Annotated in this window: 48 protein-coding genes (2 of these 48 only partly in view); 23 read left to right on the plus strand and 25 right to left on the minus strand. The window is 65.9% G+C overall.

Annotation, left to right across the window (positions count from 1 at the left end; genetic code table 11):
* Positions 1–748: the 3' portion of an acetyl-CoA C-acyltransferase gene (locus tag HUT07_RS10880; RefSeq protein WP_089240530.1), read on the plus strand. It extends 461 nt beyond the left edge of the window; only the last 748 of its 1,209 coding nucleotides appear in the window; its start codon lies off the left edge, out of view; it ends in the stop codon at positions 746–748.
* A 452-nt stretch (positions 749–1,200) separates the two neighbouring features.
* On the opposite strand, the gene galU is transcribed toward HUT07_RS10880, so the two are convergent.
* From galU to cmk, 8 genes are all read right to left on the minus strand, one after another.
* A complete protein-coding gene (galU, locus tag HUT07_RS10885; protein WP_176020969.1) occupies positions 1,201–2,079 on the minus strand; it encodes a UTP--glucose-1-phosphate uridylyltransferase GalU in 879 nt (292 codons plus the stop codon).
* Positions 2,076–3,989, minus strand: a complete 1,914-nt coding sequence (locus HUT07_RS10890; protein ID WP_176020970.1) for a nucleoside-diphosphate sugar epimerase/dehydratase — start codon at positions 3,987–3,989, stop codon at positions 2,076–2,078. Before HUT07_RS10890 ends, galU begins: the two co-directional genes overlap by 4 nt.
* Before the next feature lie 15 nt (positions 3,990–4,004).
* A complete protein-coding gene (locus HUT07_RS10895; RefSeq protein WP_176020971.1) occupies positions 4,005–4,982 on the minus strand; it encodes a glycosyltransferase family 4 protein in 978 nt (325 codons plus the stop codon).
* 3 nt (positions 4,983–4,985) lie between these two features.
* Positions 4,986–6,164: a lipopolysaccharide assembly protein LapB gene (gene lapB, locus HUT07_RS10900; protein WP_176020972.1), complete on the minus strand. Its 1,179-nt coding sequence runs from the start codon at positions 6,162–6,164 to the stop codon at positions 4,986–4,988.
* Between the two features lie 6 nt (positions 6,165–6,170).
* A complete protein-coding gene (locus tag HUT07_RS10905; RefSeq protein ID WP_176020973.1) occupies positions 6,171–6,455 on the minus strand; it encodes a lipopolysaccharide assembly protein LapA domain-containing protein in 285 nt (94 codons plus the stop codon).
* Positions 6,456–6,534: 79 nt separating this feature from the next.
* Positions 6,535–6,840 carry an integration host factor subunit beta gene (locus HUT07_RS10910; RefSeq protein ID WP_005409286.1) on the minus strand — a complete coding sequence of 102 codons (306 nt, stop codon included), beginning with the start codon at positions 6,838–6,840 and terminating at the stop codon, positions 6,535–6,537.
* Between the two features lie 90 nt (positions 6,841–6,930).
* Positions 6,931–8,616, minus strand: coding sequence for a 30S ribosomal protein S1 (gene rpsA / locus HUT07_RS10915; RefSeq protein ID WP_025875032.1), 1,686 nt, complete (start codon positions 8,614–8,616; stop codon positions 6,931–6,933).
* A 201-nt stretch (positions 8,617–8,817) separates the two neighbouring features.
* Entirely contained in the window at positions 8,818–9,495 is a 678-nt protein-coding gene (cmk, locus tag HUT07_RS10920) for a (d)CMP kinase (protein ID WP_176020974.1), read from the minus strand.
* A 197-nt stretch (positions 9,496–9,692) separates the two neighbouring features.
* On the opposite strand from cmk, the gene ykgO reads away from it, so the two are divergent.
* The 6 genes from ykgO (at position 9,693) to HUT07_RS10950 (ending at position 14,192) form a co-directional block, all read left to right on the plus strand.
* A complete protein-coding gene (ykgO, locus tag HUT07_RS10925) occupies positions 9,693–9,818 on the plus strand; it encodes a type B 50S ribosomal protein L36 (protein ID WP_005409283.1) in 126 nt (41 codons plus the stop codon).
* 146 nt (positions 9,819–9,964) lie between these two features.
* A complete protein-coding gene (locus tag HUT07_RS10930; protein WP_089240526.1) occupies positions 9,965–10,294 on the plus strand; it encodes a hypothetical protein in 330 nt (109 codons plus the stop codon).
* A 39-nt stretch (positions 10,295–10,333) separates the two neighbouring features.
* The gene (locus HUT07_RS10935; RefSeq protein WP_176020975.1) at positions 10,334–11,371 is read left to right on the plus strand and encodes an agmatine deiminase family protein; all 1,038 of its coding nucleotides are present in this window, start codon (positions 10,334–10,336) and stop codon (positions 11,369–11,371) included.
* A 163-nt stretch (positions 11,372–11,534) separates the two neighbouring features.
* Complete coding sequence (locus HUT07_RS10940) at positions 11,535–12,422, plus strand: carbon-nitrogen hydrolase (protein ID WP_176020976.1); 888 nt, start codon at positions 11,535–11,537, stop codon at positions 12,420–12,422.
* 14 nt (positions 12,423–12,436) lie between these two features.
* Positions 12,437–12,967, plus strand: a complete 531-nt coding sequence (locus HUT07_RS10945) for a GNAT family N-acetyltransferase (RefSeq protein ID WP_176020977.1) — start codon at positions 12,437–12,439, stop codon at positions 12,965–12,967.
* A complete protein-coding gene (locus tag HUT07_RS10950; RefSeq protein ID WP_176020978.1) occupies positions 12,960–14,192 on the plus strand; it encodes a TraB/GumN family protein in 1,233 nt (410 codons plus the stop codon). Before HUT07_RS10945 ends, HUT07_RS10950 begins: the two co-directional genes overlap by 8 nt.
* A gap of 168 nt (positions 14,193–14,360) precedes the next feature.
* Here the strand turns inward: HUT07_RS10950 and HUT07_RS10955 are convergent, their stop codons facing one another.
* Genes HUT07_RS10955 through HUT07_RS10965 form a run of 3 tightly spaced genes read right to left on the minus strand, consistent with a single transcriptional unit; the run spans position 14,361 to position 22,119 of the window.
* Entirely contained in the window at positions 14,361–17,453 is a 3,093-nt protein-coding gene (locus tag HUT07_RS10955) for an efflux RND transporter permease subunit (protein ID WP_176020979.1), read from the minus strand.
* On the minus strand, positions 17,450–20,911 hold the full coding sequence (locus HUT07_RS10960) for an efflux RND transporter permease subunit (RefSeq protein WP_176022532.1): 3,462 nt from the start codon (positions 20,909–20,911) through the stop codon (positions 17,450–17,452). Before HUT07_RS10960 ends, HUT07_RS10955 begins: the two co-directional genes overlap by 4 nt.
* A gap of 56 nt (positions 20,912–20,967) precedes the next feature.
* Positions 20,968–22,119, minus strand: a complete 1,152-nt coding sequence (locus HUT07_RS10965; protein ID WP_176020980.1) for an efflux RND transporter periplasmic adaptor subunit — start codon at positions 22,117–22,119, stop codon at positions 20,968–20,970.
* Positions 22,120–22,324: 205 nt separating this feature from the next.
* Between HUT07_RS10965 and HUT07_RS10970 the strand changes: the two genes are divergently transcribed.
* The gene (locus HUT07_RS10970) at positions 22,325–22,720 is read left to right on the plus strand and encodes a c-type cytochrome (RefSeq protein WP_176020981.1); all 396 of its coding nucleotides are present in this window, start codon (positions 22,325–22,327) and stop codon (positions 22,718–22,720) included.
* Positions 22,721–22,729: 9 nt separating this feature from the next.
* Entirely contained in the window at positions 22,730–23,191 is a 462-nt protein-coding gene (locus tag HUT07_RS10975; protein WP_176020982.1) for a cytochrome c, read from the plus strand.
* A 239-nt stretch (positions 23,192–23,430) separates the two neighbouring features.
* Here HUT07_RS10975 and HUT07_RS10980 read toward each other — a convergent pair whose 3' ends face one another.
* Positions 23,431–25,311 carry an ATP-binding cassette domain-containing protein gene (locus HUT07_RS10980; protein WP_176020983.1) on the minus strand — a complete coding sequence of 627 codons (1,881 nt, stop codon included), beginning with the start codon at positions 25,309–25,311 and terminating at the stop codon, positions 23,431–23,433.
* Positions 25,312–25,639: 328 nt separating this feature from the next.
* Positions 25,640–26,515: a LysR family transcriptional regulator gene (locus HUT07_RS10985; RefSeq protein WP_176020984.1), complete on the minus strand. Its 876-nt coding sequence runs from the start codon at positions 26,513–26,515 to the stop codon at positions 25,640–25,642.
* 103 nt (positions 26,516–26,618) lie between these two features.
* On the opposite strand from HUT07_RS10985, the gene HUT07_RS10990 reads away from it, so the two are divergent.
* The 4 genes from HUT07_RS10990 to dbpA all read left to right on the plus strand — a co-directional run bounded on the left by HUT07_RS10990 (position 26,619) and on the right by dbpA (position 30,141).
* Positions 26,619–27,698, plus strand: a complete 1,080-nt coding sequence (locus HUT07_RS10990) for a YeiH family protein (protein WP_176020985.1) — start codon at positions 26,619–26,621, stop codon at positions 27,696–27,698.
* Between the two features lie 75 nt (positions 27,699–27,773).
* Complete coding sequence (locus tag HUT07_RS10995) at positions 27,774–28,316, plus strand: CbrC family protein (RefSeq protein WP_176020986.1); 543 nt, start codon at positions 27,774–27,776, stop codon at positions 28,314–28,316.
* A gap of 43 nt (positions 28,317–28,359) precedes the next feature.
* A complete protein-coding gene (locus HUT07_RS11000; RefSeq protein ID WP_176020987.1) occupies positions 28,360–28,632 on the plus strand; it encodes a hypothetical protein in 273 nt (90 codons plus the stop codon).
* A 132-nt stretch (positions 28,633–28,764) separates the two neighbouring features.
* Positions 28,765–30,141: an ATP-dependent RNA helicase DbpA gene (gene dbpA / locus HUT07_RS11005; protein WP_176020988.1), complete on the plus strand. Its 1,377-nt coding sequence runs from the start codon at positions 28,765–28,767 to the stop codon at positions 30,139–30,141.
* 154 nt (positions 30,142–30,295) lie between these two features.
* Here the strand turns inward: dbpA and HUT07_RS11010 are convergent, their stop codons facing one another.
* From HUT07_RS11010 to HUT07_RS11025, 4 genes are all read right to left on the minus strand, one after another.
* Positions 30,296–30,832, minus strand: a complete 537-nt coding sequence (locus HUT07_RS11010) for an adenine phosphoribosyltransferase (protein ID WP_176020989.1) — start codon at positions 30,830–30,832, stop codon at positions 30,296–30,298.
* 565 nt (positions 30,833–31,397) lie between these two features.
* The gene (locus HUT07_RS11015) at positions 31,398–32,957 is read right to left on the minus strand and encodes a YdiU family protein (RefSeq protein ID WP_176022533.1); all 1,560 of its coding nucleotides are present in this window, start codon (positions 32,955–32,957) and stop codon (positions 31,398–31,400) included.
* 37 nt (positions 32,958–32,994) lie between these two features.
* The gene (locus HUT07_RS11020) at positions 32,995–33,684 is read right to left on the minus strand and encodes a glutathione S-transferase (RefSeq protein WP_176020990.1); all 690 of its coding nucleotides are present in this window, start codon (positions 33,682–33,684) and stop codon (positions 32,995–32,997) included.
* Between the two features lie 147 nt (positions 33,685–33,831).
* Positions 33,832–34,041, minus strand: coding sequence for a cold-shock protein (locus tag HUT07_RS11025; RefSeq protein ID WP_025875108.1), 210 nt, complete (start codon positions 34,039–34,041; stop codon positions 33,832–33,834).
* A gap of 304 nt (positions 34,042–34,345) precedes the next feature.
* Between HUT07_RS11025 and HUT07_RS11030 the strand changes: the two genes are divergently transcribed.
* Positions 34,346–34,834 carry a YaiI/YqxD family protein gene (locus tag HUT07_RS11030; RefSeq protein WP_176020991.1) on the plus strand — a complete coding sequence of 163 codons (489 nt, stop codon included), beginning with the start codon at positions 34,346–34,348 and terminating at the stop codon, positions 34,832–34,834.
* A 13-nt stretch (positions 34,835–34,847) separates the two neighbouring features.
* Here HUT07_RS11030 and HUT07_RS11035 read toward each other — a convergent pair whose 3' ends face one another.
* The gene (locus HUT07_RS11035) at positions 34,848–35,717 is read right to left on the minus strand and encodes a pseudouridine synthase (protein WP_176020992.1); all 870 of its coding nucleotides are present in this window, start codon (positions 35,715–35,717) and stop codon (positions 34,848–34,850) included.
* A 180-nt stretch (positions 35,718–35,897) separates the two neighbouring features.
* On the opposite strand from HUT07_RS11035, the gene HUT07_RS11040 reads away from it, so the two are divergent.
* The 3 genes from HUT07_RS11040 (at position 35,898) to HUT07_RS11050 (ending at position 39,788) form a co-directional block, all read left to right on the plus strand.
* A complete protein-coding gene (locus tag HUT07_RS11040; RefSeq protein WP_025875114.1) occupies positions 35,898–36,446 on the plus strand; it encodes a YaeQ family protein in 549 nt (182 codons plus the stop codon).
* A complete protein-coding gene (locus HUT07_RS11045) occupies positions 36,443–37,627 on the plus strand; it encodes an NAD(P)/FAD-dependent oxidoreductase (protein WP_176020993.1) in 1,185 nt (394 codons plus the stop codon). Before HUT07_RS11040 ends, HUT07_RS11045 begins: the two co-directional genes overlap by 4 nt.
* Positions 37,628–37,718: 91 nt before the next feature.
* Positions 37,719–39,788: an EAL domain-containing protein gene (locus tag HUT07_RS11050; RefSeq protein WP_176020994.1), complete on the plus strand. Its 2,070-nt coding sequence runs from the start codon at positions 37,719–37,721 to the stop codon at positions 39,786–39,788.
* A 111-nt stretch (positions 39,789–39,899) separates the two neighbouring features.
* Here the strand turns inward: HUT07_RS11050 and fabV are convergent, their stop codons facing one another.
* The 6 genes from fabV to queA all read right to left on the minus strand — a co-directional run bounded on the left by fabV (position 39,900) and on the right by queA (position 47,660).
* Complete coding sequence (gene fabV, locus HUT07_RS11055) at positions 39,900–41,159, minus strand: enoyl-ACP reductase FabV (RefSeq protein ID WP_176020995.1); 1,260 nt, start codon at positions 41,157–41,159, stop codon at positions 39,900–39,902.
* Between the two features lie 803 nt (positions 41,160–41,962).
* Positions 41,963–42,943: a protein translocase subunit SecF gene (secF, locus tag HUT07_RS11060; RefSeq protein ID WP_176020996.1), complete on the minus strand. Its 981-nt coding sequence runs from the start codon at positions 42,941–42,943 to the stop codon at positions 41,963–41,965.
* A gap of 15 nt (positions 42,944–42,958) precedes the next feature.
* Complete coding sequence (gene secD / locus HUT07_RS11065) at positions 42,959–44,815, minus strand: protein translocase subunit SecD (RefSeq protein WP_176020997.1); 1,857 nt, start codon at positions 44,813–44,815, stop codon at positions 42,959–42,961.
* A 61-nt stretch (positions 44,816–44,876) separates the two neighbouring features.
* Positions 44,877–45,221 carry a preprotein translocase subunit YajC gene (gene yajC, locus HUT07_RS11070; protein WP_025875124.1) on the minus strand — a complete coding sequence of 115 codons (345 nt, stop codon included), beginning with the start codon at positions 45,219–45,221 and terminating at the stop codon, positions 44,877–44,879.
* A 136-nt stretch (positions 45,222–45,357) separates the two neighbouring features.
* Complete coding sequence (tgt, locus tag HUT07_RS11075) at positions 45,358–46,488, minus strand: tRNA guanosine(34) transglycosylase Tgt (protein WP_176020998.1); 1,131 nt, start codon at positions 46,486–46,488, stop codon at positions 45,358–45,360.
* A 140-nt stretch (positions 46,489–46,628) separates the two neighbouring features.
* Entirely contained in the window at positions 46,629–47,660 is a 1,032-nt protein-coding gene (gene queA, locus HUT07_RS11080) for a tRNA preQ1(34) S-adenosylmethionine ribosyltransferase-isomerase QueA (protein ID WP_176022534.1), read from the minus strand.
* Positions 47,661–47,906: 246 nt separating this feature from the next.
* Here queA and HUT07_RS11085 point away from each other — a divergent pair, with 246 nt between their 5' ends.
* Both HUT07_RS11085 and HUT07_RS11090 read left to right on the plus strand, forming a co-directional pair.
* Positions 47,907–49,403, plus strand: a complete 1,497-nt coding sequence (locus HUT07_RS11085) for an aminotransferase class III-fold pyridoxal phosphate-dependent enzyme (protein ID WP_176020999.1) — start codon at positions 47,907–47,909, stop codon at positions 49,401–49,403.
* A 190-nt stretch (positions 49,404–49,593) separates the two neighbouring features.
* A complete protein-coding gene (locus tag HUT07_RS11090) occupies positions 49,594–50,187 on the plus strand; it encodes a TIGR00730 family Rossman fold protein (protein WP_089240478.1) in 594 nt (197 codons plus the stop codon).
* Positions 50,188–50,206: 19 nt separating this feature from the next.
* Here HUT07_RS11090 and HUT07_RS11095 read toward each other — a convergent pair whose 3' ends face one another.
* Positions 50,207–53,053: an EAL domain-containing protein gene (locus tag HUT07_RS11095; RefSeq protein ID WP_176021000.1), complete on the minus strand. Its 2,847-nt coding sequence runs from the start codon at positions 53,051–53,053 to the stop codon at positions 50,207–50,209.
* Positions 53,054–53,300: 247 nt separating this feature from the next.
* On the opposite strand from HUT07_RS11095, the gene HUT07_RS11100 reads away from it, so the two are divergent.
* The 4 genes in view from HUT07_RS11100 to HUT07_RS11115 are tightly spaced (at most 34 nt apart) and all read left to right on the plus strand, a layout consistent with a single transcriptional unit that may run on beyond the window.
* Entirely contained in the window at positions 53,301–53,819 is a 519-nt protein-coding gene (locus tag HUT07_RS11100; protein ID WP_254898932.1) for an RNA polymerase sigma factor, read from the plus strand.
* On the plus strand, positions 53,816–54,814 hold the full coding sequence (locus HUT07_RS11105; protein ID WP_176021001.1) for a hypothetical protein: 999 nt from the start codon (positions 53,816–53,818) through the stop codon (positions 54,812–54,814). Before HUT07_RS11100 ends, HUT07_RS11105 begins: the two co-directional genes overlap by 4 nt.
* Before the next feature lie 34 nt (positions 54,815–54,848).
* Entirely contained in the window at positions 54,849–55,445 is a 597-nt protein-coding gene (locus HUT07_RS11110; protein WP_176021002.1) for a YigZ family protein, read from the plus strand.
* A protein-coding gene (locus tag HUT07_RS11115; RefSeq protein ID WP_176021003.1) for an ABC transporter transmembrane domain-containing protein crosses the window boundary here: on the plus strand, positions 55,438–57,175 show its 5' portion. 41 nt of this gene lie beyond the right edge of the window; the window shows 1,738 of its 1,779 coding nt (coding positions 1–1,738); it begins with the start codon at positions 55,438–55,440; the stop codon falls past the right edge of the window. Before HUT07_RS11110 ends, HUT07_RS11115 begins: the two co-directional genes overlap by 8 nt.

Here is a 57,175-nt window from a genome sequence, read left to right on the forward strand (position 1 = left end):
CATCACCGCCGAGAAGGTCGCTGAAGAGTGGAAGGTCTCGCGCGAAGACCAGGACGCGTTCGCCCTGGCCTCGCACCAGAAGGCCATGGCGGCCATCCAGAATGGCGACTTCAAGGACGAGATCAGCCCGTACGAGATCGTCTCGCACCAGCCCGACCTGGCCGACGGCAAGCGCATCATCACCCGCAACAAGGTGGCTGATACCGACGAGGGCCCGCGCCCGGATTCCTCGGCAGAAGGCCTGGCCAAGCTGCGCCCGGTGTTCCGCAATGGCCAGTTCGGCGGTACCGTCACCGCTGGCAACTCCTCGCAGATGAGCGATGGCGCCGGTGCGGTGCTGCTGGCCTCGGAACAGGCGATCAAGGATTACGGCCTGACCCCGCTGGCCCGTTTCGTCAGCTTCTCGGTGGCCGGCGTGCGCCCGGAAGTGATGGGCATCGGCCCGATCGCCGCGATTCCGAAGGCACTGAAGCAGGCCGGCCTGACCCAGGACCAGCTGGACTGGATCGAGCTCAACGAAGCCTTCGCCGCACAGTCGCTGGCAGTGATCCGCGATTGCGGCCTGGACCCGAGCAAGGTCAACCCGCTGGGCGGCGCGATCGCCCTGGGCCACCCGCTGGGCGCGACCGGTGCGATCCGTACCGCCACCCTGCTGCACGGCCTGCGTCGTCGCCAGCAGAAGTACGGCATGGTGACGATGTGCATCGGCACCGGCATGGGCGCAGCGGGTATTTTCGAGGCGCTGTAAGGATCAAAGCGTTGCCGGCTGATTGCTGGCGGCGGGGCCCGGGCGGGTGAGGCTGCCCGGGACACGCCGCAAGTACATCCCTGTAGGCTTGGCAGCGGCATCCATGCCGCTGACAGTCCCGGTCAGCCTCACCCACCCGCGCCATCCAACATTCCGCGCGGCGGAGGGATGAGCAAAGGCAGTAGATCCACGCCATGCGTGGATGCTCTGGAAACGAAAAAGGCAGCCAATGGCTGCCTTTTCCGTTTCTGCACTTGCCCTTGATTCCGCCCTTCCCGTCCGCGCCGCACGGAAACTGTCGAGAGGGGGCGGATGGCCCTCTCCAAAACCGTTGGCGCCATGGATGGCGCCATCGAGCACCATGGAAGGGCTTTGGCGTGTTTTGGAGAGGGCCATCCGCCCCCTCCCCCACGTATCAATCAAGGCGCCGCGAACGGAGCGCTTGATAAACCTTATTCCGCCAGCATCGCCGCCAGCTTCTCGCGCGCCGGGCCGGCCAGCTTCGGGTTGTCCAGCGCGAAGCGGATCGTCGCCTCCACCAGACCCAGATGCGTGCCACAGTCGAAACGGGTGCCCTCGAAACGATAGGCATCGACCTCTTCGGTCTTCAGCAGTTCGGCGATCGCATCGGTCAGCTGGATCTCGCCCCCGGCACCGGTGCGGGTCTGCTCGAGCAACTCGAAAATCTTCGGGCTCAGCACGTAGCGCCCCACCACCGCCAGATCGCTCGGTGCGTCCTCCGGCTTCGGCTTCTCGACGATCTGCGAAATACGGCCCTTGCGGCCATCGAAGGCCTCGGTGGCGACAATGCCATAGCTGGCGGTCTTGTCGTGCGGCACATCTTCAACAGCAATGACGCTGGCGCCACTGGCTTCGTTGAGATCGGCCATCTGCTTCAGCGCGCCGTCGCCGCGGTTCCAGATCAGGTCGTCCGGCAGCAGCACCGCAAACGGTTCGTCACCGATCACGGCCTTGGCACACAGCACCGCATGGCCCAGGCCCAGCGCCTCGGCCTGGGTGACGAAGATCGCGCGCACACCTTCCGGCAGCACATGGCGGATCAACTCCAGCTGCTCCTGCTTGCCGGCGCGCTCGAGCTTCTGCTCCAGCTCGTAGGCCTTGTCGAAATAGTCGGCAACGGCGTGCTTGTAGCGATTGGTGATGAACACCAGGGTGTCACAGCCTGCTTCGATCGCTTCATCGACGGCGTACTGGATCAGCGGTCGATCAATGATCGGCAGCATTTCCTTCGGCACCGTCTTGGTTGCCGGAAGAAAACGCGTACCCAGACCTGCTACCGGAAATACCGCCTTGCGAATGCGCTTGCTCATTGGTGCCTGCTGGCCTCACGTGCCGGAAAGGGCACAACCTTAGCGGATGAAATGTAAGCATCCTGTTCGATTGGCGAGAATTCCGGCATGGTCGCGAACAGGACTTCCTGGATCGTATCGATGTCGTACCTGGCAATCGCCTCGCGCAGCTTGGGCACGTTGCCCAGCACGATGTCGCGCGAGAACGCACGTACGCCGGCTTCCAGAATCTTCGGATGCGCGGTCGGCCGGTAGTCCTCGTCGGAATAGAACAGCGTCTCGTGCAGCTTCTCGCCAGGACGCATGCCGGTGTAGATGATCGGGATGTCCTTGTAGGGCTGCTTGCCCGCCAGGCGGATCATCTGTTCGGCCAGCACCCGGATCGGCACCGGCTCGCCCATGTCCAACGTATAGATCGCCCCATGCGACGCCGATGCGGCGGCCTGCAGGATCAACTGGCACGCCTCGGGAATGGTCATGAAATAGCGGCTGACCTCCGGGTCGGTCACCGTGACCGGTCCGCCCTTGAGGATCTGCTCGCGGAACAACGGCACCACGCTGCCGGCCGACGCCAGCACGTTGCCGAAGCGTACGGTCACGAAACGGGTGTGCGTGGACTTCTGGTCAAGGCTCTGGCAGATCATCTCCGCATAGCGCTTGCTGGCGCCCAGCGCATTGACCGGGTCCACCGCCTTGTCGGTCGAAATGAACACGAAGTGCTCGACGCGGGCTTCCAGACAGGCACGGGCCACGTTCTCGGTGGCCAGGATGTTGTTGCGAACGGCTTCGCGCAGCTGACGCTCCAGCACCGGCACATGCTTGTAGGCAGCCGCATGGAAAGCCGTGTCGACCGGATGCAGCGACAACGCATGGCGGATCACTGCAGGATCGCCGCAGTCACCGAGCACGGCTTCGATCTCGACATCCGGGAAGCTACGGCGCAGCTCGCCCTCGATGGTCAACAGCAGCAGTTCGCTGATCTCCAGCAGCACGATGCGACCCGCACCGTGGCGCGCGCACTGGCGACACAGCTCGGACCCGATCGAGCCACCGGCACCGGTCACCATCACCGTGCGCCCGCCCAACCAGCCGCGGATGAGGTTCCAGTCCGGCATGATCGGCTTGCGCCCGAGCAGATCTTCGATCGCCACTTCCTTCAACTGGCCCGGCAGCGACTGTCCCTGCAGGATGTCGCTGAGCTTGGGCACGGTGCGGAACGGAATGCCGGTGCTCTCGCAGATGGCGACCACGCGCTGCATGCCGACGGCATCCAGCGAGGGCATGGCGATCACCAGCAGCTTGGCCGCAGTCTCACGGGCCACCGCCGGTGCGTCGTCCAGCGTGCCCAGGATCGGCAGGCTCTGCAGCTTGGCGCCACGCAGGTGCGGCGCATCATCGAGCAGGCCGACCGGCTCGAAGTTGCCGGACCGGCGCAGGTCGCGCACCAGGGTTTCAGCGGCCTGGCCGGCGCCGAGAATCAGCACACGGCGCGCGGTCGAATCGGACTGCAGCGACTGGTAGTCCTTCCATGCCCGGTACAACAGGCGCGGTGCGCCCAGCAGTGCCGACAGCGCAAACGGATAGATCACCAGCACCGACATCGGCACGCCGTTGAAGCGCTTCCAGGCCAGCACCAGAACAATGGCGATCAGGCCGATGAAGCTGGCCTTGAAGATGTTCAGCAGGTCGCTGACGCTGGCGAAGCGCCACAGCCCGCGATAGAGACCGATACGCCAGAACACCAGGCCCTGCAGCGCCAGCACCAGCGTGGTGTCCACGTTCCACAGCGGCAAGGCGGGAGCATCGGCGAGGATCGAGTAGCGACCCGCATGCAACAGCTGCCAACAGGCCCAGACCATGAACAAGTCGTGGCAGACGATGGCCGTACGCGGCATCAGGCCGAGGATTCTGTCCCGCCAGGGTGAAGACATAGATCGAGTAATTCCTTATGGGTGGCGCAATCCATTGCGCAGGAGGAGCCACAGCAGGGTCAGCGCGGCAAACCACGCGACCGCTACGGCAGCCTCCCACCTCGGCTGCAAATTGGTGCAGATATTGAACACTGTAATACTGAACAGGCCCAAAACAAAGTACATCCCTGTCACCTGGGCATGGCTGGCTCCTGCCTGGACCGCGCGCTGGTAGACATGCTGGGTGTGGGGTTCCATCCAGCGTTGCCCGGAAAGCATGCGCGCCAACAGCGTGAAGCCCGCGTCCACAAGGAAGGCGGACAAGGGCAGCAGCAGCAGGATCCAATGGATATCGGTGTGCAGGGCAGCAACGGCCAGCACGACGGCAACGGCGTAGCCCAGCGCGCCACTGCCTACATCCCCCATGAAGATCCGCGCCTGCGGAAAATTGAATGGCAGGAAACCCAGGCAGGCCAGGCCAAGCACGATGGCCACCAGCGACCAGGGCCAGGGCAGCACGGTGGCGAAGCCCAGCGCAACGATGACCGCCTGACTGCTGGCAATCCCGTTGATCCCATCCATGAAGTTCCAGATGTTGATCAGCGACGCGGTGAAGAACAGCACCAGCAGGCTCAACAACCAGCTGCCGCCGTGCATCTTGACCAGCCCCGCCAGCAACGCCGCGGCGACGAAATGCACCATCAACCGGCGCATGGCTGGCAGCGGTCGATGGTCATCCCACCAGCCAATGCCGGCAACGAGCAGCAGGCCAAGGCTGGCGACAGCAAGGCTGGGCGCAGCACCCGGCCAGACACAGGCAGCCACAGCCGCAGCCACCAGCAGGCTGATCACGATGGCGATACCGCCACCACGCGGGGTGGCGACGCTATGGCTGCGACGCTCCCCGGGCTGATCCAGCAGCTGCCTGCGCAGGGCATACACGCGCGCCGCCCAGGTCAACGCTGCGCTGAGCAGGGCCAGGCCCAGCAGCGCGGCCATCACGAGCCAGGGCATGATTCAGAGCACCGCGTAGTTCAGCAGCGGCTTGACTGTGCCCCACTCCTTGCAGCTCGGGCATTGCCAGTGATGGGTACGCGCGCCGAATCCGCAGCGGGTGCAGCGGTAGGCGGGGTTGCGCACCAGCAACTGGTCGGTGATGTGCTTGAGGTCGTGCAGGGTGGCAGTGGAATCTGCGCCCTCGGCCAGGGTGAGGTCGATCAGTGCCGATTCGCCGCGCACCGACGGGCGATCCTTGAGCTGGCGGCCGAGGTAGGCACGGGCAGGTGCAACACCCTCCTGCTCTTCCATCAGGCGGGTCAGGGCCAGCACCGGCGCGATACCACGGTAGTGCTCGGTCATCTCGGACAGGAAAGCACGCGCACCGGCCAGGTCGCCGACCTTGCGGTAGTTCTCCATCAGCGCGGGCAGCACTTCGGGCAGGTACTCCGGATCGTTGCGGGCAGCGCGCTCGAAAGCCCGCACGGCGGCCTCGGCGTTGCCCGCATCGGTTTCCAGGCGACCTTCAATGATGCCGGCGCGGACCGACATGGCATCGGCCTGGTAAGCGCGGGCAATGGCCGCCCTCGCCTCTTCCAGTTTGCCCGCGCCACGGAAGCGTTCGGCCAGCTCGCATTCGAACTGCCCGATCAGCTTGCCCATCGGCTCGCCGGTGACATCTTCGAAACGGGTCGCGTTGTCGATCGCCTTTTCCCAGTCGCGCTCGGCCTGGTAGATGCCGATCAGGTGCTTGAGCGCCTGCGGTGCGCGCTGGTCCAGCTGCGCCAGTTCGGTGAACACCGTTTCGGCGCGGTCCAGCAGGCCGGACTTCATGTAGTCCTCGCCCAGTGCCAGCAGGGCCTGCACGCGCTGCGCGTCGCTCAGGTCCTGGCGGTTGACCAGACCCTGGTGCAGACGGATCGCACGGTCCACTTCGCCACGGCGACGGAACAGATGGCCCAACGCGACCTGGGTCTCGAAGGTTTCCTTGTCCAGCTCTGCGATGTGCAGGAACAGCTCGATGGCCTTGTCCGGCTGCTCGTTGAGCAGATAGTTCAGGCCACGGAAATAGGTGCTGGACAGGTGGCTTACCTGGTTGTCACCGTGGCGTTGACCGCCGCGGCGTCCGATCACCCAGCCGGCCAGCGCCGCCAACGGAAGGCACAGGAAGAACCAGAACCACTCGGAAACGAATTCCATCTTCGATCAACGTCCATCAAAAGACTGGGAGGGGGCGACCGGCGCCGACGATGCAGCCGCCGATTTGTTGGCACGGCGCAGCTGGCTGTAGAGCGGAATCACCACGCTTACCAGCACCAGGCCAGCACCGACCACGACACCGATCAGCAGGGCTGCAATCAGCGCCACGCCAACGGAGGTGTTCAATTGGGTAAACAGCAGGTTGATCGACATGGCCGTCATGTTGACCGCACCAATGATCAGACCAAGGATCAGAACCGCCAGCAGGACCAGCAGACGAAAAACTTTCATGCGACAGCTCCATTGGCAGGAGGCCGTAGCTTATCCGACTCGTGGTGGGATTCGCACGAAGTCGCGCGACGGGGATGGCTCAGGCCGGATCTGCGTCCAGCGGCAGCACGCTGCTGACGCGCTCGCGCAATTCCTTGCCTGGCTTGAAATGAGGGACATGCTTGCCCGGCAGGGCAACCGATTCGCCGGTCTTCGGGTTGCGACCCAGGCGCGGCGGACGGTAGTGCAGCGAAAAACTGCCAAAGCCGCGGATCTCGATGCGATCGCCGGCCGACAGTGAGCCCCCCATCATTTCCAGCAATGACTTGACCGCCAGATCGACATCATCGGCCTTCAGGTGCGCCTGACGGCGCGCAAGGATTTCGATCAGTTCGGATTTGGTCATTACCGGCTCACATCAGGGGCATCTCAGCCTGAAACGGCCCGGGCAAGAGCCCGGGCCGTCCAGGAAACAACAAACAGCGTAAGGCCGATATTACTCGGACTTGTTGCCGTTCAGCTGTGCACGCAGCAGCGCGCCCAGCTGGGTGGTGCCGCTGGATGCCGACGAAGACTGGTATTCCTCCAGCACTTCGCGCATTTCCGCGTCGTCCTTGGCCTTGATCGACAGCTGCAGGGTACGACCCTTGCGATCCATGCCCACGAACTTGGCTTCAACCTTGTCGCCAACCTTCAGGTGCTGGGTCGCGTCGTCAACACGCTCGTTGGCGATGTCGCGAGCTGCAACATAGCCTTCGATGCCGTCGGACAGCTCGATGATCGCGCCCTTGGCGTCGACTTCCTTCACCACGCCTTCGACCTTGGAGCCCTTCGGATTGGTCGCCATGTACTGGCCGAACGGATCCTGCTCCAGCTGCTTGACGCCCAGCGAAATGCGCTCGCGCTCCGGATCGACGGCCAGGACGACTGCGTCCAGGTTGTCGCCCTTCTTGAAGTTGCGAACGATGTCTTCGCCAGTGGTCGCCCAGCTGATGTCGGACAGGTGAACCAGGCCGTCGATGCCGCCGTCCAGGCCGATGAAGATGCCGAAGTCGGTGATCGACTTGATCTGGCCCGACACCTTGTCACCCTTCTTGTGGGTGGCAGCGAAGGTTTCCCACGGATTGGCGGCAACCTGCTTCATGCCCAGCGAGATGCGGCGACGCTCCTCGTCGACGTCCAGGACCATGACTTCAACTTCGTCACCGACCTGCACAACCTTGGACGGGTTGACGTTCTTGTTGGTCCAATCCATCTCGGAAACGTGCACCAGGCCTTCGACGCCCGGCTCGATTTCGACGAATGCGCCGTAATCGGTGACGTTGGAGACCTTGCCGAACACGCGGCTGTTGGCCGGGTAACGACGGGCGATGTTATCCCACGGATCTTCGCCCAGCTGCTTCAGGCCCAGCGAAACGCGGTTGCGCTCGCGGTCGAACTTCAGCACGCGCACGTCCAGCTCGTCGCCGACGTTCACGACTTCGGACGGATGGCGCACGCGCTTCCATGCCATGTCGGTGATGTGCAGCAGGCCGTCGATACCGCCCAGGTCCACGAATGCGCCGTAATCGGTCAGGTTCTTGACGACACCCTTCAGGATCGCGCCTTCCTGCAGCTTGTCCATCAGCTGCTCGCGCTCTTCCGAGTGCTCGCTTTCGACGACAGCGCGGCGCGAGACCACGACGTTGTTGCGCTTGCGGTCAAGCTTGATGAGCTTGAATTCCAGCTCCTTGCCTTCCAGGTAGGCCGGATCGCGCACGGGGCGCACATCGACCAGGGAACCCGGCAGGAAGGCGCGGACATCCTTGATGTCCACGGTGAAACCACCCTTGACCTTGCCGCTGATGCGGCCGGTGATGGTTTCGTTCTTTTCCAACGCTTCTTCCAGCTCGTCCCACACCATCGCGCGCTTGGCCTTCTCGCGCGACAGGACGGTTTCACCGAAGCCGTTCTCGATCGAGTCGAGGGCGACCTTGACGATGTCGCCTTCGGCAACATCGATTTCGCCAGCGTCGTTACGGAACTGTTCGATCGGCACGATGCCTTCCGACTTCAGCCCGGCGTTGATCACCACGACGTCGCCGCGGACTTCAACAACGGTACCGCTGACGATGGCGCCCGGCTTCAGCTTGGCCAGGTTGGCCTGGCTGGCTTCAAACAGTTCGGCAAATGATTCGGTCATTAGATTTACTCTGTTGGACACATGGGTCGGTTGGCTTCCCTTCAGGGAATGGCTACCGCCCGCCTGTTGGTCGACCCCGGAATTGCAGGTCGTGTGTGGAAGTAGGAAAACCGCCACGCATCATTGCGCGACGGAGCTTTTACAGCACTGCAAATGCGCGACCCCTGCCGATGCTGCTGGCAGAGCTCCCGCGCGAACGGATCAGGCAGCCGGAACCGGAAGCAGATCCATCACTCTGGCAACGACATCTTCGATGCCGATGCCTGTGGTGTCGATGAGGACAGCATCGTCTGCCGGCTTCAGGGGCGCCACGGTACGCTGAGCATCACGGGCGTCGCGGGCCATGATCTCGCGCAGGAGGTCATCAAAGCTAACAGAAACCCCCTTGTCTTTCAACTGCTTATGCCGGCGCTCGGCGCGCTCCTCGGCACTGGCGGTCAGAAAGACCTTGTAAGGGGCGTCCGGGAAGATGACGGTCCCCATGTCGCGGCCATCGGCGACCAGCCCCGGCTCCATCCTGAATGCGCGCTGGCGCTCTTTCAGAGCGGCCCGGACTTCGGGAATGGCGGCAATTGCCGACGCCAGCGCCCCGGTGGTCTCCAGCCGCAGCTCGTCGGTGGCATCGGTGCCATTGACCAGGACCCGCATGGCATCGCCCTGCTCGACGAACTGGACATGGGTATCGAAGGTGCAGCGCACCAGCGCGGAGGCATCGGAGGTGTCGATGTCGGCCCAGCTGGCCGCCACGCCGACGGCGCGGTACAGGGCGCCCGAATCCAGGTAGTGCCAGCCCAACCGGCGCGCCACGATGCGGCTGATGGTACCCTTGCCGGCCCCTGACGGGCCGTCGATGGTCAGGACGGGAACGAGTGGATTCATGGGGGTCCTTGCGGGTGTGAAGGGGGCATTCTAGCCCCTGCCAGACCCCCCGTAACGGGCCATTTGTGCAACCACTTGAAACCATGGGGAAAAGCCCGGTAGAATGGCGGGCTTGAACGAGCGTCAACTGCCGATTGTCTTTCGCATATCGCGGCCACGCTCCACCCGAACAACTACTGTTTACGCCGAGGTATGCCATGAAAGTTCTGTCCTCCCTGAAGTCGGCGAAGGCCCGTCACCGTGACTGCAAGGTCGTGCGTCGTCGTGGCAAGATCTTCGTCATCTGCAAGTCGAACCCGCGTTTCAAGGCGCGTCAGCGCTGAGCCCAACGGTCCTTGTGACCGCGGCTGGCCCCACGCGGGGCCGACCCGATGCAAAAAGCCGCCTTCGGGCGGTTTTTTGTTTATGCGGTTTTTTCCTGCCGTTTTTGCTGTAATCGCTGTTCTTGACCACTGGGGAGTAGATCGAGATGACGCGTTACCTGTGCACCCTGGCCGTACTGGCCACCCTGGCTGCCGCCACTCCGGCGCTGGCCGATACCCTGCTTGTCGACCGCGCCCGTGAAAAGCCGGCCGGCGCCCTGCCCGTCCGCGGCCAGAGCATGCAGCAGGTGCAGTCCCAGTTCGGCGCGCCGGCAGAGCAGCTGCAGCCGCGCGGCGGGCAGAAACGGCAATGGCCGACCATCCACCGCTGGGTGTACCCGCAGTTCACCGTCTACTTCGAGAAGCAGAAGGTGATCGACGTGGTGGCAAACCAGGCGGATCCGAACGAAATCGGCCCCAAGCCGCCGATCCGTTGACCCCCATGCCCGCCACCGGCGGGCGCGTGTAGCGAGACCATGAACCAGACCCTTCGTTTTCCTGCCGAATGGGAAGCCCAGAGCGGCGTCCTGATTGCCTGGCCCACCGCCGACACCGACTGGGCTGACCGCCTGGGCCAGGTGGAAGAGACCTACATCGCCCTGGTTGCGGCGATCACCCGCTTCCAGCCGGTGCTGATCTGCGTGGCCGACGATGACGTGGAGACCTACGCCGAAATGCGGCTGCGCTCCAATCGCATCGACATGGACAAGGTCCACTTCACCACCGCTGCGTACGACGATACCTGGCTGCGTGATTCGGGCCCGATCACCCTGCGCCGCGCTGATGGCAGCTTCCAGCTGCTGGACTTCCGCTTCACCGGCTGGGGCGGCAAGTTCGATGCCACCCTCGATGACCAGCTGGTCGGCGTGCTCGACCAGGCCGGCGTGTTCAACAACGCGGCGGTGCGCAGCATTCCGTTCGCGCTGGAAGGCGGCGGCATCGAGACCGATGGCGAAGGCACCCTGCTGACCACCTGGAAGTGCCTGCACGAGCGTCATCCCGACCGTGACCGCGACAGCCTCAGCGCCGACCTGGCGGACTGGCTGCAGCAGGAGCGCGTGCTCTGGCTGGATCACGGCTACCTGGAAGGCGACGACACCGACGCCCATATCGACACCCTCGCCCGCTTCGCTTCGGCCGACAGCATCGTCTACCAGGCCTGCGACGACGAGAGCGACTCGCACTACGCCGAGCTGCAGGCGATGGGCGCCGAACTGGCCGCACTGCGCACGCGTGATGGGCAGCCCTACCGCCTGTTCCCGCTGCCGTGGGCAAAGCCGGTGATCGATGAAGGCCGCCGCCTGGCTGCGTCCTACGCCAATTACCTGATCGTCAACGGCGCGGTGCTGATGCCAGCCTATGGCGACCCGGCCGACGACCTCGCCCGCGACGTGCTGGCACAGGCCCACCCGGGCCGCGAGATCGTGCAGGTGCCCTGCCGCTCGCTGATCTGGCAGAACGGCAGCCTGCACTGCATCACCATGCAGCTGCCGGCCGGGCTGTTGAAAGCCTGAGAAGGGGTAGTGCCGGCCGCTGGCCGGCAACCAGGCACTGCCTGATGGATTGACGGGGTTGCCGGCCAGCGGCCGGCACTACCGTTCAACCATTCAGCGCGCGACACGCTGCCGTGCCGCATCCGCGTTAACATGCGGGTTTTCCCCCGCAGGATCGCCCCGCATGAACTCGCGCAGCCCCCTTACCGTCGCCCTGATCCAGGAGCGCAACCACGGTGATGCCGCCGCCAACCTGGCGGTGATCGAAGCGCGTGTTGCCGACGCGGCGGCACAGGGCGCGAAGCTGGTGCTGCTGCAGGAACTGCACAACGGTGCCTACTTCTGCCAGCACGAATCGGTCGATGAATTCGACCTTGCCGAGCCGATCCCGGGCCCGAGCACCGAGCGCCTGGGCGCACTGGCGAAGAAGCACGGCGTGGTGCTGGTCGGCTCGCTGTTCGAGCGCCGCGCTGCCGGCCTGTACCACAACACCGCCGTGGTCTTCGAGAAGGACGGTACGTTGCTGGGCAAGTACCGCAAGATGCACATTCCGGATGACCCGGGCTTCTACGAGAAGTTCTACTTCACGCCGGGCGACATCGGCTTCAAGCCGATCGACACCTCGGTCGGCCGCCTTGGCGTACTGGTGTGCTGGGACCAGTGGTACCCGGAAGCGGCGCGCCTGATGGCGCTGGCCGGTGCTGAACTGCTGCTCTACCCCACCGCGATCGGCTGGGACCCGGATGACGTGCAGGACGAGAAGACCCGCCAGCGCGACGCCTGGGTGCTGAGCCACCGTGGACACGCCGTGGCCAACGGCGTGCCGGTGCTCAGCTGCAACCGCGTGGGCCATGAAGCGTCGCCGCTGGGCGCCTCGGGCATCCAGTTCTGGGGCAACAGCCACGTGCTGGGCCCACAGGGCGAGTTCCTGGCCGAGGCCGGCACCGAGGCGACCATCCTGATGTGCGAGGTTGACCTGCAGCGCAGCGAGCACGTGCGCCGCATCTGGCCGTTCCTGCGCGATCGTCGCATCGACGCTTATGGCGATCTGCTCAAGCGCTACATCGACTGACCTGGAGCCCGCGCATGGCCGTACTCATCCGTGATGCCGGCCCGGCCGACATCGCTGCGATCACCGCGATCTACGCGGTGGAAGTGACCGACTTCGTCAACACCTACGAGTACGACATTCCCGACCAGGCCGAGATGCTGCGCCGCATGCGCGACATCATCGACCGCGGCTTCCCTTACCTGGTGGCCGAGGTCGACGGCCAGGTTGCCGGCTATGCATATGCCAACACCTACCGCACGCGCATCGCCTACCAGTGGACCGTTGAGAACTCGGTCTATGTCGATGCACGCTTCCAGGGCCGAGGCGTCGGCAAGGGCCTGCTGCAGGCGCTGATCGATGCCTGCACCGCACACGGCTTCCGACAGATGATCGCGGTGATCGGCGAGCCGACCAATACCGCGTCCATCAAGCTGCACGAACGCTTCGGCTTCCAGCTGGTAGGCGTGTTCCGCGGCCTCGGCCGCAAGCACGGCCGTTGGCTGGACACCGTACAGATGCAGCGCGCGCTCGGCGACGGCGCCGATTCCGCCCCTTCCAATGAATGATTCCATGACCGAAACCCTTCCCGAAACCGGCGACGATCTGTTTGCCGGCCAGCCCGTGCGCATCGTCGAACGCGACGGCGTGCGCTACACCCTGCTGGGCACCGCCCACGTCTCCCATGCCAGCGTCGAGGCGGTGGAAAAAGCCATCGACAGCGGACGATTCGACGCAGTGGCCGTCGAGCTTGACCCGCAGCGCCTGCAGGCACTGAGCGACCCGGACACGCTGGCCAAGCTGGACCTGGTGGAAGTGATCCGCAAGGGTCGCGTCGCGTTGTTCGCGGCCAACCTCGCGTTGTCGGCCTACCAGCGCCGACTGGCCGAACAGCTGGGCATCGAGCCGGGCGCCGAACTGAAGCGTGCGGTGGACCTGGCGCGCGAGCGCAACCTGCCGGTGCACCTGATCGACCGCGAAGTCGGGCTGACGTTCCGGCGTGCTTCGCAGCGGCTGGGCTTCTTCGGCAAGCTGAAGCTGGTGGCCGGGCTTGGCGCCGGCCTGTTCTCGTCCGAGGATGTCGGCGAAGACGAGATCGAGAAGCTGAAGCAGGGCGACATGCTGGAATCGAGCTTCGGCGAGTTCGCCAGCGAGAACCCGGCCCTGTACGAAACGATCATCGGCGAGCGCGACCGCTACATGGCCACGCGCCTGCGTGAAGCGCATGATCCGCAGCAGCGCGAAGTGCTGGCGGTGGTCGGCGCCGGTCACCTGGCCGGCCTGGCGCGTTACCTGGAAACCGATACCGAGGCGCCTGCGCCGTTGCGCGAGCAGCTGGAAGCGGTGCCGAAGAAGCGCAACATCCCGTGGTTCACCTTGGCGATCCTGGTCATCGTGGCGACCGGCATTGGCGTCGGCTTCTATCGTGGTGGACTGGGCGTGGGCACCGAACTTCTGGCGACCTGGGCGATGTATACCGGCGGCCTGGCTGGCCTGGGCTGTCTGGTCGCCGGCAGCCATCCGCTGAGCATCCTCACCGCGATCGCGGTGGCGCCGTTCAAGCCGTTCCGCCTGAGCATCCCCACCGGTGCGTTCTCGGCACTGGTGGAGGCGCGCCTGCGCAAGCCGACCTACGACGATTTCCTCAAGCTGCGTGACGATGCACAGTCGTTGAAGGGCTGGTACCGCAATCGCGTCACCCGCGTGGTGCTGACCTTCATGCTGACCAACCTCGGCAGCGGGCTGGGTCTGTGGCTGACCGCAGGAAAGGTGTGGAGCAAGGTGGCGAGCTGATGGTTGCGCCGGGCGTGGCCCGACGCTACCGGTAGGTGCCAACCTTGGTTGGCACGGCATTTACACCGATGCGGCAATGAAAAAATGGGGGAGACCGCCCCACTACGACCGGTCTCCCCCACACCACAACACTCATTTTCGCGCCCGTCAGCCGAGCATGGCGCGGCTCTACAGAAGCTCCTGCCCCACCGCCGCAGTCACATCGCGGCCACGAGCGCGCTGGATCAGCCGCACCACGGCGTTGCGCAGGTCATCGAGCACCGCGTAGATCGTCGGCAGAAACAGCAGGCTGACCACGGTCGAGAACGCCAGGCCACCGGCAATCGCGCGTGCCATCGGCGAGTACTCCGGCCCGTTGCCGAACATCTGCGTATCGGTCAGCGAGATCGGCACCATCGCCAGGATTGCCGTGCCCATGGTCATCATGATCGGGCGCAGGCGTTCGCGTGAGCCCTCCACCAGCGCCTGGGTACGCCCCATCCCGCCCCGGCGCAGATTGTTGATGTGCTCGATCATCACGATGCCGTTGTTCACCACCACGCCCATCAGCACCAGGATGCCGATGAAGGACATGATTCCGAACGAGGTGCCAGTGATCCAGAACAGCCAGAACACGCCGAAGATCGAGAACAGCACGCCGCTCATGATCGCCGCGGGGAACAGCAGCGATTCGAACACCGCCGCCATCACCACATAGATCATGACCAGCGCGATCAGCAGGTTGAACACCATCTGCTGCATCGCCTCGTTGTCATCGCCGTAGTCGCCGCCGTCGAAGGTGAAGCCGTAGCCGGCCGGGAAGTTCATCGGCTTGAGCACGGCTTCCATGGCCTTGCGGCCGTCCGGCGCGGTGATCTTCTCGGCCAGGTTGGCCTTGATGGTCAGCGTGGTCTGGCGGTTGGTACGGCCGATCTGGGTCGCCGATGAGCCGACATCGACGCTGACCAGGCTCAACAACGGCACACTGCGGCCATCGCCGGTACGCACGCTGAAACCTGCCAGGTCTTCGGGGCTGCTCTGTTCTGCGCCGGCAAAGCGCACCCATACCGGCACTTCGTTGTCACCCCGGCGGAACTCGCGCATCGGCGCACCACGCAGGGCCAGACCGACGAAACTGGCAACCTGCTCGGCATTGAATCCGAAGGCCGCTGCGCGCTCGCGGTCGACGTGCACTTTCAGCTCGCCGCCCTTCTCACCGTTGTCGATGCGCACATCGCGCAGTTCAGTCCGCTGTGCCAGCAGCGGCAGCACTTCCTGGCCGATCTCCTGCAGCATCGCGCTGGAGTCGCCGACCAGCTGTACCTGCACGCCCTGGTTGCCACCCCCGCCGCCGCCATCACCGCCCTGGTTGCCGACGAAGTAGTCGGTACGGGCAGACTTCGGCAGGCCCTTGCGCAGCTCTTCCTGCAGCGCCTTGATGTCCTTGGCGTACTTCTCATCCAGGGTGACCACGGTCGAACTGCCTTCCTGCTCGCTGTACCAGGAGTAGACCTGCTGCACGTGCAGGCGCTCGCGGTTCTCCTCGACCCAGGCTTCGACGCGCGCCACTTCCTCGGACATCTGCCGGTAGGTGTAGGCGCCCTTCCACATGTAGCCGATGAAGATGTCCTTGCCGCCGTCGCCACCGAACATGTCGATCTTGGTCAGCTTCATCGGCACCAGGCTGACCAGCACCACCAGCAGGATGCCCAGCAGGCTCCAGCCACGATGACGCAGCGACCAGTCCAGCAGCTGCGCGTATCGCCGCTGCAGGCGCGCGATCATCCCAGTCTGCGAGTGCACCAGCTTCGGCGTGGCCATGCGTGCGGACAGCATCGGAATGAGGCTGACCGCCACAAGCCAGGAGGCCAGCAGCGAGACCGAGATGGTGATCGCGATCTGCGCCATGAAGATGCTGATGTTGTTGGTTTCGCCGAACAGGTTCGGCACGAACACGATGCAGTGGCACAGGGTGCCGGCGCTGAGTGCGATGGCAACGTTGCGGGTGCCGATGATCGAGGCCAACCGTGGCTGGTCCGGCAGCCGCTCACGCTCCTGGTAGATGCTCTCGACCACCACCACGGCGTTGTCGACCAGCATGCCTACCGCCAGCAGCAGGCCCATCATGGTCAGGATGTTGAGCGTGACGCCGGCGAAGTACATGAAGCCGAGGGTGATGGTGAAACAGATCGGAATGGCCAGGGTCACCATCAGCGTGGACGGCCAGTGGCGCAGGAAGAAGAACAGCACCGTCACCGACAGGATCAGGCCGACGCCACCTGCCTCGGCCAGCTCAAGCAGGGAGGAGGTCACCGCCTTGCCCTGGTTGTCGATCACCTTGATCTGCACATCGCGCATCGAGTCCTGCGCACGGATCGCTTCGACCTCGGCAAGCGCGCCACGCGAGACGTCCACCAGGTTGGCGCTGCGTTCCTTGTAGATGTCCAGGCCGACGGCAGGATTGCCATCCAGGCGGCGGCCATAGCTCATCCGCGCCGGCTTCAGCCGCACGTCGGCAATGTCACCCAGGCGCAGTCCCTTGGCATTGATGACCAGATCACGCATTTCCTGCAGGTCGGTGATCTCGCCCACCGGCTGCACGCGCACGCGCTGGCCGTTGTCATCGATCTGCCCGGCCGAGATCGAGAAGTTCAGCGTGCGCAGGCGATCACTCAGCTCGTTGATGCTCAGGCCGTGCGCGTTGAGGCGGTTCGGATCGATGGCGATCTCCACCTCGTTCGGCGGCGCGCCCGTGATTTCGACCCGGGCCACGCCCGGAATCCGCTCGATACGCCGCTTGAACTCGCGGTCGAGCATGTCATAGGCGGTGGTCAGGTCGGTGGTGCTGGCCAGGCGCACCTTCAGCACCGGCTGGTCGCTGCTGGACCACTTGAACACGTTGTAGCGCTGCACATCGTCGGGCAGGTCGCTGCGGATCGCATCGATGCGCTCGCGCGCATCGGACGCGGCGATGGCGATATCACGATCCCAGTCGCTGAACTCGATGAAGATCGACGCGGCTTCGGACGTGGCCGAGGAGCGCATGCGCTTGATGCCGGTCATCGTCGCCAGCGACTCCTCCACCGGGCGGATGATGGTCCGCTCGACTTCTTCCGGGGTGGAACCGGTATACGGAATCTGCACGAACAGGAACGGCGCGGAGATGTCGGGCAGCGCTTCCAGTGGCAGCCGGAACGAGGCAATCAGCCCAACCACCACCAGCGACACGAAGCACATGATGGTGGTGACCGGACGGCGGATGGAGAACTCGGCAATGCTCATGCCGGTTCCTCCCCACCCGCACTGCTGCCCTGCGCGGCATGCAGGCCTTCACCGGCATGCTTGCGGCCACGCTCGCGGTAATAGGCATCACCACGACGGTCCATCAAGTCGTACACCACCGGGATCACCAGCAGGGTCAGCAGGGTCGACACCAGCAGGCCACCGATCACGGTGATCGCCATCGGTGCGCGCACCTCGGCGCCCTCGCCCATCGCCACCGCCAGCGGCAGGAAGCCGAACAGCGTGCACAGGGTGGTCATGATGATCGGCCGCAGGCGCGAGCGAGCACCCTCCACCAACGCCTCGTGCTTGGCCACGCCGGCCTCGCGCAGCTGGTTGACCTTGTCGATCAGGATGATCGCGTTCTTGGTGACCAGGCCGACCAGCAGGATCAAGCCGATGAATACCACCACCGAAATGGGCTTCCCGGTCAGCATCAACGCCAGGATCGCACCCACCAGCGCCAGCGGGATGGTGAACAGGATCACGAACGGATGCAGCAGCGATTCGAACTGCGACGCCATCACCAGATAGACCAGGAAGATCGCCAGGCCGAAGGCGAAGATCAGCGATTTCGCTGCCTGTGCCAGCTCCTCACCCTGGCCGCCGATGTGCAGGCCCACGCCCGCGCCCAGCGGCTGTTCGGACACCATCTGCTGTACTTCGCGCATGGCCGCGCCAAGGTCGATGTCGCGCAGGTTGGCCGAGACCACGGCAACCCGGGTCTGGTCGGCGCGATGGATCTCGCTCGGACCGGTGGTGGCGACCACGTCGGCTACCGCATCCAGAGTGACCGGACGGGTGCTGCCCGGATTGACGATCAGCCGACGGATGCTCTCCACGCTGGCGCGATCGGTTTCCTGTGCACGCACCAGCACGTCGATCTTGCGGTCACGGAAGCTGTAACGGGTGGCCACGTCGCCGCGCACCTTCTTCACCACCACGTCGGCGATCTGCCGCGTGGTCAGGCCCAGTGCACCAGCGCGCTCCTGATCGAAACGGATCTGGATTTCCGGGAAACCCTCTTCAACGGTGGATTTGACGTCGGCGTAGTGCGCGTTGCCGCGCAACAGCGCCGCCAGGCGCTGGCCCGCCACTTCCAGGGTGGCCATGTCCTGCCCGCGCAGTTCGATCTCCAGCGGCGTGGAGAAGCTGAACAAGGCTGGCCGCGCGAAGTCCACCTGCGCCCCTGGGTGCTGACCCATGGTGTCACGCAGGCGCTCGGTGATCTCCGCTTCGGTCTGCTGGTTGCCGCCACCTTCCATCACGATGGTCAGCTTGCCGATGTTCTCGCCACTCTCGGTCGGGCTGGCATCCAGGCGGGTACCGCTGCCGCTGACACCGTACAGCGATGCCACGCCCTCGCCCTTGCCGTGCGCCAACTGCAGCTCGCGCACCAGCGCATCGGTCTGCTTCAACGGCGTGCCGGCCGGCAGCTTGACCGTCATTTCGAAACGGTCCTGTGCCAGCTGCGGGATCAGGTCGGCACCGAGCATCGGCACCAGGGCCATCGTGCCGACGAACGCCAGTGCAGCCAGTCCCAGCACCTTGCCAGGATGGGCCAATGCACTCGGCAGCAGCCGCAGATAGCCACGCTCAGCACCGGCGTACGGCTTCATGGCGATGTCGCTGGCCTTGCGCATCACCGGGCCGACCACTGCAGCCACGCCGCGGCAGAGGCGCACCACCAACCACGCCAGCGCGTAGAAGCTCCAGCGCATCGTCGCCACCACACCGCGACGGCCGAGCGCGACCGGCTTCTGCCAGCGGCTCTGCGGCTGCCACGGCTCGGCCGCAGCCTCTTCCGGGAAGGCCAGTGGCGGCCGGCCCTTCAGCGAGCTCAGCATCGGAATCAGGGTCATCGACACCAGCAGCGAGATCGCGATGGCGATGGCCACGGTCAACGCCTGGTCGCGGAACAGCTGGCCGGCGATGCCGTCGACGAACACCAGCGGCAGGAACACCGCGATGGTGGTCAGGGTCGAGGCGACCACGGCCATGCTCACTTCACGGGTACCCGCAATGGCGGCCTGCAGGATGCCGAGGCCGCGTTCGCGCGCCTTGGCAATGCTTTCCAGCACCACGATCGAGTCGTCCACCACCAGGCCGGTGGCCAGCGCCAGGCCGCCCAGCGACATCACGTTCAAGCTCAGGCCGAGCTGGCCCATGAAGAAGAACGTGGCGATGATCGAGACCGGCAGCGACAGGCTGATCACGAACGTGCTCCAGCCATCACGCAGGAACAGGAAGATGATCAGGATCGCCAGCAGGCCGCCGATCACTGCGTCCTTCTTGACGTCAGCGATGGCGTGCTCGATGAAGCGCGACTGGTCTTCGATGGTGGTCAGTTCGGCATCGGCCGGGAACGTTGCTTTGATCTGCTCCAGGCGCTTGCGCAGCGCTTCGGCAGTGGCAACGGTATTGGCGTCGCCTTCCTTGTAGATCGCCAGTTCGACCGATTCCTTGCCGCCCAGGCGGATGACCGCTTCGCGTTCCTTGTAGCCCTGACGCACGGTGGCCACGTCTTTCAGGCGCACCGGCACACCGTTGGCGACCACGCTGGAGCCGCCGCCCGACGAAGCGCTCTGCGCTGCGGAAGCAGCAGCAACCGCTGCAGCCGAACCCGTCGAGGCAGCGATGTTGAACATCTGCTGCAGCGCCGAGTCGGCCGCGCTGCCGTTGGCGGACTGGGTGGTGACCAGCAGGTTGCCGATCTCTTCCAGATCGGCGAACTGGTTGACGGTACGCACCAGGAAGCGCTGTGAGCCCTCTTCCAGACGGCCGCCGGAAATGTTGATGTTCTCTTCCTTCAACCGCTTGATGACGGTGTCGATCGGCAGGTTGAGCTGGGCCAGCTTCTGCTGGTCGATGTCGACCTGGATCTCGTCTTCCAGGCCACCGCCGACCTTCACCGCCGCCACGCCGCTGACCGGCTCCAGCTTCTTCTTCAGATCCTCGTCGGCATAGCGACGCAGGCCGGTCAGCTCACGGATCGCATCGGCATCGTTGGCCGGTGCGGCCTTGGTCGTCAACACCAGGCGCATGATCGGCGCGGTGGACGGATTGAAGCGCAGCAGCACCGGGGCCTTGGCCTCCAGTGGCAGGTTCAGCGCTTCCATCTTGTCGCGCACCTCCAGGCTGGCCTGGTCCATGTTGGTGCCCCAGGCGAACTCGAGCACGACGTCGCTCTGGCCGGTGCGCGAGACCGACTTCAGCTTGCGCAGGTTCTTGACCACGCCCACGGCTTCTTCGACCGGCTGGGTGATCAGGGTTTCGATTTCAGTCGGCGCTGCACCGGTGTACTCGGTACGCACGGTCAGCGTGGGATAACTCAGGTCGGGCAGGAGGTTGACCTTGAGGTTGCCCAGCGCGATCAGGCCGAACAGCAGCAGGGTGACGGTGCACATGGCGATGGTGACGCGACGGCGGGTGGCGAACTCCACCAGGCCGCCACCCATGCCTGCGGCGGCGCCGTCGCTCCCTGGCGAGGCACCGGGGTCGTGGCTGGGCGCGGTCATTGCGTGCTCCCGGCCTTCTCTGCCGGCTTGGCCGAGGTGGCCACCGTCTTCGCCTTGGCCTTCGGATCGGCGATCACCTGCACTGCCGTGCCATCGCGCAGCGCGACCTTGCCGGCGGTGACGATCTGGTCGCCAGCGGTCAGGCCCTCGCGGATTTCCACCCACGGCCCTTCAGCGTAGCCCAGCTTGACCGGCACCCGCGCGACCTTGCCCTCGCGCACCCGGAACACCGCCGGCTCACCGTCGTCCAGCAGCGCCAGGCGCGGCACCACCAGCGCATCGGCACGCTGGTCATAGTCGATGCGGATGCGGCCGAACATGCCCGGCTGCAGCGACTGTGCGCCGCCATCGAACGCGCTGACCACGCGGAAGGTACCGCTGCCCGAATCCACCACCGGCGCGATGCGGTCCACGACACCGGTGAAGGTCTGGCCCGGCAGCGCATCGGCCGACAACGTGACCGGCTGGCCTGCGCGCAACGTCGCCAGCTCGCGCTCGGGCACGTTGAGGGTGGCTTCCAGCCGTGAGTTGTCGACGATGCGGAAGATCGGCGTGTTGATCTGCACGAAGTTGCCGGTCTTGATCGAACGCGAGGCGATCACGCCGGAAATCGGTGCGACCACGGTGGTGTACGACAGCTCCAGCGTGGCCAGGCGGTACTGCGCGCGGATGTTTTCCAGGTCGTAGCGCAGCTGGTCGACGCTGGCCGCGCTGACCAGCTGCTGGGCGACCAGCTTCTGTGCACGCTGGTAGTCGTTTTCCAGTTTGCGCATCTGCGCTTCGCTCTGCGCCACGGCCAAGCGCGCGCGGTCCGGATCAAGGCGAACCAGCGGCTGCCCGGCGTTGACCCGCTGCCCTTCCTCGACCAGCACCGCCAGCGCAACGCCCGAGGTCTTGGCCACCACCTGCGATTCGGCGCGCGGCTCCAGTGCCGCGGTTCCGGTGTAGCTGGCAGCGACTGCGCGACGGCTGGCCACCGCCACTTCCACCGGCACTGCCTCGACCTTCTTCTCGTCTTTGGTCTCGGCCGCCTTGGCCTCGTTGTTGGGCCCAGCAGCGCAACCGCTCAGCAGCAGGGAGGTGGAGAGCAGCAGCGCGGCAGCGCAGAGTCCGCTGCGGGGGCCGGGCAGGAAGGTTTGGTGCGACATCGTCAGATCCCTGGAGGATGCGTGGGCAGGTGTGGTAGCAAAGTAATGCACCACTTCACGGCAACACCATATCCCAAAGGTCATGGTGTCTTCACGCCGCCAGTCGGGGCGACCCCATTTCAGCTAGATGAAACCTGAGGCTATACTCGGGTCGTTCCGTACCCCACGCCGGAACGACCAGACCCGAATCCCCGGAAAAGACACCATGCGCCCGCAGCCGCTCGCCGCTTGTCTCGCTCTGGCCGTCCTCCTGCCCCTCGGGGCCGCCGCACAGCCCGCTCCTGCTTCTGCTCCTGCAGCACCCGCCCCGGCACCGGCCACGGCCCCCGCGCCGGCGGCTGCCACGCCCACCGGCAGTTTCGACAATGGCCGTGTGCTGGCCTATACCTGCCAGGGATGCCACGGCATCACCGGTTACAAGAACGCCTACCCCAGTTACCGGGTACCGAAGATCGGTGGCCAGACCCAGCAGTACCTGACCCAGGCCCTGACCGAGTACCGCCAGGGCAAGCGCCGGCATCCCACGATGCAGGCGCAGTCGATGAGTTTCAGCGAACAGGAGATCGCCGATCTCGCTGTTTACCTGTCCACCGTCAAGTAAGGCCCGCCCATGTCGAAAGCCGCGCATCCACTGCGTCACGCCATCGCCCTGTCCGTCGCCCTGCTGCTGGCGGCCTGCTCGCAGTCACAGGTGGAGAACAGCGAGAAATCCGCCGGCGATCCCGGCCATGCCAGCGGCGAGCACGGATCGTCGTCCTCCGCTGGCCTGCCTGCCGGGCGTGAAGGCGCCGGCGAGGCCCGCGCCAAGGTCAAGAGCAAGGCCACCAGCCAGAGCTGCATCGATTGCCACGGTGCCGACGGCAATGCGCCGATCGATCCGACCTACCCGAAGCTGGGTGGGCAATATGGCGATTACCTGGCGCATGCGCTGCAGGCCTACCGTGCTGGTGACCGCCAGCATGCGTTGATGACACCCCAGGCGAAGGACCTGAGCGATCAGGACATCGCCGATCTGGCGGCGTACTTCGGCAGCCGCACGAGCCAGCTGCGGGATCTGCACGGAGTCAAATGACCGCCGCGCCCCCGGTGGGTGCGGAATCCGCTTTGGTGGGTGCGGACCTTGGTCCGCACTGATGCAGACATCCATGTGGGAGCGGACCTTGGTCCGCACTGATGCAGACATCCATGTGGGTGCGGACCTTGGTCCGCACTGATGCAGACATCCATGTGGGTGCGGACCGTTGGTCCGCACGGATCCGGATATCCACGCATGGCGTGGATCTACCGAGCCGGGCATGACCCGGCTCTCGCTCAGCCTTCCAGCTCTTCCCAGCGCGCGTAGGCGGCATCCAGTTCGGCCTGCACCTTGGCCAGCTGTTGAGTGTGCGCGGTCACTTCGGCGCTGCTGCGGGTGTAGAACGACGGGTCGTTCATCGCCGAGGTCAGGCCTTCCACATCGCCTTCCAGCTTTTCGATGGTCTTCGGCAGCTGTTCCAGCTCGCGTGCTTCCTTGTAGGCCAGCTTGCGCTTGGGCGCCGCCGGTTCCGCGGCAGGCACCGGCGCAGCAGCCGTCGGCTTGGCCGAGGCAACCACTGCAGGCGCGGCAGCCACGCTGGCCGCGTAACGCTGCCAGTCGCTGTAGCCACCCACGTACTCACCAATCACGCCATCGCCTTCCATCACCAGGGTGGACGTCACCACGTTGTCGATGAAGTCACGGTCGTGGCTGACCAGCAGCAGGGTGCCGGTGTATTCGCCCAGCAGCTCTTCCAGCAGCTCCAGGGTTTCCACGTCCAGGTCGTTGGTCGGTTCGTCCATCACCAGCAGGTTGGACGGCTGTGCGAACAGCTTGGCCAGCAGCAGGCGGTTGCGCTCACCGCCGGACAGGCGGGTGATTGGCGCACGCGCGCGCTCGGGGGTGAACATGAAGTCCTGCAGGTACGCATGCACGTGCTTGCGCTTGCCGTTGAACTCGAGGAAATCGCGGCCTTCTGCCACGTTCTCGATCGCACTCCAGTCTTCGCGCAGCACTGCACGATACTGGTCGAAGTACGCGATCTGCAGGTTGGTGCCGGCGTTGACTTCACCCTTCTGCGGCTGCAGTTCGCCCAGCAGCAGCTTCAGCAGCGTGGTCTTGCCACTGCCGTTGGGGCCTATCAGGCCAATGCGGTCGCCACGCAGGATGGTCGTGGAGAAATCGCGGACCATCGTGCGATCGCCAAACGCGAACGAGATGTCCTTGATGTCGATGACCTTCTTGCCGGAGCTGATGCCCTGGGCGGCTTCCATCTTGACGTTGCCGCTGAGATCACGACGCGCGGAACGCTCGTTGCGCATCGCCTTCAAGCGGCGCACGCGGCCTTCGTCGCGGGTGCGGCGCGCCTTGATGCCCTGGCGGATCCACACTTCTTCCTGCGCCAGCAGCTTGTCGAACCGTGCGTTTTCCTGCGCCTGTGCATTGAGGCGCTCTTCGCGGCGGCGCTCGTAGTTGGCCCAGTCACCCGGCCAGCTGGTGACCTGGCCGCGGTCGATCTCGACGATGCGGGTGGCCAGTGCACGCAGGAAGCGACGATCGTGAGTGACGAACACCACGCTGCCACTCCAGCCCTTCAGGAAGGCTTCCAGCCAGTCGATGGCCTCGATGTCCAGATGGTTGGTCGGTTCGTCCAGCAGCAGCACGTCAGGGCTGGATACCAGCGCGCGCGCCAGCAGCACGCGGCGCTTCATGCCGCCGGACAGGCGGCCGAACTCGGCCTCGCCATCAAGGTCGAGCTTGGTCAGGGTTTCGCTGACGCGCTGGTCCAGGCCCCAGCCGTTGGCGGCGTCGATCTTGGCCTGCACGTTGCCGAGGGCTTCGCCATCGAACACCTCGGCATGGCTGAGGTGGTGGAATTCGGCCAGCCACTGGCCCAGCTCGCCCAGGCCATCGGCGACGACGTCGAACACCGAGCCGGCGGCACCGTGCGGCACTTCCTGCTCCAGGCGGGTCACGCGCACGCCCTGCTGCACGCGCACTTCGCCGTCATCGGGCTTGTGGTCGCCGGACAGCAGCTTGAGCAGAGTGGATTTGCCGGCGCCGTTGCGGCCGATCAGGGCAATACGCTCGCCCGGCTCGATCGACAGTTCGGCTTTTTCCAGCAACAGCGGGCCGCCGACGCTGAAGTCGACGTTTTGCAGAGTAATCAGAGGCATCCGACCATTGTAGCGGGTTGCGGGGCTTGGCCGGGCGGCGCCCGGCACCCGCAGAGGCAACGGCCGCAGCCAAAGCAACGTCAAAAGCTGGCTTCCTGTGGGATGGCGGGTTGGGTCCGGTTGCGGGGGACGCCGTAAACCCATCCATGGGGGCTTGGCCGCGGCATCCATGCCGCGGACACCCCCGCAACCGGACCCAACCCGCCTTCGACAGATCTCCGCTGCTGTTGGTGGGTGTCGACCTTGGCCGACACGGTAGATCCACGCCATGCGTGGATGAACGCCACAAGAACTGTCGATGGATGGAATCGACTGCGAATCTGGTGGATTACTCCACTTCGCCCAACAACGCCTGCAGGCCCGGCAGCCATTGCTTGCCGGGGTGGCGTACCAGCCATAGCGTGCGCTGCAGGGCGGGCAGCGGGGTTTCCAGAATGCGCAGGCGGCCCAGGGCCAGGGGCTCTTCCAGGGCGTGCCGGGACAGGCAGGCCAGGCCGAGGCCGGCGATGGCGGCCTGCTTGATGGCTTCGGTATTGCCCAGCTGCAGCGTCTGCGCGAAGCCGCGCAGGTGCGGCAGCAACGCCTGTTCAACAGCCTCGCGGGTGCCTGAGCCGGGTTCGCGGAGCAGCCAGCGTGCGGCGCGCAGTTCATCCAGCGACCAGTGTTGGGGCGCATCCGCCGCTGCCACGATCACCAGCGGGTCCTGCTGCCAGGCAGTGACCTGCAGCCCGCGCTCGTGGCAGGGGCCTTCGATCAGCCCTGCATCCACGTCCAATCGTTGAACGGCCGCCACCACGCCTGCGCTGTTGTCGATGCGCAGATCAACCTCCGCCTGGGGTGCCTGCCGCAGCAGTTCGGCGATACGCGGCGGCAGCAGGTAGTTGCCGATGGTGGTGCTGGCCGCCAAAACCAGCCGCAACGGTGCGCCTTGGGCCGGGTCGCCACCCGCCGCAAGCTGCCGCTCCAGATCGGCGGCATTGACCAGCAGCGCGCGCGCCGGTTCCAGCAACGCGCGGCCGTGACCGTTCAATGCCAGACGGCGGCCGATACGGTCAAACAGGGGTGTGCCGAAATGCGCCTCCAGCTCCTGCAGGGCGGCGCTGCTTGCCGACTGCGAGAGGGCGATGGCCTGGCCCGCGGCGGTGGTGCTGCCCTGGTCAGCAATGGCGACGAAGACCTGGAGTTGGCGCAAGGTCAGGCGCATGCAAATTACCGTCTCTATAGGTAGATTCTACCAATATTACTTGTTTTACAGGTCACTGGTGTGAGCGCAGGCTGGCATGGCCTCCTCAGCCCCCTCAACTGCCATGAACGCCCCCGCCCTCTCCTCCTGGTCCCTGCCCGCCCTGCGCCAGCGCTGGCAGCCGCGGCTGCCCGGCCTGCTGCTGGTCGGCCTGGTCGCGGCCGCTTCGCTGTATCTGGCCGAGCTGCCCTGGTTGCAGGCGCACGGTCTGAGCGCGCTGACCGTGGCGATCGTCGCTGGCATCCTGGTCGGCAACACGTTCTACCCACGGCTGGCCCCTGCCAGTGCGGCGGGCGTCGGATTCTCCAAGCATTGGCTGCTGCGCACGGGCATCGTGCTGTACGGCCTGCGCCTGACCTTCCAGGACATCGGCCACGTCGGCGTCGCCGGCGTACTGATGGACGTGCTGGTGGTGGCGAGCACCTTCAGCCTGGCCTGCTGGTTGGGCGTGCGGGTATTCAAGATGGAACGCGAGGCGGCCATGCTGATCGGTGCTGGCAGCGCGATCTGCGGTGCGGCTGCCGTCATGGCCGCCGAACCGGTGGTGCGCGGCCGTGCCGCCCAGGTCACGGTGGCCGTATCGACCGTGGTGGTGTTCGGCACGCTGGCGATGTTCCTGTATCCCGCGCTGTATGCGCTGGTGCAGTCGCATGGCTGGCTGGCGATGGACGCGCAGCAGTACGGCCTGTTCACCGGCGCGACCGTGCACGAGGTCGCGCAGGTGGTCGCCGCCGGACGCGCGGTGAGCGAGCCGGCCGCCGATACCGCTGTCATCACCAAGATGGTGCGGGTGATGCTGCTGGCACCGTTCCTGATCGCGCTGTCGCTTTGGCTGGCGCGTGGCGGCAAGGCAGCTGCGGACGGTGGCAAGGCCCGCATCGTGGTGCCGTGGTTCGCGTTCGGTTTCGTGGCGGTTGCCGGCCTAAACTCGCTGCACCTGCTGCCGGCCGGTCTGCAGGCAGGGCTGGTGCAGCTGGATACGGTGCTGCTGGCAATGGCAATGGCCGCGCTGGGCCTGACCACCCATGTCTCGGCCCTGCGCCAGGCCGGTCTGAAGCCGCTGCTGTTGGCGTTGATCCTGTTCGGCTGGCTGCTGTTCGGCGGCCTGGCGATTCACCAGGGTGTGCTGGCGGTACTGGGCTGATCGACCCTCCCCGCTTGCCGGGACCATCCGCAGGTCGTACAAGAGCGGACCCTGCGTTGCACTGGATGGACGGACATGAGCATCAATCACTTTCCAAACTTCCGCTACCACCCGGACCCGGTTGCGACGGGCAACGTGGGTCCGTCCACTACGGCGTGCAGCATCTGCCAGCAAGCGCGTGGATACGTGTACCTGCGCGATGCCATCCACCCAGGGCGCGAAGATTATTCGGAGCAGATCTGCCCTTGGTGCATTGCCGATGGCCGTGCCGCGTCGGCGCTGAACATCGCGTTTGCTTGCAGTCTGGACGTCGACCAGGACGTGCCCGAAACCGCGTTGGAAGAACTGTCCCAGCGCACGCCGGGCTACGTCAGTTTTCAAGGAGAGAAATGGTTGGCACATTGCCGCGATGTCTGCCGCTTCCTGGGCGACGCCACCCTGGAACAGGTGAGGCAGGCCTCGGCAGCGAGCATCGCGGCATGGTGCGCGGCCAATGATGCCGACGAAGCACTTTGGTCGGAGCTGGCCAGCGACTACGCGCCCGGTGGAGATATCGGCTTCTACACGTTCGAGTGCCTGCACTGCGGCCTGATCCAGTTCCATGTTGATGCGGCCTGAAGCACCCCTGCTCCTGTCCGGCGTGGATCGTTAGACTTGAGGCATGCCCACTTCCCCTACCCTGCTGCCGATCCCGTTGCGCCTGCTGGATGATCGCTATGGGCCCGGCAATGTCGATGAAGCCGAAGACACGCTGATCGGGATCGTGCAGGCGGTGATGGGCGAGCGGGCAAGCTGTGCGTTCCATTTCGACACGCAGCACGCCAACCCGTGGTTCCACCAGCTGCTGCTGGAACCCAGCGCCGCTGGAGTGCCCGCCACCCCGGAGCAGTTGCAGGCGATGGCAGCTCGGCTGGTGGCCCTCGGGCTGGGTTGAGGGGCCGGCCAGGGCATCCACGCGCGGCGTGGATCTACTGAATTCCATAGGCGCCGCCTCCCCGGGAGATCCACGCCATGCATGGATGAAGGTCCCGAGGCGGGCCGGGCGCGCGCACAGGTACAATGCGCCATGACTGATTTCTCGACCCTGCCACTGAGCCCGGCCCTGCAGCCCGGCCTGGATGCCCTCGGCTACACCACCCTCACGCCGATCCAGGCGCAGAGCCTGCCCGCCATCCTCGATGGCCGCGATGTCATCGCCCAAGCCCCGACCGGCAGCGGCAAGACCGCAGCCTTCGGCCTGGGCCTGCTGCAGTCCATCGACCCCAGCCTGATCCGCGTGCAGGCGCTGGTGCTGTGCCCCACCCGCGAGTTGGCCGACCAGGTGGCCAAGCAGATCCGCAAGCTGGCTACCGGCATCCCCAACCTGAAGTTGCTGCTGCTGGTCGGTGGCGTGCCGCTGGGCCCGCAGTTGGCCTCGCTGGAAGGCCACGATCCGCACGTGGTGGTCGGCACGCCTGGCCGCGTGCAGGAACTGGCGCGCAAGCGCGCACTGAATCTGGGCGCCGTGCGCACGCTGGTGCTGGACGAAGCCGACCGCATGCTCGACATGGGGTTTGAAGAACCGATCCGTGAGATCGCCGGCCGTACCCATCGCGATCGCCAGAGCCTGCTGTTCTCGGCCACCTTCCCCGACACCATCCGCGCCATGGCCCGCGACCTGCTGCGCGATGCGCTGGAAGTGACCGTGGAAGGTGCCGACCAGGCACCGGCCATCCGCCATCTGTTCTGCGAGGTTGAACCGGCGCACCGGCAGAAGGCGTTGGCTGGCCTGCTGCTGAAGTACACGCCCGAATCGGCCGTGGTGTTCTGCAACACCCGCAAGGACGTGGACGAGGTGGCCAACTCGCTGCAGCAGTTCGGCTTCTCCGCCCTCGCCCTGCATGGCGACATGGAGCAGCGCGACCGCGAGGAAGTGCTGCTGCGCCTGGCCAACCGCAGCTGCAACGTGCTGGTTGCCAGCGACGTTGCCGCACGTGGCCTGGACGTGGAAGAGCTGGCCGCGGTGATCAACTACGAGCTGCCGACCGACGTCGAGAGCTACCAGCACCGCGTGGGCCGTACCGGTCGTGCCGGCGCCAGTGGCCTGGCGATCAGCCTGGTGGCCGGCCGCGAAAAGAACCGCGCCGACGCCATCGAGGCGCAGATGGGGCAGCCGCTGGACTGGCAGAAGACGCCGCTGGCAACCTCGCGCCCGGCTGAACTGCCGCAGGCGGCGATGCGCACCCTGCGCATCGATGGCGGCAAGACCGACAAGCTGCGCGCGGGCGACATCCTTGGCGCACTCACCGGCGATGCCGGCCTGTCGGCCAAGTTCATCGGCAAGATCGCGATCTTCCCGACCCGCTCCTACGTGGCCATCGCCCGTGAGCAGGTGAACAAGGCGGTGGCGAAGCTGGAAGCCGGCAAGATCAAGGGCCGACGGTTCCGTGTGCGGATGATGTGATTGAAGGAGCGTTGCCAGCCCAGGTTGGCAACGTCGTAACCTGGTAGTGGCCAACCTTGGTTGGCCCACCCATGCGATGCCAACCCAGGTTGGCAACGACCGGTTTGCTGCGATTCCCTCGGGTAGATGCCAACCTTGGTCGGCACCTGCGGAATCAGAACACCAGTTCGGTGTGCAGCGGCAGATCCGCTTCCCAGCGGCCGCGGCCACCCAGGCCATCCAGTTCGACCAGCACGCCGGCGCCGACCACGTCCACGCCCAGGCGGCGTACCAGCGACAACGCAGCAACCAGCGTGCCGCCGGTTGCCAGCACGTCGTCGATGATCGCCACACGTGCACCTGCGGGCAGCGCGTCGGCATGCACTTCAATGCAGTCGCTGCGGTATTCCAGGGTGTATTCCTCGCGCAGCACTTTGCCCGGCAGCTTGCCCGGCTTGCGCACCGGCACGAAGCCGACGCCCAGTTCCAGTGCCATGGCGGCGCCCAGAATGAAGCCGCGCGATTCGATGCCAACCACCGCGTCCAGCTTCTGCTCGCGCCAGCGCTCGGCCATCGCTGTGATCGCACCACGGAAGTCTTCGTTGTGGGCGAGCAGCGGCATGATGTCCTTGAACAGGATGCCCGGCTTGGGGAAGTCGGCGATGTCGCGCAGGCGGGAGGCCCACTGCGGAGCGACGATGGCGTCGGTCATGGCGATTCGGTTGTCTGATGGCGGCATAGGGTACCTGTTCCGGGCGCCGGCTGCCTGTTGAGGGGTTCGGCCGGGCTGCGCCCGGCACCTGCAGAGGCCAGATCAAAAGCCAAAGCAAAAGCTGAGTTACGTGGTTTGGCGGGGTGGGTCCGGTTGCGGGGGACGCCGTAAACCCATCCCTGGGGGCTTGGCCGCGGCATCCATGCCGCGGACACCCCCGCAACCGGACCCACCCCGCCTTCGACAATTTCCCGCTGCTGTTGGTAGATCCACACTGTGCGTGGATGAATCTCCATCGAGATCGAATATTTCGGGAATTGAACGAAAAGCATCCACGCATGGCGTGGATCTACTGGCTACCGGCCAACTGTCGAAGGCGGGGCACTGTGGGTTTGCGGGGTGTGAGCCGCATGGATGCGGCGACCAAGCTTACATGGACGTACTTGCAGCGGCCCCGCAAATCCACAGTGCCCCGCCATCTCACGGAATGCCCGCCATTGCCGTTGCCATTGCCGTTGCTGTTGCTTCTGCGGGTGCAGGGCGCAGCCCTGCAGAAGAACACCCTTCAGGAACTGCAGGACAGCATCGAGCAGCCTGCTCGATTGTCTGCCCACGCCGGGCGCTTGCCGGCGTAATGCTCCAGCCCCGGGCGTTCGGTGTATGGATCACGCAGTACGTCCTGCAGGGCGTGCACACCGCCCAGGTCGCCCTGTTCGGCACGATCGATCGCTTCCTGCGCCAGCCAGTTGCGCAGCACGTACAGCGGGTTGGCTGTACCCATCTTCGCGACACGCTCGGGTGCCGACAGCGGATCGGCATGCAGCCGTGCCGCGTAGTCCTGCAACCACTGCTGCAGCGGTTCCTGCACCGCGTTCTGACGCTCGGCGTCGTAGAAGACCTCGGTAAGTACGCCCGCATCAGGCGCATTGGCATCGATGCGCATCAGCGCACGCCATGCCAGGGTCATGTCCATGCCGCCGTCCTGCATCAGCTGCTGCCAGCGCTGGTAGAGCTGCAGATCAGTATCGTCGGCCGCCGCCAGCCCCAGCTTGGCCGCCACGTCGCGACGGGTGCAGGCGACAAAGGTCGCCTGGTAGGCGGCCAGCCCTGCCTGCAACGGTTGCACGTCGGCGAACAACGGCGACAGCGCCTGCGCCAGGCGACTGAGGTTCCAGTATGCCACCTGCGGCTGGGTGCCGAAACGATAGCGGCGCCCCTGCGCATCAGTGGTGTTCGGCGTCCAGTCCGGGTCGAAGTCCTCGACCCAGCCGTAGGGGCCGTAGTCCAGGGTCACGCCGAGCACGGAAAGATTGTCGGTGTTCATTACCCCATGCACGAAGCCGACGCGCATCCAGTGCGCGATCATCTCTGCGGTACGCACGGCAATCTGCGCGAACCAGTCGCCATAGAGCACCTCGCCCTGCCCTTCCAGCTCCGGGAAATCCCGCGCAATACAGGCGTCGACCATCTGCTTCAACAGTGCGGTTTCGCCACGTGAAGCGGGCAGTTCAAATGAACCAAAACGCAGGAACGAGGGCGATACCCTGCAGACGATCGCGCCAGGCTCTGCGCGCGGATGACCGTCATAGAACATGTCGCGCACCACGTCTTCGCCGGTGCCGACCAGCGACAGGGCGCGGGTGGTCGGCACGCCGAGGTGATGCATCGCCTCGCTGCACAGGAATTCACGGATCGACGAGCGCAGCACCGCACGGCCGTCGGCGCCGCGCGAGTACGGTGTTGGGCCGGCCCCCTTCAGCTGCAGCTCCCAGAAACGGCCATCAGGGGCGATCACTTCACCCAGCGAGATGGCGCGACCGTCACCCAGCTGACCGGCCCAGTGCCCGAACTGATGTCCCCCATAGTTGGCCGCCCACGGCTGCATGCCGGCATACAGCGCGTTGCCACCGAACACCTGGGCAAAGCCTTCATCATCGACCTGCGCAGGATCGAAGCCGAGCATCCCGGCCACCTCCGGCGACCACGCCAGCAGCACCGGCGCTGCAACCGGCGTCGGCATCACCGATGACCAGGCCGCACCCAGCACTTCGCGCCGACGCGGACCGGACTCGGGATCGCCCGGCAACAGCTTCAGCAGGCGGTTGTCGAACTGGGGAGCAGTGATATTCATGAGCACAGCATGGGGGCGGCAACGGCCATCCTCAATCGCCGCGCAGGGCCTGCAATGCCCCACCGTGCGCTTCGGCACGCTGGTAGGCCGGACGCTCGCCGATGCGCTTGAGGAAGCTGCGCAATGCCGGCTTGTCGTCGAGCCCACCGCCGCGTGCGGCCGCTGCCTGGATCGGGAAGCTCATCTGGATGTCCGCAGCGGTGAAGCGCTCGCCGGCAAACCACGGACTTTCGGCCAGACGCCGCTCCATCCAGTCCAGGTGCAGGCGTCGTTGCGGGCCGACGAAGCCACGCTCAGCCTTGTCGGCGATGCTGCGGGCGATCGGCCGCGCGAAGAATGGCATCGGCGCGCTGCGAATGCGGCTGATCACCAGCGTCAGCAGCATCGGCGGCATCGCCGAGCCTTCGGCATAGTGCAGCCAGTAGCGGTAATCGATGCGCTCTTTGCCGTCGGCCGGTACCGGCGACGGCGACAGTTGCCGCTGCACGTCGTAACGGTCAACCAGGTAATCGAGGATGGCGCCGGATTCGGCGAGGATGAGTTCGCCATCCTGCAGCACCGGCGCCTTGCCCAATGGATGCACCTGGCGCAGTTCCGGCGGTGCCAGCATCGTCTTCGGGTCGCGTGGGTAGCGGCGCAGCTCATAGTCCAGCCCCAGCTCCTCCAGCATCCACAGCACACGCAGCGAACGGGAGTTTTCCAGATGATGGACGATGCGCATGGGGACGATCCTTGGGGAGGCCTGCATCGTACCGTGCCGGGTGCATGCCCTTTGTAGAGCCGGGCCCGACGCTGCAGGAAGCCCATAACAAAAAACGCCGGGAGCTTTCGCCCCCGGCGTTCTGGCTACCAAACGGTAGCAGACGGATTAGACCGCCTGCACCTGGTCAGCCTGCATACCCTTCTGGCCCTGGACGGCGACGAAGGTAACCTTCTGGCCTTCCTGCAGGGTCTTGAAGCCGGTGCCCTGGATCGCGCGGAAATGCACGAACAGGTCCGGGCCGCTTTCCGGGGTGATGAAGCCGAAGCCCTTGGCGTCGTTGAACCACTTGACAGTGCCGGTCTGACGATCAGACATAGTTACTAACTCCTGAAACACATGTTGAAAAAAATCGCAGCCACCGGGTATCGGGGCCGAGACTGAGTTGCAGGCGTTGGTAAAGCGGATCGATGAGCGGATCGTGAGATCAACTGCACCAGGCCACGATTCACGGTGACCCTAGCAAACACAGTGGGCCAGACGATACGCGTGTTTTGAGCAAAAAGCGATAGCCTTGATATTCAGCGTCAAACGGCCAGCCCCTAGGCAGGGCAAGGGGTTGCACCGGATCGGGGCTAAACCCGGGGCCCCATTCAGGTTTTTCCTACCCTACACTGGGTAAATGACTGAAGCTGAAACCCGAGCTGAACCCCTGCTCCCCCGCATCTGGGTGGACGCAGACGCCTGCCCTGTCGTCATTCGCGACATCCTGTTCCGCGCAGCTGAACGGGTCGGCGTGGAGTTGACCCTGGTCGCCAACCAGTGGATCCGCACTCCGCCCTCCCGCTGGCTGCGCTCGATCCAGGTGCCGCAGGGACTGGACGTGGCCGACAGCGCCATTGTCGAGCGGGTGGCCCCCGGCGACCTGGTGGTCACCCAGGACATTCCGCTGGCCGCGCTGGTACTGGAGAAGAAGGGCGTGGCCCTGAACCCGCGCGGGCAGCTGTACACCCCCAACAACATGGCCGAGCGGCTGTCGATGCGCAATTTCATGGAAGAACTGCGCGGTGCCGGCGTGCAGACCGGCGGCCCGCCTCCTCTGGGGGCGCGCGACCGGCAATTGTTCGCTGCCGAACTGGACCGCTGGCTGGCGCGGCGCCCGAAACCCTGAACCCGGCCGCCGATCAGCCTGCGGCATCCAGGGTGAGGGCACTGCAGAAGCGGCGTCGCTGGCCCGTCAACGGGTCGTCGAAGGCCAGCGCTTGCGCCAGCAGTTGCAAAGGCGGCTCGCCCCCACCCTGCGTCCGTTCCTGCAGCTGCGGATAGAACCCGTCCCCCAGGATCGGCGCGCCGAGGGCGGCCATATGTACGCGCAGCTGATGCTTGCGCCCGGATTCGGGCGCAAGCCGGTAGCACCAGACCGGACCGTGCGCATCGATGACCTCGATACGGGTCCGTGCATTCGGCTCGCCGGCAACCTCAGCCATACGGAAGAACGGCTCCCCAGGCTGCAGCCGGCTATGCCGCTCCAGCGGAAACCGCAGGTCCGGCAAGGCCGGCGCCAGCGCCTCGTAGGTCTTTTCGATGCGCCGCTCACGGAACAGTCGCTGGTAGGCGTCGCGCGTTTCCGGCCGGGTGGAAAACAGCACCAGACCGGCCGTCAGCCGGTCCAGCCGATGCAACGGCACCAGATCGGCGTTGCCGGTGCGTTCGACCAGGCGCGCCAGCAGGGTTTCACGTACAAAGGCGCCCGCAGGCGCGGTCGGCAGGAAGTGGGGCTTGTCAGCCACCAGCAGGTGCGCGTCGTGATGCAGGATGCTCTCGACGAAGGGAATCACCGGCTCGTCGGCCACTTCACGGAAGTAACGGATCTCCAGCCCTGCCTGCCACGGCATGTCCGGCGCCAGTGCCCTGCCCTGCGCGTCCTGCACCCGCCCGCGCGCAAAACGACTCTCCCATTCCAGCCGGTCGATGCGCGGGAAACGCGCGCACAGCCCTTCCAGCAGGGAACCCCAGTCACCGGGCGGCAGCTGCAGTCGGCTGGGCGTGGTCATGGCGTGGTCGCGGTGCCATCGATCGGCAGGCAACGCGGACGTGAACGGGACATACGACAGGGCACGCCGAAAGCATCAGGACGGCCAGCGTGCCACCGATCACGCCCTGCCGACACCCCCATACCGGACACCCCCGGGGCAAACCTCTATCATTGACGGTCTTTACCCCTCTGGATCTTCATGGCCCTCACCGCCACCATCCGCAAGGCCGAACTGCAGATCAGCGACATGGATCGCGGCTACTACGCGACCCACAACCTGACCCTGGCCCAGCATCCGTCTGAAACCGACGAACGCCTGATGGTGCGCCTGCTCGCCTTCGCGCTGAACGCTGGCGATCGCCTGGAATTCGGCCGCGGCCTGAGCACCGACGATGAGCCCGACTTGTGGGAGCACGACTACACCGGCGACATCCTGCAGTGGATCGACCTCGGCCATCCGGACGAGTCGCGCATCCGCAAGGCCAGCAACCGCAGCCGGCAGGTGCAGGTGGTCAACTACGGCGGCAACGCGTCGGACATCTGGTGGCAGAAACAGGGCAAGGGCCTGGCCCGCTTCGACAATCTGTCGGTGGTTGACCTGGACGGCGGGTTCGTCGACCTGTGGGGCCAGCAGATCCAGCGTGCGATGCGCTGGAGCGTGCTGATCCAGGACGCCGAAGTGCAGCTGCTCAACGATCAGATGCAGCTGGACGTGATCCCCAATTGGCGCAAGCGCGCCAAGGCATGAGCACGATCCGCTGCGACGTGCTGGTGATCGGTGCCGGTGCAGCCGGGCTGATGACCGCGATCACCGCCGGCCAGCGCGGCCGGCATGTGCAGGTGATCGACCACGCCAACAAGATCGGCAAGAAGATCCTGATGTCCGGCGGTGGCCGCTGCAACTTCACCAACACCGGCACCACGCCAGCCAACTTCCTGTCGGCCAATCCACATTTCTGCAAGTCTGCACTGGCGCGCTACTCGCCTTACCACTTCATCGAGATGGTCGAACGCCACGGCATCGCCTATCACGAAAAAGAGCTGGGCCAGCTGTTCTGCGATGTGTCGTCCAAGCAGATCGTGAAGATGCTGGTGGACGAGTGCCAGCAGGCGGGCGTGCAGATCCGTACGCAGTGCAGCGTGGAGCGTATCGAGCACGGTACCGACGGCTTCCGCGTGCACACCACGCACGGCCTGTTCCATTGCGCCTCGCTGGTGGTCGCCACCGGTGGCCTGTCCATTCCCAGCCTGGGTGCGACCGGGTTCGGCTATGAGATCGCGCGCCAGTTCGGCCACCAGCTGCTGCCCACCCGCGCCGGCCTGGTGCCGTTGACCCTCAGCGGCACCCACCAGGAGCGCTTGGCCGAGCTCAGCGGCGTCGCCCTGCCGGTCGAGGCCAGCTGCAACGGTACGAGCTTCCGCAACTTCATGCTGCTGACCCATCGTGGCGTCAGCGGCCCGGCGATCCTGCAGATTTCCTCGTTCTGGCAGCCCGGCGACGCGCTGACGCTGGACCTGCTGCCGGGCCAGGATGCCGCCGAGTGGCTGCGCCAGATGAAGCGTGAACGCCCTGCTGCGGAACTGCGCACGGTGCTGGGTGATGTACTGCCCAAGCGACTGGCGCAGCGACTGTGCGAGCACTGGCTGCCCGACCGCCCGGTACGTCAGCTGGACGAGCCGGACGTGCGCAAGGCTGCACAGGTGCTTTCAGCATTCCCGCTGGTGGCCAGCGGCACCGAGGGCTACCGCACCGCCGAAGTGACACTGGGCGGCGTGGATACCAACGAGGTCTCGTCGTCGACGCTGGAGTCCAAGCGCGTGCCCGGCCTGCATTTCGTCGGCGAGGTGCTGGACGTGACCGGCTGGCTGGGGGGTTACAACTTCCAGTGGGCCTGGGCCAGCGGGCACGCGGCCGGCTGCGTGGTGTGAACCGCATCGCCGTTCCAGGCATGCAACCGTTGCGCGCATGGACGCGCCGCCACGCTTCGTGTATCTAGATTTGCAGATTGGGGAGCAGTGCATGCAGAACGCGAACGACATCACCATCCGCCTGCTGATCGTCGATGACAGCGGCGAGAACGCCGAAGCCATCGTCAGCACCCTGCGCAACAGCGGCATCGCCGTGCGCCCATGGCGCCCGCAGGACTCGGCAGAGCTGTCGCAGGTGCTGGCCAACCAGGCGATCGACCTGGTGCTGGCGGCGCCCTCTCAGAGCATTCCGCTGCCACTGGTGGCCCAGCACATCGCCGCCAGCGGCAAGGACATCCCGCTGGTGCTGCTGGCCGAGCGCATCGACGAGGACGAACTGGTACAGGCCAGCAGCAACGGCGTGCGCGCCCTCGCCCTGCGCCAGCGCGCCGAACACCTGCTGGCGGTGGTCCGCGACCAGTGGGTCGACCTGCAGGCACGCCGCGGCCTGCGCCGCATCGAAGCGCAGATGCGCGAGACCGAGCGCCGCTGCGACGCGCTGATCGCCTCTTCGCGCGAGCCGATTGCCTATGTGCACGAAGGCATGCACATCCGCGCCAATGATGCCTATCTGGAAATGTTCGGTTACGAGGATTTCGAGGAGGTCGAGGGCATCTCGCTGCTGGACATGGTCGCCGCGCAGCACGTGGATGATTTCAAGCAACTGCTGAAGTCACTCAGCCGTGGCGAAGCGCCACCGCCGCAGTACCAGCTCGACGCCCGCCACCAGGATGGCAGCGCCTTCCCAGCAACGATGGAGTTCACCGCAGCCACCTACGAGGGCGAATCCTGCCTGCAGGTGGTGTTCCGCCGGCGCATGGAGTTCGACCCGGAGCTGGCGCGCGAGGTTGAGGACCTGCGCCAGCGCGACCAGGTCACCGGCCTGCTCAACCGCCCCACCTTCATGCTGCAGGTCGAGGATGCGGTCGCACAGGCCGGGCGCAGCGAGGGCCAGTTCGGCCTGCTGATGGTCGAACCGGACCATTACGCGCGCCTGCTCCCCGATATCGGACTGGCCTCGGCCGACACCCTGATCGGCGCCCTCGCCGCCTTGCTGGCCGAGGTCGTTGGCGAAGATGCACAGCTGGCCCGTTTCGGCGAACACAGTTTCGCCGTGCTGCAGTCCGGCCCCTATGCGCAGACCGTGGCACTGGCCGAGCGCATCCGTGAAGCCTACGCCGCGCACGTCTTCAGCATCGGTGCGCGCTCGGCCACGGTGACCGTCAGCATTGGCGGCGTGCAGGTGGGCGAGAAGATCGCCAGCATCGGCCAGGTGCTGGCGCGCGCCAGCGAATGCACGCAGGCCGCTGCCGCCCTCGGCAATACCTGCCGCATCTTCGACCCGGCCGCTGTTGATCGGGTGGAGGAAGAGCGCGTGCAACGCTGGGTCGCGCGCATCCGCGAAGCCCTGGCAGGCGACGGCTTCCAGCTGCATTACCAGCCGGTACTGAACCTGCAGGGCGAGCCGCTGGAACTGTATGAAGCCTACCTGCGCCTGGAACACAACGGGGAACTGCTGAGCCCGACCGCGTTCCTCGGCATTGCCGAAGAACATGGCCTGCTGGCGGACATCAACCGCTGGGTCGTCTCGCAGGCAATCGCGGTGCTGGGCGCGCGTGCGCGCGAGGGCCACCCCACGCAGGTACTGGTGAAGGTCACGCCGGAATCGTTTGATGACCCGAAGATGATCACCACGCTGCGTCAGCAGTTGCAGGCGCACGGCGTGCCAGGCGAACGCCTCTGGCTGCATGCGCCGGAGTCGAAGGTATTCACCCACCTGCGCAGCGCCCAGCAGTTCCTTGCGGAAGTGGCACCACTTGGCTGCCGGATCGGCCTGGAGCAGTTCGGCTCGGGCCTGGATTCGTTCCAGCTGCTGGCCCACTTCCAACCGCAGTTCCTCAAGCTTGATCGCGGGTTCACCAGCGACCTGGCCGCCACCCGAGAGAACATCGACCGGGTCAGCCAGATCACCGCGCGCGCGCAGGAAGCCGGCATCCGCACCATCGCCGAGTTCGTCAGCGATGCCAACTCGATGACACTGCTGTTCAGTGCCGGCGTGGACTACGTGCAGGGCGATTTCGTCGGCCCGGCGGCACCGGCGATGAACTTCGAGTTCGGTTGACGCCTCTCTGTAGAGCCGAGCCACGCTCGGCTGCAGGGTACAAGCGAAGAGCAGCCGAGCATGGCTCGGCTCTACAGAAACAGAAGGCCGGCTTTCGCCGGCCTTCTTCGATCAGGTCAGATCGACCAGATTGTCGATTTTCACGTCAGGATTGACGTCGGCTTCGTAGTCGACGCCCTCGACACCGAACCCGAACAGGCGCAGGAAATCAGCCTTGTAGCCGGCCAGGTCGCTGATCTCGTACAGGTTCTCGTTGGTCACCTGCGGCCACAGGGACAACACCTCGCCCTGCACGTCGGCCGCCATTTCCTTGTAGTCGGCGCGCAGGCGACCTTCTTCGTCGATCAACGCCACGGCATGGCCATCGCCATCGACCAGGTCGTGGCGCAGGCGGTCGACGGCCACGCCATCGGCCTTGCCGCCGTACAGAATGTCGTACAGCACGTCGAGCTGCTCGATGCAGCCTTCGTGGGTGCCCTTCGCCTTCATCACCTTGAACAGCAGCGACAGGTACAGCGGCATGGTCGGAATGGCCGAGCTGGCCTGGGTCACGACTGCCTTCAGCACCGACACGCGCGCATCGCCGCCGATCCTGGCCAGCTTCTCGCGCAGGCCCAGCACCTTGTCGTCCAGATCCTTCTTGGCGGCACCAATGGAGCCGTTCCAGTAGATCGCCTGGGTGATCTCTTCGCCCACGTAGGTGAAGGCTGTGGTGGTGCAACCATCGGCCAGCACGCCAGCATCGGCCAGCGCGTCGATCCACATCTGCCAGTCCTCGCCGCCCATCACCGCGACGGTACCGGCGATTTCTTCCGGGGTTGCCGGCTGCAGGTGGGTCTCGGTCAATACTTCCTTGTCGGTATCCAGACCACGCAGGGTGATCGGCTCGCCGATCGGCTTCAGCGTGGAGCTGATGATCTCACCGGTCTTGGGGTGCTTGCGGCGCGGCGCAGCCAGGCTGTAGACCACCTGATCGACCTGGCCGAGATCGGCCTTGATCATCTCGATGGTCTTCGCCTTCACCTCGTCTGAGAACGCATCGCCGTTGATGCTCTTGGCATACAGGCCCGCTTCGTCAGCGTACTTGTGGAAGGCGGCCGAGTTGTACCAGCCCGCCGTGCCCGGCTTGGTCTCGCTGCCCGGGCGCTCGAAGAAGATGCCCAGCGTTGCCGCGCCACTGCCGAAGGCGGCAGTGATTCGCGCAGCCAAGCCGTAACCGGTCGAGGCGCCGATGACCAGCACGCGCTTGGGGCCGTTCTGGATCGGCGGGCGCGCACGGATGTAGTCGATCTGCTGCTTGACGGCCGCGTCGCAGCCAGTCGGATGGGTGGTGACGCAGATGAAGCCGCGGACGCGCGGTTTGATGACCATGAAGACCTCGGGTTGGCAGATGCGGCGCACGGGGCGCTCAGCAGGAGTACGGGCACGCGTGTGCGCGCGAACCGCAGGATCGTAGTGCGCAGGGGCCGATTGCACAACCGACGCTGCCGTAGGGTGGGGTTTCTTTTTGCAGGGCTTGCAGCCCTGCACCTGCCGAATCAACGTCAACGTCAAAAGCTGGGGTCCTGTGGGTTGGCGGGGTGGGTCCGGTTGAGGGGGACGCCGTGAACCCGTCCATGGGGGCTTGGTCGCGGCATCCATGCCGCTCACACCCCCTCAACCGGACCCACCCCGCCTTCGACAGTTCTCCGCGATCTGTCAGAACCTGCTGCTGGTGGTGGGTGCCGACCGTTGGTCGGCACGGGGTCGGATATCGATATCTGACAGAAAAGTCGTGTCGACCTTGGTCGACACAGTAGAGCCACGCCATGCGTGGATGAATTCATTCGATATCTGACAGATGTGCCGACCAACGGTCGGCACCCACCACCAGCAGGTTCCAACAGCCGCGTGAACCTGTCGAAGGCGGGGGACTGTGGGTTTGCGGGGTGTGAGCCGCATGGATGCGGCGACCAAGCCCCCATGGATGGGTTTACGGCGTCCCCGCAAACCCACAGTGCCCCGCCATCCCACGGAATGCACGCTGTTGCTGTTGCTGTTGCTGTTGCTGTTGCTGTTGCTGTTGCTGTTGCTGTTGCTGTTGCTGTTGCATTGAGCAGGTGCAGGGCTGCAAGCCCTGCCAACAAAAAACCCCGCTTGCGCGGGGTTCTCTGTGTACTGCATGCAGCAGATGCTTACGGACGACGCTCCAGGGCCTCGATGTCCTTGGCCTTGGGCAGCAGGTCCTGCTTGGTCACGCGCAGCGCACCAACGGTCAGCATCGGCACCGCCACCAGGATCGAGGACAGCACCACGATCACCGCACCGATCATGTGGGTCTCGGCCAGGCCTTCCATCGAGCTGCCGCCGTACAGGTACAGGGCCAGTGCAGACAGGAAGAACATCACCGCCGTGATCACCGTACGCGACAGCGTCTGGTTGATCGAACGGTTCAGCACTTCCATCGGCTCCACGCGCAGGCTGCGGAAGTTCTCGCGGACACGGTCGAACACCACGATGATGTCGTTGATCGCAAAACCCATCACCGACAGCAGGCCGGCCAGCACGGTCAGGTCGAACTCACGCCCCAGCAGCGACACGTAGGCCACCGTCACGATCAGGTCGAACATGGCCACGATGCTGGCGGTGACCGCGAACTTCCATTCGAAGCGCACCGCGATGTAGATCAGGAAGCCGGCCAGCATGAAGATGGTGGCGTACAGGCCATTCATCGCCAGGTCCTTGCCGATCTGCGGACCAACGAACTCATTGCGCAGCACGGTGGCCTGGTTGTCGGCCGAAGAGACCGCCTTGACCACGGCCGCGGCGGTGGCCTTGTCCTCGGCAGACGCACCACCGGTACCTGGAGCGTGCTCACCGTGCGGCGCCAGGCGGATCAGCAGGTCGGTGTTGCCACCGACGCTCTGCACCTGGGCGCCGTCAAAGCCGTTCTGCTCAAGCTTGCTGCGGACGTCCTCGACATCCACCGCGTGGTCGAAGCGGGCTTCGATCAGGGTGCCACCGGTGAAGTCCAGCGCGTAGTTGAAGCCCTTGAAGCCGATGATGCCGATCGATGCCAGGAACACGATGATCGTGACGACCATCGCGACATGGCGCCAGCGCATGAAATCGATCTTGGTATCGTTCGGGAGGATGTGCAGCGGAAACAGTTTCATGTGCGTGTCGTCCCGTCAGATAGCCACGTTCTGGAGCTTCTTGCGGCGGCCGTAGATCAGCGTCGCCAGTGCACGCGATACGGTGATCGCGGTGAACATGGAAGCGAAAATACCGATGATCATGGTCAGCGCGAAGCCCTTCAGCGGACCGGTACCGAATGCGAACAGCGCCACACCGACGATCAAGCCGGTCAGGTTGGCGTCGAGGATGGTGCCCGAAGCGCGCTCGTAACCGGTCACGATCGCGGTCTTGCCCGGCACGCCGGCACGCAGCTCTTCACGGATACGCTCGTTGATCAGCACGTTGGCGTCGACCGACAGACCGACCGACAACGCCAGGCCGGCAAAGCCCGGCAGGGTCATGGTCGCACCGAACAGCGACATCACCGCCACCACGATCAGCAGGTTGAACAGCATCGCGATCGAGGTGATCAGGCCGAACATGCGGTAGTAGATGGTGAAGAACACCAGGGTGAACATGAAGGCGTAGACCACCGCGGTGATGCCGTTCTTGACGTTCTCCGCACCCAGGCTCGGGCCGACCACGCGCTCTTCCACGAAGTCCATCGGTGCAGCCAGCGAGCCCGACTTCAGCAGCTTGGCCAGGTCTTCGGCTTCCTTCTTCTGCAGACCGGTGGTCTGGAAGTTCTTGCCGAACACGCCGTTGATGTTGGCCACCGAGATCACTTCCTCGTTGACCTTGAAGCCACGCACTTCCTGGCCGTCGACGACAGTCACGGTCGGCACGCGCTCGGTGTACACCACCGCCATCGGCTTGTTCACGTTGGCACTGGTGAAGTCGAACATGCGCTGGCCACCGACGTTGTTCAGCGTCACGCTGACTGCCGGGGTGCCACTGGTGGAATCGGTCACCGCCTGCGCGGCCACCATCTGGTCACCGGTGACGATCACGCGCTTGTTCAGCAGCACCGGGCCACCGTTGTCACGACGCTGGTAGACCTTGGCTTCCGGCGGGATGCGACCCGACGCGATGGCGTCCTGCGCATTGCCATCCACCACGGCCCGGTATTCCAGGGTGGCGGTGGCACCGATCATGCGCTTGGCTTCGGCCGTGTCCTGCACGCCCGGCAGCTGCACCACCACGCGGTCGGCACCCTGGCGCTGGATGATCGGCTCGGACACGCCGAGCTGGTTCACACGGTTGCGCAGGGTGTTGATGTTCTGCTCGATGGCGCCGTTGGCGATCTGCGCGATCTCGGCTTCCGGAATGGAGACCGTGATGCGGTTGCCACTGACGTCGTAGCCGAGGGTCGGCTGCGCCTTGGCCAGCGCGGCGCGGGCACGGGTTCCGGCATCTTCGCCGGCCGACGGGCTCAGGTTGGCGACGATGGTGTTGTCGGCACGACGCTCGACCGACTGGTAGGCGATGCGCGCGTCACGCAGGGTGCTGCGCACGTCTTCGGTGTAGGCGTCCAGGCGCTTGTCCAGCGCGGCCTTCTGGTCGACCTGCAGCACGAAGTGCACGCCGCCCTGCAGGTCCAGGCCCAGCACCATCGGGCGACCGCCGAGCTTGGCCAGCCAGTCCGGCACGGTCGAGGCCAGGTTCAGGGCCACCGTGTAGTTCTCGCCCACGCTGTCACGCAGCGCATCGCTGGCGGCGGACTGCGACTTCAGGTCCGACAGGCGGACGATCAGGCTGTCCCCTTCCTTCTCTGCGCCGAGCGTGGTGACACCGGCCTTCTTCAGGTCGGCCAGCACGCGGTCACGCAGCGCATCGTCGACCTGGCCGCCACGGTTGGCGGTGATCTGGATGGCCGGGTCCTTCTGGTAGATGTTGGGCAGTGCGTACAGCGCGCTGAGCGCCAGTACGATCACGATGACGACGTACTTCCAGCGTGGAAATTCGAGCATTGCTTGGGTCCCGCGCGGCGCCATCCCCGGCGCCGCGGTTGTGCTTCAGAAAGGGAGTGGCTTACTTGGCCGAATCCAGGGTGCCGGTCGGCAGCACGCTGCCGACAGCGCCCTTCTGCACGCGGATGCGCACGTTCTCGGCCACTTCGACGGTGACGAAGTTGTCGCCGATGTCGGTGACCTTGCCGGCGATGCCGCCGTTGGTCAGCACTTCGTCGCCGCGCTTGATCTTCTCCAGCATGGCCTTGTGCTCCTTCTGCCGCTTCATCTGCGGGCGGATCATCAGGAAGTACATGATGGCGATCAGGATGATCGGGAACAGCAGCGTGGTCAGGCCCATGCCCTGCGGTTGGCCGCCAGCGGCCTGGGCGTGGGCGGCGGGAATCAGGAAGGCAAGCAGGTTCATCGTTGGTCCTTTGGTTGGGCGGCGCTTCGGCCGTTTCACGGGCACGAGGTGTCGACCGCGGATCTGGGTCAGCCTTGAAGTATGCCACGGCCCCGGGCATTCGTCCTTGGGCCGTTTGGCAGGGGGTGCTGCGGGTTTACAGGGGCGGCGCTACCGCCCCGCGTGCTGCGTAGAAGGACTCGCGGAAGGACAGGAAGGTTCCCGCCTCGATGGCCGCGCGGATGTCGGCCATCAGTTTTTCGTAATAGAAGAGGTTGTGCTGGGTGCCCAGCATCGGCGCCAGCATCTCGTTGCAGCGGTCCAGATGGCGCAGGTACGAGCGGGTATAGCCGCCGGCACAGGCCACGCAGCCACAGCCCGGCTCGATCGGGTCCATGTCCCGCGCGTACTGCGAATTGCGGATGCGGACGGTACCGAACGAGGTGAAATAGTGGCCGTTGCGCGCATTCCGGGTCGGCATCACGCAATCGAACATGTCCACGCCACGTGCGACGCCCTCGACCAGATCCTCAGGTCGGCCCACGCCCATCAGGTAGCGCGGACGGTCGGCGGGCAGTTCGGGGTCCAGATGGTCGAGCATGGCGTTGCGCTCGTCCTCCGGCTCACCCACGGCCAGGCCGCCGATGGCATAGCCGTCGAAGCCGATTCCCTGCAGGGCCTCGGCCGAGCGGCTGCGCAGATCGGTATGTACCCCGCCCTGGACGATGCCGAACAGGGCCGCGTCATTGCCCAGCTCGTCATGCGCGTTGCGGCTGCGCTGGGCCCAGCGCAGGCTCAGCTCCATCGAGCGGCGGGCGACGTCCTCGGTGGCCGGGTACGGCGTGCACTCGTCGAAGATCATCACCACGTCCGAATCGAGCACCTTCTGGATCTTCATGCTCTCTTCCGGCCCCAGGAATACCCGGGCACCGTCGGTCGGCGAGGCGAAGGTCACGCCCTGCTCGGTGATCTTGCGACGGTGGGCCAGCGAGAACACCTGGAAGCCACCGGAGTCGGTCAGGATCGGGCCATCCCAGCGGCAGAAGCCGTGCAGGCCACCGTGGTCGGCGATGATGTCCAGGCCCGGGCGCAGATACAGGTGGAAGGTGTTGCCGAGGATGATCTCGGCGCCCAGTGCCCGCACCTGGTCCGGCAGGATGCCCTTGACCGAGCCATAGGTCCCCACCGGCATGAAGGCCGGCGTTTCCACCGTGCCACGCGGGAAGGTCAGGCGGCCACGGCGGGCGCGGCCGTCGCGGGTCTTGAGCTGGAACTGCAGTCGGGACATGGAGCGGTCATTCAGGCAAATAGTCGCCCATTGTCTCTCAAAACCGCCCTTCCTGCTCCGGTAGCGCCGGGCCATGCCCGGCGGATGGCCCGCAAGTGCGCACCAACGGTGCGCACCCACCGCAAGCGAATGCCGGCGCCCTACCCCGCCTGCGGGAACAGCAGCATCGCGTCGCCATAGCTGAAGAAGCGGTAATGCTGCTCGATCGCGTGCTGGTAGGCCTCGAATACCCGGTCCTTGCCGGCGAACGCAGAGATCATCATCAACAGCGTGCTTTCCGGCAGATGAAAATTGGTCACCATCGCGTCGACACTGCGGATCCGGTAGCCCGGGGTGATGAAGATCTGCGTCTCGCCAGCGAACGGCAGCAGCTCGCCATCGCGCATCGCGCTTTCCAGCGCGCGCACCACGGTGGTGCCCACGCCGATCACCCGGCCACCGGCCGCGCGCGTGCGCCGTACCTGCTGCACCAGCTCGGCACCGACGTTCAGCCACTCGCGGTGCATCACGTGGTCTTTCAGGTCGTCCGCGCGCACCGGCTGGAACGTGCCCGCGCCCACGTGCAGGGTGACGTGGCCGAACTCCACGCCCTTGTCCTTCAGTGCGGCCAGCAGCGGCTCATCGAAGTGCAGCCCTGCCGTCGGCGCCGCCACCGCGCCCACTTCGCGGGCGAACACGGTCTGGTAGCGCTCGCGGTCGTCCACGCCCGGCTCGCGCTGGATGTAAGGCGGCAACGGCAGCCGGCCTGCATGCAGCAGCCACTGTTCCAGCGACTCCGGCACATGGAACTGCAGCACGTAGAACTCGCCGTCACGGCCCAGCACTTCGGCTTCGCCACCGGCATCCAGGGCGATGCGGCTGCCGGCCTTCGGCGACTTGCTGGCACCCACCTGGGCCCGCGCCTGCTGGCCGCCGAGCAGGCGCTCGATCAGGATCTCCACGCGGCCACCGCTGGCCTTCTGCCCGAACAGGCGCGCCGGGATCACCCGGGTGTCGTTGAACACCAGCAGGTCACCCGGTTGCAGCAGCGACGGCAGGTCACGCACCTGCAGGTCGGTGAAGGCAGCTGGAGCCGCCGGTACCAGCAGCAGACGGCTCGCCGAGCGCTCTGCCAAGGGTGCCTGGGCGATCAGCTCGGCCGGCAGGTCGTAATGGAAATCGGACTTCTTCAAGGCAGTGGACGGCAACAGGTCGACAATGGCGCGCATTGTACGTCCAGCGTCTGCGAGACTGCGCAGCGGACACCGAACGTCGCGCAAAATGCTGCTATGCAGCAGTCTTTTGCGGGGTTATCGCGCAAAAAAACAAGTGCTAGCATCGACGAGGAAGTCCGCTGCACGAGCCCGCCCCAAGCGCGCGTGAAGACGCGCGTTTTGCTTTTGAAGGCCCGTGCGACCCAACGTTTCAGGAGATCTGCAATGAGCTTCATCGAACGCCTCGCCCCCCTCCGCGCCCAGCCCGGCACCCGCCTCACCAACGGCCTGGATGACGCAACCCTGACCGCCCTCTCCGCCAACCACCCGCAACTGGTTGCCGCGGTCGATGCCGCTGCTGCCGAGTTCGCGCGCGTGCAGGCCGAGCTGGGGCCGTTGCTGGCACAGGATGAGCAGGCGCAGATCGATGCCATGCAGGACGGCTTCGTCAATTTCTATGCCGATGATGCGGTTACCCCGTACGTGGCGCTGGCCGCACGCGGCCCGTGGGTGGTGACCCTGAAGGGCGCGGTGCTGTACGACGCTGGCGGCTACGGCATGCTCGGCTTCGGCCATACCCCCGATGCGGTCATGGAGGCGATGTCACGGCCGCAGGTGATGGCCAACATCATGACCCCCAGCCTGTCCCAGCAGCGCTTCATCACTGCGCTGCGGGCCGAGATCGGCCACCGTCGTGGCGGCTGCCCGTTCACGCGCTTCATGTGCCTGAATTCCGGCTCCGAAGCGGTCGGACTGGCTGCGCGAATCGCCGACGTCAACGCCAAGCTGCAGACCGACCCGGGCGCCCGCCATGCAGGCGCGGCAATCAAGCGCGTGGTCATCAAGGGCAGCTTCCACGGCCGTACCGACCGCCCGGCGCTGTACTCCGATTCCAGCCGCAAGACCTACCTGCAGCACCTGGCCAGCTACCGTGGCGAGGAATCGGTGATTACCGTCGCCCCGTACGACGAGGCCGGCCTGCGCAAGGTGTTCGAGGATGCCGCGCAGAACAACTGGTTCATCGAAGCGGTGTTCCTGGAGCCGGTGATGGGTGAAGGCGACCCGGGTCGTTCGGTGCCGCCGGCGTTCTATGCGCTGGCCCGCGAACTGACCCGCGCCCACGGCAGCCTGCTGCTGCTGGACTCGATCCAGGCCGGCCTGCGCGCGCATGGCGTGCTGTCGGTGGTGGACTATCCGGGCTTCGAAGGCCTGGATGCGCCGGACATGGAAACCTATTCCAAGGCGCTGAACGCCGCGCAGTATCCGCTGTCGGTGCTGGCAGTGACCGATCACGCCGCGCAGCTGTACCGCAAGGGCATCTACGGCAACACCATGACCAGCAATCCGCGTGCGCTGGACGTGGCCTGCGCCACCCTGGCCCAGTTGACCCCGCAGGTCCGCGCGACCATCACCGAGCGCGGCGCCGAGGCCGTACGCAAGCTGGAGCAGCTGAAGAGCGAGCTGGGCGGCCTGATCACCAAGGTGCAGGGCACCGGCCTGCTGTTCTCCTGCGAGCTGGCGCCGCAGTTCAAGTGCTATGGCGCCAATTCCACCGAGGAATGGCTGCGCCAGCACGGCATCAACGTGATCCACGGCGGCGAGAACTCGCTGCGCTTCACCCCGCACTTCGGCATGGACAGCAGCGAGCTGGACCTGCTGGTGGGCATGGTGGGCCGCGCGCTGCGTGAAGGGCCCCGCCGCGAGCAGGCTGCCGCTGCGTAACCGCCCGCTTCGGTAGAGCCGAGCCCATGCTCGGCTGGCGCCTTTGCCGCGATCTGAACGAAGAGCAGCCGAGCATGGCTCGGCTCTACAGAAGGCCTCTCAAGGCCTCATAATCCTTGGACACCCCGTCCCTGACCGCCCTGCGGTCGGCGGCGGGGCGTTTTCGTTTCCGGCCAAGACAGGAAGATCCATGAAGTCGATCTGTGTGTACTGCGGTTCCAACGCTGGCAGCAAGCCGGTCTACACCGAACGCGCCATTGCGCTGGGCGATCGCATCGCCCGCGACGGCATGCGCCTGGTATACGGCGGCGGCAATGTCGGCCTGATGGGCACTGTGGCCAATGCCGTGCTCGCCGCCGGGGGTGAGGTCACCGGCGTGATTCCGCGCCAGCTGGCCGACTGGGAAGTGGCCCATCGCGGCCTGACCGAACTGGAGATCGTCGGCTCGATGCATGAGCGCAAGTCGCGCATGTTCGATCTGTCCGATGGCTTCGTCGCCCTGCCCGGCGGTTTCGGCACGATGGAAGAGATCTTCGAGATGCTGACCTGGCGCCAGCTCGGCATCGGCAACAAGCCCTGCGCGTTCCTCGATGTGGACGGCTTCTACGCGCCACTGATCGGCATGATCGATCGCATGGTGGAAGAGCGCTTCCTGCACCCCGAGCAGCGCCAGGACCTGTGGTACGGCTCGGACATCGAGGAGATGCTGACCTGGATGAAAAACTACCAGCCAGCCCAGGCCTCGAAGTGGATCGACGAGAAGCGCCGCGCGGCGCTGCGTTGAAGACGGCGTGCGCGGTGGCTCAGGCCGCCGCGCGCGTCCACGGCGCCGGCCGGCCCAGCAGGTAGCCCTGGCCGTAGTCGCAGCCGAGCTCGAACAGCGTGTCACGCTGCGCCTCGGTTTCGATGCCCTCGCCGATGGTCTCGATACCCAGCGTGCGGGCCAGTGACAGTACGCCCTCCACCAGCGCGCGCGTGCTCTGCGCCTCCGGCCCATGCAGGCCGGCAATGAAGCTCTGGTCGATCTTCAACGTGCTGATCGGGAAACGGTGCAGGTAGGACAGTGCCGAGAAGCCCGTGCCGAAATCATCCAGCTGCACCTGGATGCCGCGTTCGCGCAGCCCCTTCAGGATGCGCAGCGTATGCGGGCCATCGTCGAGCAGCGCGACCTCGGTGATCTCCAGGCGCAGCCGCCGCGGGTCCGCGTTGCAGGCCTCCAGCAGACCGTACAGCCGCCCGCTGAACTCGGCAGAGCGGAAATGCCGCGGCGACACGTTGACCGACACATAGCCACGCCCACCATCGGCCAGGCCGGCGATGACCTGCTCGTAGATCAACCAGTCGACCTGTTCGATCAGGCCGCTTTCCTCGCCCAGTTCCAGGAACGCGCCCGGCAGCAACAAGCCGCGGCGCTCGTGCTTCCAGCGCAGCAGCGCCTCATGACCGACCACCTCGCCATCGGACAGGCGGACGATCGGCTGGTAGAACGGCACGAAATCGCGATTGTTGATCGCCCGCCGCAGGTCGGCTTCCAGATCCAGGCTGCGCAGCGCCTGCTCGCGCATCTCCTCGTCGAAGATCGAGCAGCGGTCGTGACCCTGCGCCTTGGCGCGGTACATTGCTGCATCGGCATCGCGCAGCAGTTCCTCACCGGTGCGGTAACGCGGGTTCCACAGGGCGATGCCCAGGCTGCCAGAGGGAAACAGCTCGCGACCGGCGATCCACATCGACTCCTGCAGTGCCAGCAACAACCGCTGGCCGAAATCCAGGGCCTGCGCCAAACCCTCCGGACAGTGCAGCAGCACGGCGAACTCATCGCCGCCGAGGCGCGCGACCACGTCGTTCTCGGCGGCCATGGATACGATGCGTTTGGCCACTTCCACCAGCATGCGATCGCCGGCGGCATGGCCGATGCTGTCGTTCACCAGCTTGAAGCGGTCAAGGTCCAGGAACAGCACCGCGAACACAGGGCCACCTTCGCGCCGGGCCAGCGCCAGCGCATCCTGCAGCCTGTCCAGCAGGTGCAGGCGGTTGGGCAGTCCGGTCAGCGCGTCGTGCATGGCCTGATGGGTCAGCCGCTGCTCGGCGCGCAGGCGTTCGCCGATCTGGCCCAGCAGCTTGTCGTTGACCTCGGCCAGTTCGCGGGTGCGCTCTTCCACCCGTTTTTCCAACTCGGCATGCGCCGAGCGCAGGCGTTGCTGGTCGCGCTGGCGTGCAAGGCCGGTGCCGATGTTCTGTGCGACGAAGGTCAGCAGGCGCTGGTCATGCACGCTGAACTCGACCTGCTCGGTATAGCTCTGCACCACGATCGCGCCGACCACCTCGTCGTCGCGCAGCAAGGGCACCCCGAGCCAGCATTGCGAGCGTGCGCCGGATTCACGTACCTCGCCGGTTTCCAGCAACGCATCGATCTGCGCGCGTGAGGCCAGCAGGGGCCGACGATGGCGGACCACATACTCGGTCAGGCCACGGCTGAACGCGCGCGACGCGCGACTTGCGTTGTGCTCGTCGACCGAATAGACGAAATCCAGACCATCGCCCTTGGCATTGACCAGCGCAATATAGAAATTGCGCGCATCCAGCAGGCGCCCGACCACACCATGCACCTGCCCGTAGAACTGCGCCAGGCTGTCGGCCGACATCGCCATCTCTGCGATGTTGTACAGCGCGGTCTGCAGCTGTTCAGCACGGCGGCGCTCGACCACCTCTTCCTGAAGGCTGCGGTTTGCCCGCTGCAGCTCCAGCGTGCGCCGTTCCACCTGCTGCTCCAGCCGCACCTGCGCCTGGCGACGGTCCATGGCGGTCTGCACGTGCTGGGCGACAAAGCCCAGCAACGCCCGCTCGGCCTCGCCGTAGCGGGCCGCCTGCTCGTAGCTCTGCACCACGATCGCACCGCACACGCGGCCGTCGCGCAGCATCGGTACGCCCAGCCAGTCCAGGCTCTCCGGGCCGCGCTGCGGGTCGTGCTCCTGGTCCACCCGCGCCAGCAGCTCGCGCGATGGCCCGCTCAGCGGGCGACCATGCCGCAGCAACGCCACCGTCAGGCTGCGTGGCATTGCGTTGGCGTCATAGCTGTGGGAGGGGTCGGCAACGAAATCATCGACCTGGTCGGCAAAGTAAAGAAAGCGGATCTGCCCACGTACATCGTCGTACTCGACGATGTAGCAGTTCTCCGCATACATCAGCGTGCCCAGCACGCCATGCACGTGGCGCAGCATCTCGCCCATTTCCAGGTCGGCACCGGCCAGGTCGGCAATCTGGAACAAGGCCTGCTGCAACCGCTCGGCCTGTTCCAGCGCCTTGATCTGGCCGGCCTGCCGGTCGCGCTGCAAGGCCAGTTCCATCATCTGCCGGGACAGCCCCCACCAGGCGGGTGAAGGTGTCGCCCCCCGTACCGACAGCAACAGGCGGGCGCCGTCGTACTCCCAGCCGTGGCGACCTTCGGTGTGGTCCGCCAGCGGCTGCCAGACGTCCTCGTCATCGCCGCCGATCGGCCAACCGCCCTGCCCGCTGCCGAGCTGCGGATCGTCCCAGCCGACGCGCACGACCGCCGTTTCCGGCAGCAGCGCATGCAGCGCGCGCACCAGCGCCGCGCTCAGCACAGGCTCGTTGTGTGACGCTTGCAGCGCGCGGTCGGATTCGGTGGACAAATGACGTTCTCTTGGCGCCGCCTGAGCGCCGCCTCCCCTGAATTACCGAGCATAACGCGCCACCCGGGGGGCAATGGAAGCCCGGTAACCCCGAAACGTGCCCTCGGGCGTTTTTCCTGTCGATCCTCTCCCGATTCCCGCCGTGACCCTCGCCCTGTCCCACGCCATCGCCGGCTATGCGCCATCGTCTGCAGGGCTTACCCTGTACGGCGTGGATGCCAGCGCCCTGCCAACCGATGAAGCCTTGATGCTGGCCTGGGCCGCCGGCGACGTGCACGCGTTTGAAAGCCTGTATGCGCGTCATCGCAAACGCCTGTTCGGCTTCCTGCTGCGGCAACTGCGCGACACTGCGCTGGCCGAGGAGATGTTCCAGGACGTGTGGCAGCGGGTAATCAGCGCGCGGGCCGGCTGGCAGGCTGAAGCGGCCTTCAGCACCTGGCTGTTCCGTATCGCCCACAACCGCCTGAACGACCACTGGCGTGCCGCCCGTCATCGTCCTGCTGCACCGGTCGATGCCGATCTGCGCCTGGCCGCGCTGGAGGATGGGCAGACACCGGAAGCGGAACTGTCCGAATTCGAGCAACGTCGCCGCATCCAACTGGCGATGGAAGAACTGCCCGCAGAACAGCGCGAAGTGCTGCAGCTGCGGCTGGAACAGGAACTGAGCCTGGAGGAGATCGGCCAGATCACCGGCGTTGGCCGGGAAACAGTGAAATCGCGGCTGCGCTATGCGATGGACAAGCTGCGTGCGGGACTGAACGCATGAACCGAGATGATCCACTGACGCCGGAAGAACGCGAGCTGGCGCGCCTGCTGGGGCGCCGCGCCGAACAGGGCCCTCCACCGGCGCTGGATGCGGCGATCCTGGCCGCTGCGCGTGCGGCCGTGGACGCGCCGGCACGCGAGGCGACCCCGCCCCCGGCGGCACCGCGCACGCTGCGCCCGCGTCGCCGCTGGCCGGCCGTGTTCGGGGTAGCCGCATCAGCGGTGTTTGCCGTGGGTATCGCCTGGCAGATGCGCCCGGAGCCGCCGTCGGCCCCTGCGGAGGCGGTTGCCACCGCGCCGGTTGCACAGGAGGAAGTGGCGGCCGATGCGAGCGCCGAAGGCATGGCCTCCAACAGTGCGGCCGCAGATGTCGCGGCCGCCGAACCAGTGCCTGCACCGACGACAGCACCGGTACCTGCGGCGGCAGAAGCAGCTCCGGCTCCGGCACCGGTCATCACCGACGTGCCGAAACCCGCACCCGCCATACCCCGGCAGGCACCTGCTCCGATGATGGCTCCGGCACAGGCACCGCCATCTGCGCCCGCAGCCGACACGGCCTTTGCCGCGCCGGCGATGCCTGCGGCAGCACCACCCGCACCCGAGGCCTATTCGGTGCCTGCGCCTGCCTCCGCGCCGACGGTGCCTGCCGCCGCGATGCGGGCGCGCAAGGCCACGGCGGCAACTGCGGAATCCATGTCCTCCGCGCAGGCCATCGCCGAAGACCGCATTGCCCTCACCGCGGCCAAGCAGGACGCCGCCGGCCGAACCGCACCTGGGGTCATGCGCCGCGCCAGCGATGCAGGCCTCAGCGCAGAGGCCGTGCAGGCCGAAGTGCAGGCCGACGCCGGGCTGCCTCGCCGGCAATGGCTGCAGAAGATCCGCGAGCGTCGCGACGCCGGCCAGCGTGACCTGGCCCGGGCGAGCCTGGAGCGCTACCTGCAGACCTATCCCGAGGCGCGCCTGCCGAAGGATGTGCGGCCATTGCTGGACGACTGAAGCACGTCGACGGCAAGCCCGTAGAATGAAGGGAATGCCCGATACCCTCGCCCAACCGGTCAGCTACACCCTCGACGTCAAGCACAGCCGCTTCATCGCGCATGCCGCGCCGATCGAGGGTGCGTCTGCTGCGCTGGCATTTCTGCAGGATGTGGCCGTGGCCGATGCAACCCACAACTGCTGGGCCTACCGGCACGGCCAGGACTATCGTTCCAGCGACGATGGCGAACCCGCCGGCACCGCTGGACGGCCGATCCTGGCGGCCATCGACGGCCAGGGCTTCGACCGGGTGATGGTGGTGGTCACCCGATGGTTCGGAGGCATCAAGCTGGGCGCCGGTGGCCTGGTCCGCGCGTACGGCGGCGCCGCTGCCGAATGCCTGCGCACCGCGCCGCGCCTGCCGCTGGTCGCGATGGCGCGGCTGCAGCTGATTGCCGGGTTCGAGGACCTGGGCGCACTGCACGCGGCCCTGCCCGCCCACGCCGCCGAAAAGCGCGATGAACAGTTCGATGCCAATGGCGTGAAATTGCGGGTGGAATTGCCCGCAGACCAGGTCGACGCATTGAAAATCCGCCTGCGCGACGCCACCCGTGATCGTATCCGCATCCAAGATGACCCCCTCGATGACTGACAAGGACGCACCGGCCACCGACCCGGCCGCCCCGCCGCTGCGCCGACTCGGCAGCCTGCGCACGCTGTGGCCGTTCGTGCGCCGCCACAGCGGGCTGTTCAGCGCCTGGCTGCTGGCCCTGGCCGTTTCTTCGGCAGCAACCCTCAGCCTGCCGCCGGCCGTGAAGCAGATGATCGACCATGGCTTCAGCAGTGGTGGCCAGATCAACCGCGCCTTTGCGCTGCTGATGCTCGTTGCGGTGGTGCTGGCGCTGGCGACGGCTGCGCGCTTCTACTTTGTGTCGCTGCTCGGCGAGAAGGTGGTGGCCGATCTGCGCAGCCGCCTGTACGCGCACCTGATCCAGCTTGGCGCTGGCTTCCACGACCGCAGCCGCAGCGGCGAACTGGTATCGCGCCTGACCGCCGACAGCGAACTGCTGCGCAGCGTGGTCGGCTCGACCATGTCCGTGGCGCTGCGCAGCAGCGTCACCGTGGTCGGCAGCCTGGCGATGCTGTTCGTCACCAGCCCGCGGCTGGCCGCATGGTCGCTGCTCGGCATCCCGCTGGCGGTGCTGCCGATCATCATCGGCGCGCGCAAGCTGCGCACCATTGCACGCAGCAGCCAGGACCGCATCGCCGATGCCAACAGCCTGGCCAGCGAAACGTTGGGCGCGGTGCGCACGGTGCAGGCGCATGCGCGCGAGCCCTACGAGCGCGGCCGTTTCGACCATGCGCTGGGCGATGCGATCCGTGCCGCACGTCGGCGCATCGGCGCGCAGTCGCTGGTCACCGCCAGTGCCATCCTGCTGGTGTTCGGTGCGATCGTCGGCGTGTTGTGGCTGGGCGCGCACGACGTCATCGACGGACGACTCAGCGCCGGCACGCTGGGCCAGTTCGTGCTGTACGCACTGATTGGCGGCGGCTCGGTCGGTGCGCTGGCCGAAGTATGGAACGAACTGCAGCGCGCGTCCGGCGGCATGGGCCGCATCGGCGAGCTGCTGCAGGAAGACATCGAGATCCGTGCGCCGGCCAAGCCGCATGCACTGCCACAGCCGCTGCGTGGCGAGATCCACTTCGACGACGTGGTGTTCAACTATCCGCAGCGACCGGACCAGGCCGCACTGGACCATTTCACCCTGCACGTGCGCCCGGGTGAAACCGTCGCACTGGTGGGTCCGTCAGGCGCGGGCAAGAGCACGGTGCTGTCGATGCTGCTGCGCTTCCACGATCCGGCCACCGGCCGCATCTGCGTGGATGGCATCGACGTGCGCGACGTCGATCCGGCCGCTCTTCGCGCGCAGCTGGCCCTTGTGCCGCAGCAGCCGACATTGTTCGCCGCCAGCGCACGCGACAACATCCGCTATGGCCGGCTGCAGGCCAGCGACGCCGAGGTGGAAGATGCCGCCCGCGCCGCCGAGGCCGACGCCTTCCTGCGTGCGCTGCCAGAGGGCTACGACAGCGAACTGGGCGAGCGCGGTGCCCGCCTGTCCGGTGGCCAGCAGCAGCGCGTGGCCATCGCTCGCGCGCTGTTGAAAGACGCACCGATCCTGCTGCTCGACGAAGCCACCAGCGCACTGGATGCGCAGAGCGAGCATGGCGTGCAGCAGGCGCTGGAACGATTGATGGCCGGGCGCACCACGGTGGTCATCGCCCACCGGCTGGCAACCGTGCTGAGGGCTGATCGCATCGTGGTGATGGACCATGGCCGCATCGTGGCCGAGGGCACGCATGCGCAGCTGCTGGCTGAAGGCG

The sequence above is a fragment of the Stenotrophomonas sp. NA06056 genome, assembly GCF_013364355.1.
Lineage (GTDB): Bacteria > Pseudomonadota > Gammaproteobacteria > Xanthomonadales > Xanthomonadaceae > Stenotrophomonas.

What these genes read in the sequence shown, in the direction of transcription:
- HUT07_RS10985 (WP_176020984.1), bottom strand. Translation starts at nt 26,515, where the DNA reads ATGCGCCTGACCTTGCGCCAACTCCAGGTCTTCGTCGCCATTGCTGAC.
- HUT07_RS11010 (WP_176020989.1), bottom strand. Translation starts at nt 30,832, where the DNA reads ATGACCGACGCCATCGTCGCTCCGCAGTGGGCCTCCCGCCTGCGCGAC.
- HUT07_RS11030 (WP_176020991.1), top strand. Translation starts at nt 34,346, where the DNA reads ATGACTGAAGCTGAAACCCGAGCTGAACCCCTGCTCCCCCGCATCTGG.
- HUT07_RS10950 (WP_176020978.1), top strand. Translation starts at nt 12,960, where the DNA reads ATGAATGATTCCATGACCGAAACCCTTCCCGAAACCGGCGACGATCTG.
- HUT07_RS11090 (WP_089240478.1), top strand. Translation starts at nt 49,594, where the DNA reads ATGAAGTCGATCTGTGTGTACTGCGGTTCCAACGCTGGCAGCAAGCCG.
- HUT07_RS10930 (WP_089240526.1), top strand. Translation starts at nt 9,965, where the DNA reads ATGACGCGTTACCTGTGCACCCTGGCCGTACTGGCCACCCTGGCTGCC.
- HUT07_RS10990 (WP_176020985.1), top strand. Translation starts at nt 26,619, where the DNA reads ATGAACGCCCCCGCCCTCTCCTCCTGGTCCCTGCCCGCCCTGCGCCAG.
- yajC (WP_025875124.1), bottom strand. Translation starts at nt 45,221, where the DNA reads ATGAACCTGCTTGCCTTCCTGATTCCCGCCGCCCACGCCCAGGCCGCT.
- dbpA (WP_176020988.1), top strand. Translation starts at nt 28,765, where the DNA reads ATGACTGATTTCTCGACCCTGCCACTGAGCCCGGCCCTGCAGCCCGGC.
- HUT07_RS10940 (WP_176020976.1), top strand. Translation starts at nt 11,535, where the DNA reads ATGAACTCGCGCAGCCCCCTTACCGTCGCCCTGATCCAGGAGCGCAAC.
- HUT07_RS11040 (WP_025875114.1), top strand. Translation starts at nt 35,898, where the DNA reads ATGGCCCTCACCGCCACCATCCGCAAGGCCGAACTGCAGATCAGCGAC.
- HUT07_RS10945 (WP_176020977.1), top strand. Translation starts at nt 12,437, where the DNA reads ATGGCCGTACTCATCCGTGATGCCGGCCCGGCCGACATCGCTGCGATC.
- HUT07_RS10960 (WP_176022532.1), bottom strand. Translation starts at nt 20,911, where the DNA reads ATGGGTGGCGGCCTGGTGGAGTTCGCCACCCGCCGTCGCGTCACCATC.
- secD (WP_176020997.1), bottom strand. Translation starts at nt 44,815, where the DNA reads ATGCTCGAATTTCCACGCTGGAAGTACGTCGTCATCGTGATCGTACTG.
- HUT07_RS11110 (WP_176021002.1), top strand. Translation starts at nt 54,849, where the DNA reads ATGCCCGATACCCTCGCCCAACCGGTCAGCTACACCCTCGACGTCAAG.
- ykgO (WP_005409283.1), top strand. Translation starts at nt 9,693, where the DNA reads ATGAAAGTTCTGTCCTCCCTGAAGTCGGCGAAGGCCCGTCACCGTGAC.
- HUT07_RS11050 (WP_176020994.1), top strand. Translation starts at nt 37,719, where the DNA reads ATGCAGAACGCGAACGACATCACCATCCGCCTGCTGATCGTCGATGAC.
- secF (WP_176020996.1), bottom strand. Translation starts at nt 42,943, where the DNA reads ATGAAACTGTTTCCGCTGCACATCCTCCCGAACGATACCAAGATCGAT.
- fabV (WP_176020995.1), bottom strand. Translation starts at nt 41,159, where the DNA reads ATGGTCATCAAACCGCGCGTCCGCGGCTTCATCTGCGTCACCACCCAT.
- HUT07_RS10995 (WP_176020986.1), top strand. Translation starts at nt 27,774, where the DNA reads ATGAGCATCAATCACTTTCCAAACTTCCGCTACCACCCGGACCCGGTT.
- HUT07_RS11020 (WP_176020990.1), bottom strand. Translation starts at nt 33,684, where the DNA reads ATGCGCATCGTCCATCATCTGGAAAACTCCCGTTCGCTGCGTGTGCTG.
- rpsA (WP_025875032.1), bottom strand. Translation starts at nt 8,616, where the DNA reads ATGACCGAATCATTTGCCGAACTGTTTGAAGCCAGCCAGGCCAACCTG.
- galU (WP_176020969.1), bottom strand. Translation starts at nt 2,079, where the DNA reads ATGAGCAAGCGCATTCGCAAGGCGGTATTTCCGGTAGCAGGTCTGGGT.
- tgt (WP_176020998.1), bottom strand. Translation starts at nt 46,488, where the DNA reads ATGTCCCGACTGCAGTTCCAGCTCAAGACCCGCGACGGCCGCGCCCGC.
- HUT07_RS10905 (WP_176020973.1), bottom strand. Translation starts at nt 6,455, where the DNA reads ATGAAAGTTTTTCGTCTGCTGGTCCTGCTGGCGGTTCTGATCCTTGGT.
- HUT07_RS10975 (WP_176020982.1), top strand. Translation starts at nt 22,730, where the DNA reads ATGTCGAAAGCCGCGCATCCACTGCGTCACGCCATCGCCCTGTCCGTC.
- HUT07_RS10890 (WP_176020970.1), bottom strand. Translation starts at nt 3,989, where the DNA reads ATGTCTTCACCCTGGCGGGACAGAATCCTCGGCCTGATGCCGCGTACG.
- HUT07_RS10895 (WP_176020971.1), bottom strand. Translation starts at nt 4,982, where the DNA reads ATGCCCTGGCTCGTGATGGCCGCGCTGCTGGGCCTGGCCCTGCTCAGC.
- HUT07_RS11100 (WP_254898932.1), top strand. Translation starts at nt 53,301, where the DNA reads ATGCTGGCCTGGGCCGCCGGCGACGTGCACGCGTTTGAAAGCCTGTAT.
- HUT07_RS11085 (WP_176020999.1), top strand. Translation starts at nt 47,907, where the DNA reads ATGAGCTTCATCGAACGCCTCGCCCCCCTCCGCGCCCAGCCCGGCACC.
- HUT07_RS11105 (WP_176021001.1), top strand. Translation starts at nt 53,816, where the DNA reads ATGAACCGAGATGATCCACTGACGCCGGAAGAACGCGAGCTGGCGCGC.
- HUT07_RS11035 (WP_176020992.1), bottom strand. Translation starts at nt 35,717, where the DNA reads ATGACCACGCCCAGCCGACTGCAGCTGCCGCCCGGTGACTGGGGTTCC.
- HUT07_RS10935 (WP_176020975.1), top strand. Translation starts at nt 10,334, where the DNA reads ATGAACCAGACCCTTCGTTTTCCTGCCGAATGGGAAGCCCAGAGCGGC.
- HUT07_RS11045 (WP_176020993.1), top strand. Translation starts at nt 36,443, where the DNA reads ATGAGCACGATCCGCTGCGACGTGCTGGTGATCGGTGCCGGTGCAGCC.
- HUT07_RS10970 (WP_176020981.1), top strand. Translation starts at nt 22,325, where the DNA reads ATGCGCCCGCAGCCGCTCGCCGCTTGTCTCGCTCTGGCCGTCCTCCTG.
- HUT07_RS10955 (WP_176020979.1), bottom strand. Translation starts at nt 17,453, where the DNA reads ATGAGCATTGCCGAGTTCTCCATCCGCCGTCCGGTCACCACCATCATG.
- HUT07_RS11025 (WP_025875108.1), bottom strand. Translation starts at nt 34,041, where the DNA reads ATGTCTGATCGTCAGACCGGCACTGTCAAGTGGTTCAACGACGCCAAG.
- HUT07_RS10910 (WP_005409286.1), bottom strand. Translation starts at nt 6,840, where the DNA reads ATGACCAAATCCGAACTGATCGAAATCCTTGCGCGCCGTCAGGCGCAC.
- HUT07_RS11000 (WP_176020987.1), top strand. Translation starts at nt 28,360, where the DNA reads ATGCCCACTTCCCCTACCCTGCTGCCGATCCCGTTGCGCCTGCTGGAT.
- HUT07_RS10965 (WP_176020980.1), bottom strand. Translation starts at nt 22,119, where the DNA reads ATGTCGCACCAAACCTTCCTGCCCGGCCCCCGCAGCGGACTCTGCGCT.
- cmk (WP_176020974.1), bottom strand. Translation starts at nt 9,495, where the DNA reads ATGAATCCACTCGTTCCCGTCCTGACCATCGACGGCCCGTCAGGGGCC.
- HUT07_RS10980 (WP_176020983.1), bottom strand. Translation starts at nt 25,311, where the DNA reads ATGCCTCTGATTACTCTGCAAAACGTCGACTTCAGCGTCGGCGGCCCG.
- lapB (WP_176020972.1), bottom strand. Translation starts at nt 6,164, where the DNA reads ATGGAATTCGTTTCCGAGTGGTTCTGGTTCTTCCTGTGCCTTCCGTTG.